Source organism: Micromonospora sp. MW-13, assembly GCF_003434305.1.
In the GTDB taxonomy this organism is placed as follows: domain Bacteria; phylum Actinomycetota; class Actinomycetes; order Mycobacteriales; family Micromonosporaceae; genus Micromonospora.
Window position 1 is genome coordinate 1 of record NZ_QKKX01000042.1, and the last position, 56863, is coordinate 56863.

Annotated in this window: 54 protein-coding genes (1 of these 54 cut by a window edge); 20 read left to right on the plus strand and 34 right to left on the minus strand. The window is 74.0% G+C overall.

All coding sequences use genetic code 11. The features are described from left to right. Positions 1-56 precede the first annotated feature (56 nt). Complete coding sequence (locus C5N14_RS20195) at positions 57-731, minus strand: DedA family protein (protein WP_117669686.1); 675 nt, start codon at positions 729-731, stop codon at positions 57-59. Positions 732-867: 136 nt separating this feature from the next. On the opposite strand from C5N14_RS20195, the gene C5N14_RS32285 reads away from it, so the two are divergent. Together C5N14_RS32285 and C5N14_RS20200 are read left to right on the plus strand one after the other, a co-directional pair. Beyond that, the gene (locus C5N14_RS32285) at positions 868-1026 is read left to right on the plus strand and encodes a hypothetical protein (RefSeq protein WP_165878167.1); all 159 of its coding nucleotides are present in this window, start codon (positions 868-870) and stop codon (positions 1024-1026) included. Between the two features lie 166 nt (positions 1027-1192). Continuing rightward, positions 1193-4045 (plus strand): aconitate hydratase, encoded by a 2853-nt coding sequence (locus C5N14_RS20200; protein WP_117669687.1) that lies wholly within the window; start codon positions 1193-1195, stop codon positions 4043-4045. A gap of 120 nt (positions 4046-4165) precedes the next feature. Here the strand turns inward: C5N14_RS20200 and C5N14_RS20205 are convergent, their stop codons facing one another. The 8 genes from C5N14_RS20205 to C5N14_RS20240 form a co-directional block, all read right to left on the minus strand. Further along, positions 4166-4777, minus strand: a complete 612-nt coding sequence (locus tag C5N14_RS20205) for an ATP/GTP-binding protein (protein WP_117669688.1) — start codon at positions 4775-4777, stop codon at positions 4166-4168. Beyond that, complete coding sequence (locus C5N14_RS20210) at positions 4758-5144, minus strand: DUF742 domain-containing protein (RefSeq protein ID WP_117669689.1); 387 nt, start codon at positions 5142-5144, stop codon at positions 4758-4760. The genes C5N14_RS20205 and C5N14_RS20210 overlap by 20 nt, the downstream gene beginning before the upstream one ends. A gap of 5 nt (positions 5145-5149) precedes the next feature. Further along, positions 5150-5572, minus strand: a complete 423-nt coding sequence (locus tag C5N14_RS20215; RefSeq protein ID WP_117669690.1) for a roadblock/LC7 domain-containing protein — start codon at positions 5570-5572, stop codon at positions 5150-5152. 87 nt (positions 5573-5659) lie between these two features. Further along, on the minus strand, positions 5660-8245 hold the full coding sequence (locus tag C5N14_RS20220; RefSeq protein WP_117669691.1) for a nitrate- and nitrite sensing domain-containing protein: 2586 nt from the start codon (positions 8243-8245) through the stop codon (positions 5660-5662). A 98-nt stretch (positions 8246-8343) separates the two neighbouring features. After that, a complete protein-coding gene (locus C5N14_RS20225; RefSeq protein WP_243639841.1) occupies positions 8344-10089 on the minus strand; it encodes a prenyltransferase/squalene oxidase repeat-containing protein in 1746 nt (581 codons plus the stop codon). Continuing rightward, positions 10086-11000 (minus strand): terpene synthase, encoded by a 915-nt coding sequence (locus C5N14_RS20230; protein WP_243639843.1) that lies wholly within the window; start codon positions 10998-11000, stop codon positions 10086-10088. Before C5N14_RS20230 ends, C5N14_RS20225 begins: the two co-directional genes overlap by 4 nt. After that, entirely contained in the window at positions 10997-12382 is a 1386-nt protein-coding gene (locus tag C5N14_RS20235) for a cytochrome P450 (protein ID WP_371685879.1), read from the minus strand. The genes C5N14_RS20230 and C5N14_RS20235 overlap by 4 nt, the downstream gene beginning before the upstream one ends. A gap of 161 nt (positions 12383-12543) precedes the next feature. Continuing rightward, positions 12544-13461 carry a GNAT family N-acetyltransferase gene (locus C5N14_RS20240; RefSeq protein WP_117669693.1) on the minus strand — a complete coding sequence of 306 codons (918 nt, stop codon included), beginning with the start codon at positions 13459-13461 and terminating at the stop codon, positions 12544-12546. 104 nt (positions 13462-13565) lie between these two features. Between C5N14_RS20240 and C5N14_RS20245 the strand changes: the two genes are divergently transcribed. Beyond that, positions 13566-13811: a DUF2630 family protein gene (locus tag C5N14_RS20245; protein ID WP_117669694.1), complete on the plus strand. Its 246-nt coding sequence runs from the start codon at positions 13566-13568 to the stop codon at positions 13809-13811. Positions 13812-13862: 51 nt separating this feature from the next. Here the strand turns inward: C5N14_RS20245 and C5N14_RS20250 are convergent, their stop codons facing one another. From C5N14_RS20250 to C5N14_RS20260, 3 genes are all read right to left on the minus strand, one after another. Beyond that, on the minus strand, positions 13863-14816 hold the full coding sequence (locus C5N14_RS20250) for a serine protein kinase RIO (protein WP_117669695.1): 954 nt from the start codon (positions 14814-14816) through the stop codon (positions 13863-13865). Between the two features lie 216 nt (positions 14817-15032). Next, the gene (locus tag C5N14_RS20255) at positions 15033-15677 is read right to left on the minus strand and encodes an HAD family hydrolase (protein ID WP_117669696.1); all 645 of its coding nucleotides are present in this window, start codon (positions 15675-15677) and stop codon (positions 15033-15035) included. Positions 15678-15742: 65 nt separating this feature from the next. Then, positions 15743-16609 (minus strand): carbon-nitrogen hydrolase family protein, encoded by an 867-nt coding sequence (locus tag C5N14_RS20260; protein ID WP_117669742.1) that lies wholly within the window; start codon positions 16607-16609, stop codon positions 15743-15745. A gap of 145 nt (positions 16610-16754) precedes the next feature. Here C5N14_RS20260 and C5N14_RS20265 point away from each other — a divergent pair, with 145 nt between their 5' ends. The 6 genes from C5N14_RS20265 to mug all read left to right on the plus strand — a co-directional run bounded on the left by C5N14_RS20265 (position 16755) and on the right by mug (position 21283). After that, positions 16755-17327, plus strand: coding sequence for a TetR/AcrR family transcriptional regulator (locus C5N14_RS20265; RefSeq protein ID WP_117669697.1), 573 nt, complete (start codon positions 16755-16757; stop codon positions 17325-17327). A 113-nt stretch (positions 17328-17440) separates the two neighbouring features. Next, entirely contained in the window at positions 17441-18376 is a 936-nt protein-coding gene (locus C5N14_RS20270) for a TIGR04222 domain-containing membrane protein (protein ID WP_117669698.1), read from the plus strand. Beyond that, positions 18373-19284: a DUF692 domain-containing protein gene (locus C5N14_RS20275; RefSeq protein ID WP_117669743.1), complete on the plus strand. Its 912-nt coding sequence runs from the start codon at positions 18373-18375 to the stop codon at positions 19282-19284. The genes C5N14_RS20270 and C5N14_RS20275 overlap by 4 nt, the downstream gene beginning before the upstream one ends. Continuing rightward, positions 19281-19763 (plus strand): hypothetical protein, encoded by a 483-nt coding sequence (locus tag C5N14_RS20280; protein WP_117669699.1) that lies wholly within the window; start codon positions 19281-19283, stop codon positions 19761-19763. The genes C5N14_RS20275 and C5N14_RS20280 overlap by 4 nt, the downstream gene beginning before the upstream one ends. 33 nt (positions 19764-19796) lie before the next feature. Continuing rightward, entirely contained in the window at positions 19797-20558 is a 762-nt protein-coding gene (locus C5N14_RS20285; RefSeq protein WP_117669700.1) for an SDR family oxidoreductase, read from the plus strand. Continuing rightward, entirely contained in the window at positions 20558-21283 is a 726-nt protein-coding gene (gene mug / locus C5N14_RS20290; protein WP_371685880.1) for a G/U mismatch-specific DNA glycosylase, read from the plus strand. Before C5N14_RS20285 ends, mug begins: the two co-directional genes overlap by 1 nt. Before the next feature lie 45 nt (positions 21284-21328). Here mug and C5N14_RS20295 read toward each other — a convergent pair whose 3' ends face one another. The 3 genes from C5N14_RS20295 to C5N14_RS20305 all read right to left on the minus strand — a co-directional run bounded on the left by C5N14_RS20295 (position 21329) and on the right by C5N14_RS20305 (position 24502). Beyond that, positions 21329-23308 carry an ABC transporter ATP-binding protein gene (locus C5N14_RS20295; RefSeq protein ID WP_117669701.1) on the minus strand — a complete coding sequence of 660 codons (1980 nt, stop codon included), beginning with the start codon at positions 23306-23308 and terminating at the stop codon, positions 21329-21331. A 152-nt stretch (positions 23309-23460) separates the two neighbouring features. Beyond that, entirely contained in the window at positions 23461-24228 is a 768-nt protein-coding gene (locus C5N14_RS20300) for an enoyl-CoA hydratase/isomerase family protein (RefSeq protein ID WP_117669702.1), read from the minus strand. A gap of 46 nt (positions 24229-24274) precedes the next feature. After that, positions 24275-24502, minus strand: coding sequence for a helix-turn-helix domain-containing protein (locus C5N14_RS20305; protein WP_007462679.1), 228 nt, complete (start codon positions 24500-24502; stop codon positions 24275-24277). A 212-nt stretch (positions 24503-24714) separates the two neighbouring features. Between C5N14_RS20305 and C5N14_RS20310 the strand changes: the two genes are divergently transcribed. Continuing rightward, positions 24715-25308 (plus strand): cadmium resistance transporter, encoded by a 594-nt coding sequence (locus C5N14_RS20310; protein ID WP_243639845.1) that lies wholly within the window; start codon positions 24715-24717, stop codon positions 25306-25308. Positions 25309-25416: 108 nt separating this feature from the next. Here the strand turns inward: C5N14_RS20310 and C5N14_RS20315 are convergent, their stop codons facing one another. Then, the gene (locus C5N14_RS20315; protein ID WP_117669704.1) at positions 25417-27021 is read right to left on the minus strand and encodes an ABC-F family ATP-binding cassette domain-containing protein; all 1605 of its coding nucleotides are present in this window, start codon (positions 27019-27021) and stop codon (positions 25417-25419) included. 243 nt (positions 27022-27264) lie between these two features. Here C5N14_RS20315 and C5N14_RS20320 point away from each other — a divergent pair, with 243 nt between their 5' ends. Continuing rightward, a complete protein-coding gene (locus C5N14_RS20320) occupies positions 27265-28182 on the plus strand; it encodes a neutral zinc metallopeptidase (RefSeq protein WP_117669745.1) in 918 nt (305 codons plus the stop codon). Positions 28183-28215: 33 nt separating this feature from the next. Here the strand turns inward: C5N14_RS20320 and C5N14_RS20325 are convergent, their stop codons facing one another. The 3 genes from C5N14_RS20325 to C5N14_RS20335 form a co-directional block, all read right to left on the minus strand. Then, a complete protein-coding gene (locus C5N14_RS20325; protein WP_117669705.1) occupies positions 28216-28764 on the minus strand; it encodes a hypothetical protein in 549 nt (182 codons plus the stop codon). After that, a complete protein-coding gene (locus C5N14_RS20330) occupies positions 28761-29858 on the minus strand; it encodes a helix-turn-helix domain-containing protein (protein WP_117669706.1) in 1098 nt (365 codons plus the stop codon). The genes C5N14_RS20325 and C5N14_RS20330 overlap by 4 nt, the downstream gene beginning before the upstream one ends. Positions 29859-30041: 183 nt before the next feature. Beyond that, positions 30042-31382, minus strand: a complete 1341-nt coding sequence (locus C5N14_RS20335) for a carbohydrate-binding protein (protein ID WP_117669707.1) — start codon at positions 31380-31382, stop codon at positions 30042-30044. A 190-nt stretch (positions 31383-31572) separates the two neighbouring features. Here C5N14_RS20335 and C5N14_RS20340 point away from each other — a divergent pair, with 190 nt between their 5' ends. Next, the gene (locus C5N14_RS20340) at positions 31573-32532 is read left to right on the plus strand and encodes a helix-turn-helix domain-containing protein (RefSeq protein ID WP_207892803.1); all 960 of its coding nucleotides are present in this window, start codon (positions 31573-31575) and stop codon (positions 32530-32532) included. Positions 32533-32611: 79 nt separating this feature from the next. After that, complete coding sequence (locus tag C5N14_RS20345) at positions 32612-33454, plus strand: carbohydrate-binding protein (protein WP_117669708.1); 843 nt, start codon at positions 32612-32614, stop codon at positions 33452-33454. A gap of 105 nt (positions 33455-33559) precedes the next feature. On the opposite strand, the gene C5N14_RS20350 is transcribed toward C5N14_RS20345, so the two are convergent. The 12 genes from C5N14_RS20350 to C5N14_RS20405 all read right to left on the minus strand — a co-directional run bounded on the left by C5N14_RS20350 (position 33560) and on the right by C5N14_RS20405 (position 44973). Then, on the minus strand, positions 33560-34876 hold the full coding sequence (locus C5N14_RS20350) for a helix-turn-helix transcriptional regulator (RefSeq protein ID WP_165878168.1): 1317 nt from the start codon (positions 34874-34876) through the stop codon (positions 33560-33562). 70 nt (positions 34877-34946) lie between these two features. Continuing rightward, on the minus strand, positions 34947-36272 hold the full coding sequence (locus tag C5N14_RS34005) for a helix-turn-helix transcriptional regulator (protein ID WP_117669710.1): 1326 nt from the start codon (positions 36270-36272) through the stop codon (positions 34947-34949). A gap of 58 nt (positions 36273-36330) precedes the next feature. Next, positions 36331-36990, minus strand: a complete 660-nt coding sequence (locus tag C5N14_RS20360; RefSeq protein WP_117669711.1) for an acVLRF1 family peptidyl-tRNA hydrolase — start codon at positions 36988-36990, stop codon at positions 36331-36333. 108 nt (positions 36991-37098) lie between these two features. Next, positions 37099-37725, minus strand: a complete 627-nt coding sequence (locus C5N14_RS20365) for a LysE family transporter (RefSeq protein ID WP_117669712.1) — start codon at positions 37723-37725, stop codon at positions 37099-37101. Between the two features lie 359 nt (positions 37726-38084). Further along, entirely contained in the window at positions 38085-38525 is a 441-nt protein-coding gene (locus tag C5N14_RS20370) for a metal-sulfur cluster assembly factor (protein WP_117669713.1), read from the minus strand. 76 nt (positions 38526-38601) lie between these two features. Further along, a complete protein-coding gene (gene sufU / locus C5N14_RS20375; RefSeq protein WP_117669714.1) occupies positions 38602-39075 on the minus strand; it encodes a Fe-S cluster assembly sulfur transfer protein SufU in 474 nt (157 codons plus the stop codon). Then, a complete protein-coding gene (locus tag C5N14_RS20380) occupies positions 39075-40379 on the minus strand; it encodes a cysteine desulfurase (protein ID WP_117669715.1) in 1305 nt (434 codons plus the stop codon). Before C5N14_RS20380 ends, sufU begins: the two co-directional genes overlap by 1 nt. Positions 40380-40399: 20 nt before the next feature. Further along, positions 40400-41173: a Fe-S cluster assembly ATPase SufC gene (sufC, locus tag C5N14_RS20385; RefSeq protein WP_117669716.1), complete on the minus strand. Its 774-nt coding sequence runs from the start codon at positions 41171-41173 to the stop codon at positions 40400-40402. Then, the gene (locus C5N14_RS20390) at positions 41173-41499 is read right to left on the minus strand and encodes a non-heme iron oxygenase ferredoxin subunit (RefSeq protein WP_117669717.1); all 327 of its coding nucleotides are present in this window, start codon (positions 41497-41499) and stop codon (positions 41173-41175) included. Before C5N14_RS20390 ends, sufC begins: the two co-directional genes overlap by 1 nt. Further along, entirely contained in the window at positions 41499-42641 is a 1143-nt protein-coding gene (gene sufD, locus C5N14_RS20395) for a Fe-S cluster assembly protein SufD (protein WP_117669718.1), read from the minus strand. Before sufD ends, C5N14_RS20390 begins: the two co-directional genes overlap by 1 nt. Positions 42642-42739: 98 nt before the next feature. Beyond that, positions 42740-44170: a Fe-S cluster assembly protein SufB gene (gene sufB, locus C5N14_RS20400; protein WP_117669719.1), complete on the minus strand. Its 1431-nt coding sequence runs from the start codon at positions 44168-44170 to the stop codon at positions 42740-42742. After that, entirely contained in the window at positions 44167-44973 is an 807-nt protein-coding gene (locus C5N14_RS20405) for a metalloregulator ArsR/SmtB family transcription factor (RefSeq protein WP_117669720.1), read from the minus strand. The genes sufB and C5N14_RS20405 overlap by 4 nt, the downstream gene beginning before the upstream one ends. Before the next feature lie 116 nt (positions 44974-45089). On the opposite strand from C5N14_RS20405, the gene C5N14_RS20410 reads away from it, so the two are divergent. Further along, positions 45090-46040: a heme A synthase gene (locus C5N14_RS20410; protein WP_117669721.1), complete on the plus strand. Its 951-nt coding sequence runs from the start codon at positions 45090-45092 to the stop codon at positions 46038-46040. Between the two features lie 81 nt (positions 46041-46121). Here the strand turns inward: C5N14_RS20410 and C5N14_RS20415 are convergent, their stop codons facing one another. From C5N14_RS20415 to C5N14_RS20425, 3 genes are all read right to left on the minus strand, one after another. Further along, positions 46122-47036: a RimK family alpha-L-glutamate ligase gene (locus tag C5N14_RS20415; RefSeq protein ID WP_117669722.1), complete on the minus strand. Its 915-nt coding sequence runs from the start codon at positions 47034-47036 to the stop codon at positions 46122-46124. 7 nt (positions 47037-47043) lie between these two features. Continuing rightward, positions 47044-47379 (minus strand): hypothetical protein, encoded by a 336-nt coding sequence (locus tag C5N14_RS20420; protein ID WP_117669723.1) that lies wholly within the window; start codon positions 47377-47379, stop codon positions 47044-47046. A gap of 407 nt (positions 47380-47786) precedes the next feature. Then, on the minus strand, positions 47787-48746 hold the full coding sequence (locus C5N14_RS20425; RefSeq protein WP_117669724.1) for a heme o synthase: 960 nt from the start codon (positions 48744-48746) through the stop codon (positions 47787-47789). A gap of 262 nt (positions 48747-49008) precedes the next feature. On the opposite strand from C5N14_RS20425, the gene tkt reads away from it, so the two are divergent. The 6 genes from tkt to pgl all read left to right on the plus strand — a co-directional run. Continuing rightward, positions 49009-51147: a transketolase gene (tkt, locus tag C5N14_RS20430; RefSeq protein ID WP_117669725.1), complete on the plus strand. Its 2139-nt coding sequence runs from the start codon at positions 49009-49011 to the stop codon at positions 51145-51147. Between the two features lie 16 nt (positions 51148-51163). Beyond that, complete coding sequence (tal, locus tag C5N14_RS20435) at positions 51164-52342, plus strand: transaldolase (protein WP_117669726.1); 1179 nt, start codon at positions 51164-51166, stop codon at positions 52340-52342. A gap of 76 nt (positions 52343-52418) precedes the next feature. Then, positions 52419-54065 (plus strand): glucose-6-phosphate isomerase, encoded by a 1647-nt coding sequence (locus tag C5N14_RS20440; RefSeq protein WP_117669727.1) that lies wholly within the window; start codon positions 52419-52421, stop codon positions 54063-54065. A 2-nt stretch (positions 54066-54067) separates the two neighbouring features. Beyond that, positions 54068-55618, plus strand: coding sequence for a glucose-6-phosphate dehydrogenase (gene zwf / locus C5N14_RS20445; RefSeq protein WP_117669728.1), 1551 nt, complete (start codon positions 54068-54070; stop codon positions 55616-55618). Between the two features lie 31 nt (positions 55619-55649). Then, positions 55650-56666 (plus strand): glucose-6-phosphate dehydrogenase assembly protein OpcA, encoded by a 1017-nt coding sequence (locus tag C5N14_RS20450; protein ID WP_117669729.1) that lies wholly within the window; start codon positions 55650-55652, stop codon positions 56664-56666. A 127-nt stretch (positions 56667-56793) separates the two neighbouring features. After that, positions 56794-56863: the 5' end (the start) of a 6-phosphogluconolactonase gene (gene pgl, locus C5N14_RS20455; RefSeq protein WP_117669730.1), read on the plus strand. It continues 701 nt past the right edge of the window; only the first 70 of its 771 coding nucleotides appear in the window; it begins with the start codon at positions 56794-56796; the stop codon falls past the right edge of the window.

Below are 56863 nucleotides of genomic sequence, written 5' to 3' on the forward strand. Positions count from 1 at the left end.
GACAAAGGGCCGGCCCCCACCGGGGCCGGCCCTTTCGTCTGCTCGGCAGGGGCGGGTCAGCGGTCGGTGCCCGCGCCGACCGGCTCGGACGCGCCGGTCCCGTCCGGCCCGTCGCCCGCGCTCACCGGCTCCAGCCGGCGGGCCCGGCGGCGCAGCCACCAGGTGCTGCCCAGGCCGGCGAGCACCGCGAGGACCAGCCCGGCCCAGGAGATGTCCTTGAGCCAGTGCTCGGCCGCCCGGCCGACGGAGTACAGCAGGTACGTGGTGCCGAAGGCCCAGACCAGACCGCCAGCCGCGTTGGCCAGCAGGAACCGCCGGTACGGCACGTGCAGCGCCCCGGCGAGGGGACCGGCGAGGATCCGCAGCAACGCCACGAACCGGCCGAAGAAGACCGCCCACACCCCGTGCCGGGCGAAGCTCTGCTCGGCGCGGGCGAGGTGTGCGGGACCGAGGTGTTTCGGGAAGCGCCGGCCCAGCCTGGCCAGCAGCGGCCGACCGCCCCGGCGGCCCACCGCGTACCCGATCGAGTCGCCGACGATGGCGCCGAACGCCGCGGCGGTGGCCACCCACTGCGGCTCCACCACCCCGGCGGCGGCGAGCAGGGCGGAGCTGACCAGGACGATCTCGCCGGGCAGCGGAACGCCCATGCTCTCCACGCCGATCACCCCGGCGACGATCAGGTACACCGCGACCGGTGGCAGCGCGGACAGCCAGTGCTGTACGTCGATCACGGCCAATCCCCTTCAGGTCCGGCCTCGAACCCTACCCGCGCCGCCGGGGCGCCGCGGACCCTCGCCGCCGATACCACCCTCTGGCACCGGTCGAACCGGGGTGACGTGGGCCGTGCGGGCGGGACGGAGGTCGGCGGTGACCGCCGAGGTGCGGCTCGGCGCCGGACCCGGTCAGCCAGCGACCGTCGCGGGCGGCGGGGGACCAGCGGCCCTGCTTCTCGGCCAGGCCGGCAGCCCGCCGTGGAACGCCCGGGACGCGGCCTCGGAGCCGGGTGGTCGGGCGAGCCGGACGTGATGGATCATGGGGCATCTCCCCGTCCCGGAGCCTGGCACGAGGTTGCGCCGATAGCAAGACGGACGTACGGTTTTGTAGGAAGCGGTTATCACGGTAAGTGTCACCTAACCGGGGCGTGCTCCCGGCCGGTGCGACAGACTGCTCAGGACTACTCACGGTCGCTGGTGTGAAGGAGTACGACGTGGCGAGCCTCGACACCTTCGGTGCGAAGACCCAGCTACGCGTCGGAGACGCGAGCTACGAGATTTTCAAGATCAGTAAGGTGGAGGGGCAGGAGCGGCTCCCCTACAGCCTGAAGATCCTGCTGGAGAACCTGCTGCGGACCGAGGACGGCGCGAACATCACCGCCGACCACATCCGCCAGCTCGGCGGCTGGGACGCGTCGGCCGACCCGAGCGTGGAGATCCAGTTCACCCCGGCGCGGGTGCTCATGCAGGACTTCACCGGCGTGCCCTGCGTGGTCGACCTGGCCACCATGCGCGAGGCGGTCCGCGACCTCGGCGGCGACGCCACCAAGGTCAACCCGCTCGCCCCGGCCGAGCTGGTCATCGACCACTCGGTCATCGCCGACCTGTTCGGCCGTGAGGACGCCTTCGAGCGCAACGTCGAGCTGGAGTACGAGCGCAACAAGGAGCGCTACCAGTTCCTGCGCTGGGGCCAGACCGCGTTCAACGAGTTCAAGGTCGTCCCGCCGGGCACCGGCATCGTGCACCAGGTCAACATCGAGTACCTGGCCCGCACGATCATGGAGCGCAACGGCCAGGCGTACCCGGACACCGTGGTCGGCACCGACTCGCACACCACGATGGTCAACGGCCTGGGCGTGCTGGGCTGGGGCGTCGGCGGCATCGAGGCCGAGGCCGCCATGCTCGGCCAGCCGGTCAGCATGCTGATCCCCCGGGTCGTCGGCTTCAAGCTCTCCGGTGAGATGCCGGCCGGCACCACCGCCACCGACCTGGTGCTCACCATCACCGAGATGCTGCGCAAGCACGGCGTGGTCGGCAAGTTCGTCGAGTTCTACGGCCCCGGCGTGAGCGCCGTGCCGCTGGCCAACCGGGCCACCATCGGCAACATGTCCCCGGAGTACGGCTCCACCGTCGCGATCTTCCCGATCGACGCCGAGACCGTCCGCTACCTGGAGCTGACCGGCCGGGACCCGCAGCAGGTCGCGCTCGTCGAGGCGTACGCCAAGGAGCAGGGCCTCTGGCACGACCCGGCCGCCGAGCCGGAGTACTCCGAGCGGCTGGAGCTCGACCTGGGCACCATCGAGCCGTCCCTGGCCGGCCCGAAGCGCCCGCAGGACCGGGTGCCGCTGGGCAGCGCCAAGACCCTGTTCCGCTCCGCGCTGACCGACTACGTGGCCGACGGCTCCGCCGGCGAGCGGGACCTCAAGCCGGGCGTCGCCCGCGAACAGCTCCCCCGGGGCGCCAACGGCCCGGCCGACGAGGCCAGCGCCGAGTCGTTCCCGGCGAGCGACCCGCCGGCCAACGACTTCAGCGACCCGGCCGACGAGCCGCGCGACCTGGAGACCGCGGCCGTTGGCTCCGGCGGCCGGGCCAGCAACCCGGTCCGGGTGACCAGCGCCGACGGTGTCGAGTACGAGCTGGACCACGGCGCGGTGGTGATCGCGGCGATCACCTCCTGCACCAACACCTCGAACCCGCAGGTGATGATCGGGGCGGCGCTGCTGGCCCGCAACGCGGTCGACAAGGGCCTGTCCCGCAAGCCGTGGGTGAAGACCACCCTCGCGCCGGGCTCCAAGGTCGTCATGGACTACTACGACCGCGCCGGCCTCACCCCGTACCTGGAGAAGCTCGGCTTCAACCTGGTCGGCTACGGCTGCACCACCTGCATCGGCAACTCCGGCCCGCTGCCGGAGGAGGTCTCCGCCGCGGTCAACGAGGGCGACCTCGCCGTCGTCTCGGTGCTGTCCGGCAACCGGAACTTCGAGGGCCGGATCAACCCGGACGTCAAGATGAACTACCTGGCGTCCCCGCCGCTGGTGGTGGCGTACGCGCTCGCCGGCACGATGGACATCGACCTGGCCAACGAGCCGATCGGCGAGGACAGCGCGGGCGCGCCGGTCTTCCTGCGCGACATCTGGCCGAACAGCGCCGAGATCCAGGACGTCATCGCCCAGGCGATCGGCGCGACCGGGTTCAGCGCGGCGTACGCGGACGTGTTCTCCGGCGACGAGCGGTGGCAGTCGCTGCCGACCCCGACCGGTGACACCTTCGCCTGGGAGGGCGAGAGCACCTACGTGCGCAAGCCCCCGTACTTCGAGGGCATGGAGCGGGAGCCGAAGGCGGTCGTCGACATCGCCGGCGCACGCGTGCTGGCCAAGCTGGGCGACTCGGTGACCACCGACCACATCTCCCCGGCCGGCTCGATCAAGGCCGACTCCCCCGCCGGTACGTACCTCGCCGAGCACGGCGTGCCGCGCCACGAGTTCAACTCGTACGGCTCGCGCCGGGGCAACCACGAGGTGATGATCCGGGGCACGTTCGCCAACATCCGGCTGCGCAACCAGCTCGTCCCGGGCGTGGAGGGCGGCTTCACGGTGAACCACCTGACCGGCGAGCAGACCTCGATCTACGACGCCTCCACCGCCTACCAGGAGGCGGGCGTGCCGCTGGTCATCCTGGCCGGCAAGGAGTACGGCTCCGGCTCGTCGCGGGACTGGGCGGCCAAGGGCACCATGCTGCTCGGCGTCCGGGCGGTCATCGCCGAGTCGTACGAGCGGATCCACCGCTCGAACCTGATCGGCATGGGCGTCCTGCCGTTGCAGTTCCCGGTCGACGCCACCGCCGAGTCGCTGGGCCTCACCGGAACCGAGACCTTCTCGATCACCGGCGTGACCGCGCTGAACGACGGCGAGACCCCGCGCACCGTGAAGGTCACCACCGACACCGGCGTCGAGTTCGACGCCGTGGTCCGGATCGACACGCCCGGTGAGGCGGACTACTACCGCCACGGCGGCATCCTGCAGTACGTCCTGCGCCGCATGATCGCCGGCTGACGCGCCCAGCCACGACGAGGCCCCCTGCCGTGCCCGGCAGGGGGCCTCGTCGTCCGGTCAGCGGTGGCCGGGACCGGCTGCACCGCCCGGCCGGGGGCCGCTGTCGGCGTAGCCGCCGGGCTACTCGGCCGACGCCGCCCGGCGGCGGGACTCGCGGGTCTTCATGGCGTGCTCCATCAGCGTGATGAGCACCTCCTTGCTCGACTCCCGCTGCCGGGCGTCGCAGAGCAGCACCGGCACCCCCGGGTCGAGGTTGAGCGCCGCCTGCACCTCGTCCAGCCGGTACTGGCGGGCCCCCTCGAAGCAGTTCACCGCCACCACGAACGGGGTGCCCCGCCCCTCGAAGTAGTCGATCGAGGGGAAGCAGTCGGCCAGCCGGCGGGTGTCGGCGAGCACCACCGCGCCGAGCGCGCCGAGCGCCAGTTCGTCCCAGACGAACCAGAAGCGGTCCTGCCCGGGCGTGCCGAACAGGTAGAGCACCAGGTCGTCGCTGATGGTGATCCGGCCGAAGTCCATCGCGACCGTGGTGGTGGTCTTGCCCTCCACCCCCGACAGGTCGTCGATGCCGACCCCGGTCTCGGTCAGCACCTCCTCGGTCCGCAGCGGCCGGGTCTCGCTGACCGCGCCGACCATGGTGGTCTTGCCGACGCCGAAACCGCCCGCGATCAGGATCTTGATCGCGGTGGGCAGCGGTACGGCATCCGCCGGCCGTTCAGAGTGCCCGTAGTCCATTGATAACCGCCTCGAAAATGCTGTCGTCGGGAAGACCTGCGGTGACCCGTGGCTCGCGCACCTCGACCAGGTCACGGGCCACCAGGTCGCCGAGCAGGACCCGGATGGTGCCCACCGGAAGGTCCAGGTGGGCGGCGACCTCGGCGACGGACTGGAGCCGCTGGCAGAGCGCGACGATGGCCAGGTGCTCGGGGCCCAGCCCGACCTCCGGTGACGCCTCCGCGCGGGTGGCCGTCACCAGGGAGATCAGGTCGAACGTGCCGGTGACCGGCCGGGCCCGGCCACGCGTCACCGCGTACGGGCGGACCACCGGGCCGGCATGGTCGTCGACCCACTGTTCCTCCGTGGACTCCCCTGGGGCCGTCATCGCGGCTACTTCTCGCCGACCGGCTGCTCGGGAAGCCGGGTCGGGGAGGCCACGTACTTGCCCACCCGGGTGACCAGCATGGCCATCTCGTACGCGATGAGCCCGACGTCGGCGTCCTCGGAGGCCAGCACCGCGAGGCAGGCGTTGCGGCCCGCGGCTGTGACGAAGAGGAACGACGACTGCATCTCGATGATGGTCTGCTGGACCTGCCCGCCGCCGAACCGCTTCCCCGCGCCCCGGGCCAGGCTCTGGATCCCGGCCGCCATCGCCGCGAGGTGCTCGCCGTCGTCCCGGCCCAGCTCCCGCGACGACGCCATCAGCAGGCCGTCTGTGGAGAGCGCGACAGCGTGTTCGGCCTGCTTCACCCGGCCGACCAGATCATCCAGCAACCACGTCAGGTCGGCACTCGATGCCGTCTTCTGGCCCACTCGTCGTCCTCTTCTTCCCGGCTGGTGTCGCCGTTGTCGTCTGGGACCTGCCGTCCCGCCAAGGGCGCGGTTCGTCCGCGCCACCCCTCAGGTCGCCTCGTGCCCACCGGCGTCGGTGTCGTCGGCGGGCTCCGTCCCGTCGGTTTCGCCGGCACCGCCGAGCAGCCGGGCCGCGTCGGTGCGGCCACGGCGGGTGCCGGTCTGGTAGGAGCTCATCATCCGGCGGACCTGCTCCGGCGGCCGGATCGTGTCCTCGTCGTCGTCCATCTGCTGCCCGGACGGGTCCTCCCGCAGCTCGGGCACGATGTTGGCCTGCCGGACCCGCACCGGCAGGCCGGAGCCGGTCCGCTGCACCGGTACCGGCGACGCCGCCAGGGCCGGCCCGGCCGACGTGTCCGGGGCGTCCGCGCTGTCCGGGTTCGGCGGGGCGGCCGGGGCGACCCCGTCCGCGACCGGCCGGGGCGTGGTCACCGGGAACCCGCCCGGCACGGTCGGCGCGTCCAGCGCCGACTGCCCCACCGGGCGGCGGGGGCGTACCGGCAGCCCGGTGCCCTCCCCGGCCGGGGCGTCCGGGGACGCCGGGACCGTGCGCGGGCGCGCGCGGGTGGGCAGGGCCGGTCCGCCGTCGACCGGGTCGGCCTCCGGGGCCGGCGGCGCGACGGGGGCCGGCACGAGCTCCGCCAGCGCGACCGGCGCGGCCGGCCGGGCCGCCGACTGGTCGGCCGGCGGGGCCACCGCGACCGGCGCGGAGGTCCTCGGCAGGCCGGGGCGCTCCGTGGCCTCGCCGTCGCCGCCCGGGTCGGCGACCAGGTCCGGCGGGATCAGCACGACCGCGGTGGTGCCGCCGTACGCCGACTCCTTGAGCTGCACCCGGACGCCGTGCCGCTCGGTGAGCCGGCTGACCACGTAGAGCCCGAGCCGGGCGGCGTTGGCCAGGTTCAGCTCGGACCGGTCCACGATCCGGTAGTTCGCGGCGGCGAGGTCGTCCTCGCTCATCCCGAGGCCCCGGTCCTCGATCTCGATCGCGAAGCCGTTGGCCACCATCTGGCCGCGCACCTCGACGGTGGTGTGCGGGGGCGAGAACGACAGGCCGTTCTCGATCAGCTCGGCCAGCAGGTGGATGATGTCGCCGACAGCCCGGCCGGCCAGCGACACCGCCCCCAGCGGCAGCACGTTGACCCGGGTGTAGTCCTCCACCTCGGCGACCGCGCCGCGCACCACGTCGACCATCGGCACGTTGCGTCGCCAGGCCCGGCCCGGGGTGGAGCCGGAGAGCACGATCAGGTTCTCGGCGTTGCGCCGCATCCGGGTGGCGAGGTGGTCGACCCGGAACAGGTCCTCCAACTCCTCGGCGTCGTGCTCGCGGCGTTCCATCGTGTCGAGCAGGGTGAGCTGGCGGTGCACCAGGGCCTGGGTGCGCCGGGCCAGGCTGAGGAAGACCTCGCGGACGTTGCGACGCAGCTCGGCCTGCTCGACGGCGGTGCGCAGCGCGGTCTCCTGGACCACGTTGAACGCCTTGCCCACCTGCCCGACCTCGTCGTCGCCGAACTCCAGCGGCGGCGCCTCGGTGGCGACGTCCACCTCCTCGCCGTGTCCCAGCCGCTCCACCACGCTGGGCAGCCGGTCGTTGGCGAGCGTGAATGCCGCCTCGCGCAGTCGTTCGAGCTGCCCCAGCAGCGTCCGGGCGGTGGTGATCGACACGATGACCGACGCGATGACGGCGAGCAGGCCCAGGCCGGTGGCGAGCACCAGCCGGATCATCACCATGACGGCGACCGGGGTGGCCCGCTCCACGACGTCGTCGCCGCCTTCGAGCACCACCTCACCCCACCGAGCCAGCGCCGGCGCCACGGCCCCGTCCCACTCGGCCGCCTCGAACCCCAGCCGGGGGTCGCTGCCCCGGCCCTGGAGGATGCCGTCCTCCAGGGCGCGCAGCTTCTCGAACGCCGCACCGTCGACCATGGCGTCGTAACGCTGGCGGTCGGCGGCCGGCAGCCGGCTCACCGCGAGGTCGGCGGCGAACCGCTGCGCGCCGATGATCTGGGCGACCTGGGCCCGCTCGGCCTCGGTCACCCGGCCCGCCGCGAGCACGCCGGTGAGCAGGGCGTCCTCCTGGGAGAGCAGCTCGCGGGCGCGGTTGAGCTCGATCAGCGCGGTGGTGTCCTCGGCGACCTGCGGGTCGTCGAGCAGACCGAGGGCCGTGTAGACGTCGAAGATGGACCGCACCACGCCGCCGTACGTGGTGAAGGTGGACGAGCGGTCCGCGCTGCGGGCATCCACCTCGGAGCGGGCCTGCCCCAGCCGGGACAGTTGCCCGTAGGCCGCGTCGAGCCGCTGTTCCAGGGTGTCGCTGGCGGCCACGGCGGTGCGCCAGCCGCTGGCCGACTCGCGGAACGCCGCCGCCAGCTCGTCGGTGCGCCGCCGCTCCGCGCCCAGCGCCTCCCGCCGCGCCTCGTCCGGCCGCCCGAGGTACGCCAGCGACGTCCGGCGTTCCCGCTGCAACTGGAGCACCAGCGTCTCGCTCGGCTCGGACACCGACTCGTTGAGTGTCTGCACGCCGAGGAGGTTGAACCCGTCCCGCACGGTAACCCACGCCGCGAAGGCCCAGAGCGCGACGAGCGACGCCAACAGGGCGACGACTTTGGTACGGAGATTCGTACTGCGGGAACGCATCACACCGTCCTGGCCGGGTGTTCGAGGGGGGTGCCGGAGCCCATGTGACCGGTACACCGTCGGCCACGGGCGCACGCTAGCAGTGTCCGATTGTTCACTCAAGCGGCACTGATCAAGGGGGCCGTCCGGTTCGCGGGTCCCTCGGCGGCGCCGTGACCGGCCCCGGCGCGGACGAGATGGCGGGCGGCGACGACGGCGGCACGGACGATCACGGCGGGCCGGTAGAGGTCCTTGTCGTGCCAGAGCGCGGGCTCCCCGTCGCGTCCCTCCATGGTGGTCAGGTAGCGCCGCGCGCGCCCGAGCGCCGCCCCGACGCCGGCCGGCGCGGCCGGCCCGGCGGCGTGCAGGGCGTGCACGGCGTACGCGGTCTCCTCGACCGTGCCGCCCCAGCGCCCCCAGGAGCCGTCGGCGCGCTGCCCCGCCAGCACCCACCCGGCCGCCCGGGTCACCGCGCCCACCACGGCCGTCCCCTGGCCGTAGCGGGCCAGGGCGAGCACCGCGCAGCTCGTGGCGTAGTACGGCGAGGCGTGCCAGCGGTCGGTCCACCGTCCGTCGGGTTGCTGCCGGCCGACGAGCCAGTCGGTGAGCCGCCGCACCACCGCGACGAGGCGGGCGTCGGCCGGCGCCCGGTGCCCCAGGTGCCAGCCGAACGCGTCGAGCACGTGGGCGTTGGTGGTGACCGAGGCCCCGTCCTCCCCCTGCCAGGTGCAGAAGTGCTCGCCGGTGTCGTACCCCCAGAGGCTGTCCGGGTCGACCGGGTGGCCGAGCCGGGCCAACGCGTACAGGGTCACCGCGGTGGTGTCGGCGTCGGCGGGCAGGCCGGGGGCGGTGGGGGTGCCGGCGGGACCGACCGTCGCCACCAGGCCGGCCAGCAGCCGGGGCGGGACCGGCAGCGCCATGCCGGCCCGGCTCATCGTGCTCAGCGCCCAGGCCCGCTCGAACACGGTGATCGGGGTGGCGCAGGGCACCGGCCCGCCCTGCTGGCGGGCCACGTCCTCCAGGTACGACACCGCCGCGGCCACGCCGGCCCCGGGGACGGGCACGCCGAGCCAGGCCGCGGTGGCCGCCGGCGAGGCGCCGACGGTACCCGGGCCCACCGGGGCCACCTCGGCGGCGCGGTGGGCCGCCGGGCCGCCGACCTCCAGGGCGTGCAGCAGCTTCTCCGGCAGCGGCCGGCCGGCGGTGAGCAGCGCGCGGACCCGGGCGAGCCGGGCGCCGTCCAGCCCCGACGGCAGCGGCAGCGGGCGGGCGTCGCGCCAGGCGGTCAGGCCGGGCGGCGGGTCGGCACGCAGCGCGTCGAGGTGCGTGTTGAGCGAGTCGACCAGCGCCGGGACGGTCAGGTCGGTGGCCGGCAGGTCGGGCAGCTCGGGGCCGGCCGGGTCGGTGAGCCGGGCGTACAGGACTCGCAGGCCGCCGTTGACGGCGCGGGCCAGCCGCTCGGCGGCGCGGGCCTCGCGCAGCCAGGCGGCGTCGCCGCGGCGCAGGGCGGTGAGCAGCGCCTCGGTGGCGCTCAGCGTCGGCACCAGGGCGTAGCCTTCCGGGCCGCCCCACGCCCCGTCCGGGCGCTGGACGGCCAGCAGGTACCCGATCCGCTCCACGTGGTGGGTCAGCCACGGCGCGAGGCCGACCAGGCGGGCGGTCTCGTATACCGACGGGGAGGACTGCCCCGAGGAGGCGAGGGTCATCGCGGCCACCAGCTCGCGGGCGTCGGCCGCGGACTCCGGGTCCCGCCGCGGCGGATGGGCGGTGCCGGCGGGCGGGCCGTCGCCGGCGGCCCGCGGGGCCCGGTGGGCGTCGCCGCCGGACCCGCCGGCGCGGCCGACCCGCGACCGGACGGCCGTCACCGTTCCCCCCAGAAGTCGGTCGACCGGTAGAAGCCGCTGCTGAAGCCGATCTGCCGGGCCAGGTACGCCGCCTGCAACGGGCAGCCGCCGGTCAGCGGGGCGAGCAGTTCATTGCACCGCTCGACCAGCTCGACGATGCGCTGGTCCACCTCGGCGCGGTCGGCGACGAGCAGCAGGGCGTTCAGATCCCCCCACTGGAGGTCCCGCTCGTAGCTGGCCAGGTCGTTGACCAGCCGCAGCACCCGCTGCACCTCGTCGCTGACCGTGACCAGCCGGTCGAGCCGCCGGTGCGTCTCGGCGTCCCCGGTCCAGATCCAGTGCGCGACGTTGACCACGGTGCAGGCGAGGTTGTCGGCGTTGTCGAGGTACTCGGCGAAGCTGGGCAACGGCGCGCCGTCGCGCTCCCGGGCGGTCTTCCAGTCCCACTCGCGGGCCATCGCGGTGACCGTCCGGTGTACCGCCCCGCGCCAGGCGTCGCCGAGTTCGGCGAAGGCCGGGACTCCGGCCAGCTCGTCGCGCAGCTCGGCGAGCAGGCGGCCGAGCGGGTCGTCGGCGTCCGGGCTGGCGCCGTCGGCGACCGCCAGGGCACCGGCCACCACCCGGTCGACGTCCGCCCGGGACTTCGCCAGGTAGTCGATCCGCCAGTCCAGGGCGAACCCCCACAGCACCGCCCGGTTGGTCAGCCGTAGCTGCTCGGCGGTGCACCAGGGCGCCCCGAAGGCGATGGCCAGGGCGATGTTGCTGAACAGGGCGCCGTCGAATGGCCGGCCGGAGAAGAGGTCCGGGTAGCGGGCGGCGTGCCGTTGCAGGTCCCGCTGTCCCTTCGCGGCGAGCGCGCAGATCCGGCCCTGCTCGGCGGCGGCGGAGAGCTGGTCGGGCAGCACCGCCGAGGGGCGGGTGGAGACGTTCACGCGGCAGCCGCCGGGTGGGCCGGGCGCAGGTCGAGTTCCACGCGGTCCTTGGCGCGCAGCGCGGCGGCGAGTTGCAGGGCGGGCAGGCGCGAGCCGCGCATCCGCAGCCGGTAGCGGCTGAGCACGTTGGCCACGATCAGTTGTGCCTCCAGATAGAACAGGTGAATCCCCAGGCACTGGTGCGGCCCGCCGCCGAAGGGGAAGAACGCGTACCGGTGCCGGGCCCGGACCCGGTCCGGGGCGAACCGGTCCGGGTCGAAGACCCCGGGTCGCTCCCAGTAGCGTTCCAGCCGCTGGGTGATCAGCGGGCTGACCAGCAGGGTCGCCCCGGCCTCCAGCTCCACCCCGCCGAGGGAGACCGGCCGGACCACCTGCCGGGGGGCCAGCCAGGCCACCGGGTAGAGCCGGATCAGCTCGTCCAGCACCATCCGGGTGTAGGTCAGCCGCGGCAGGTGTTCCGGGCCGACCCGGTCGCCGCCGACCACCTGGTCGATCTCCTCCTGCAGCCGGGCGGCGACCTCGGGCGAGCGTTCCAGGTGCGGCCAGAGCCAGGTCAGCACGTTGATGGTCGTCTCGGTGGTCACCGCGACCATCGCGACGGTGTCGTTGCGCACCTGCCGCTCGTCCATCGGCCGCCCGTCGTCCCTGGTCCCCCGCCACAGGGTGGAGATGACGTCGTCGCCGTGCGCGGCGGTGTCCCGCGCCGACCGGACGATGGGCACCAGCACGTCGTCGATCCGCCGGACGGCGTCGCGGAAGGTCCGGTCGCCCGGCATGGGCAGCGCCAACGGGGCGAACGGCACCAGCACCCGGGGGATGACCGAGGTGGCGATCGCGTCCTGGGCCTCGATGACGCGCAGCGCGTCGGGCACCGAGATGCGGTCGGCGAAGAACGCTTTCATGATCGCCTGGCAGACGATCCGGGCCTGCTCGGCGCCGATGTCCACCGGGCGGCCGGCCCGGGCCGGGGCGTCCAACTCGGCGACCGCGTCGGCGACCGTGTCGGCGATCCCGCCCATCATCGCCTCGACCCGCCTGGCCGTGAACAGGGGTTGGAGGATGCGCCGACTGTCCGACCACACCGGACCGTCGCCGAGGATGCCGTCGCCGAACAGCCGGCGCAGCGGGCCCCAGAACGGGCCGTCGCCGGCGCGGCCGAAGTTGTCGGCCCGGTCGCCCAGCACCTGCTGCACGTGGGCCGGGTCGGTCACCAGGTAGGGACGGAACGAGCCGAGGTTGAGCCGCACGACCTCGCCGGCGGCGCGCTCGCCGAACCCGAGCAGGGCTCGGACCGGGTCTCGTGCCAGGCCCGGCAGCACGTGCCACAGCGGAACGGATCTCGCTCGCCGGGCGCGGGCCGGGACGGTGTGCGGGGTTGCCACGGGTGGTTGAGCTCCCATTGTCGCAGTGCGTCGCGGGACGACTGTGCAAAGTCACGGTCCGCCCGAGCATGCCATTGAGCAGGTCAACTTCTCCAGAGGCAAGGGGAGAAATTTTCGCGGGCGAAATTTGTGAGCTCCACAAGGGATCCGGCGCGGGCCTCCTACCAGGGCAGATCCCGCCGGCAGCGCCACTGGTCGGCGACCGGCCGGAAGCCGAGCCAGGCGTTGAGGCCGAGCATCGCGTCGTTGCCGGCGTCGTTGACCGTCACCGCGTGGCGGAACCCGGCCGCCCGAGCCCTGGTCAGCGCGGTGTGCTTGACGAGCCGGGCCAGGCCACGCCGCCGGCACGCCCGCCGGGTGCCGGTCATCCCGCACTGGTACCGGCCCCGGCCGTCGGTCAGCGCCACGGTGAACGCGGCCACCTCGCCGTCCACCACGGCCACCGTGGTCAGCGCCCGGTCCAGGTCGGGGCGGTCCCAGTAGGCGACCAACCAGTCGGCGTACCCGATCTCGTCCATCCCGACCTCGCCCGGCTCGTCGCGCGCCGCGTCCAGGTCGGCCGCGTACAGCGGGCGCGGGTCGGGCAGGTCGGCGGCGCTGAGCACCCGGACGCCCCGCGCCGGTACCGGCGCCGGGGGCAGCGGTGCCGCCAGGTCACGGACCAGCAGCCGGGAGCGCCGGCCCGGCCGGTAGCCGCGCCGACCGGCGAAGGCCAGGTCCGCCGGCACGTCGGCGACCGTCGCGTACGCCGTCCGGACGCCGAGCCCGGCCAGCCGACGCTCGGCGGTGGCGAGCAGGGCCGACCCGGCCCCCCGACCCCGCCGCTCCGGCCGCACCGCCAGGTTGACGAACCCCAGCCCGGGCTCGGCGCTCTCGGACAGCAGCCCGGTACGCGCCAGCCCGACCGGCACGCCGTCGACCTCGGCCACCAAAGCGCCGAACCGCTCGGCGGCCCGGACACCGCTGACCTGCCAGCGGATCAGCTCAGGGGTGGCCACCAGGTGCGGCTGGGTCACCCGGAGCACCTCGACGGCGGCGCCGGTGTCGGCGTCGGCGAACGGCCGGACGGTGAGCGTCATGGCGTGGCAACGTACCGCAGCAGCCCGGCCGGCGCGACAGCTTTCGGCGGGCCGGCGCGCGGGAGAAGCGGGCGCGCCCCCAGCCGCTGTGCCAGGCTCAGGGCATGGACGACAAGACCATCCTGAACCGGATCTCCGAGCTGGTCGACGAGGAGCACCGGCTCCGCTCGACCGCGCAGGCCCGCGAGTCCGGCACCGAGGGCGACCAGGACCGGCTGCGCGAGCTGGAGGAGTCCCTGGACCAGTGCTGGGACCTGCTGCGCCGGCGGCGGGCCGCGCGCGAGACCCACGGCGACCCCGACGCCCAGGGGGTACGCCCCAGGCCGGAGGTGGAGCGGTACCTGCAGTAGCCGACGCCGGGGACGGACGGCGCACCGCCCGTCCCCGGGCCGACGGCCGGCTCAGCGGATGCCGGCCTCGCGCAGCAGCAGCCCGGTCAGGGCGGCCGGGTCGGTTCGCTCCGCCGGCAGGCCGCGTGCCGTGAACCAGGTCGCCACCACCCGGACGTCCCGGGCCAGGAACTCCGGGCCCTGCGGGTTGGCCACCACGTCCACCACCTGCGGCAGGTCGATCATGACCAGCCGCCCGTCGTGCACCAGCAGGTTGTACGGGGACAGGTCACCGTGGGCGTGCCCGGCCCGGGCCAGCACCACCAGGGCGTCGACCAGTTGCTCCCACAGGGAGCGCAGCTCGGCCGGCTCGGGGCGGCACTGGGCCAGCCGGGGCGCCGCCCGCCCCTCGGCCGGGTCCCCCACGAACTCCAGCATCAGCTCGGTGCCGATCAGCTGCACCGGGTACGGCACGGCGATCCGGCCGTGCGCCGCGCCGATCTCCCAGAGCCGGGACAGGGCGGCGAACTCGGCGGCGGCCCACTGCCCGGCGATCATCTGCCGGCCGAACGCGGTCCGCCCGGCCATCGCCCGGTTCTCCCGGGACCGGCGCACCCGGCGGCCCTCCAGGTAGCCCGCGTCCCGGTGGAACAGCCGGTGCTGGGCGTCCCGGTAGCGCTTGACCGCCAGCAGGCAGGACCGGTCGGTCTCCGGCACGGCACGGCGGACCAGGTGGACGTCCGCCTCCTTGCCGGTCTTGAGCACGCCCAGCTCGGTGTCCCGGGCGGCCAGCTCGGTGACCAGCCAGGCCGGGTGCGGCTCGGGGCCGTGCACCGCCCGGTCCCAGCTCGACCAGGCGTCGTTCGGGGCGTGGTCGCCGGAGGCGTCGTCGTCGGGGGTGTTCTCCGGGTCGGTCAGGACCGGCTCGGCGGGCCGGCCCCGCTTCAGGAACTGCGGTTCGTCGTCGTCGAAGCGGCTCTTGCCGCGGGTCCGGCGCCCGCGCGCCGGGAAGTCATCGTCACGCACTGTGCTGGTGATCCCTTGATCGAGGCTGGTGGAGGCAGGTGGAAACGCCCTGCAAAGACGGCCATGACCGACCTCCTTCTCCTCGACCGGGAGCACCCGGCTGCGCACTCGCGCGGCACCATGCTCGACCGCGCCGACCCGGCCCGCAACCGATTTACCCGCCCGCCACCGCTACGCGACGACCGCCGGCGCGTCCGCGCCGGCGCGGCGCGGGGCTCAGGCGGCGAGCACCGCGGCGACGGCGGCGATCAGGCCGTCGACCGTGTACGTCGGGGCGAAGCGGCTGTCCGTCCAGGCCCGGCCCCGGTGCAGCCAGACGCTGGGCAGGCCCACCGCCGCCGCCCCGCCGATGTCCGCCTCCGGGCTGTCCCCCACCACCCAGGCGCCGCGCAACGGCATCCGGACCCGCCGGGCCGCCAGCGCGAAGATCCTCGGGTTGGGCTTGCTGACCCCGGCCTCCTCGGAGATCACCCAGTCGGCGACGTACCGGTCCAGGCCGGTGCGGCGGATCATCGCGTCCTGCTGGCGCACGGCCCCGTTGCTGACCACCACCGGCACCCAGCCGGCCCCGTCGGCGATGCGCAGCGCGCAGGCCACCAGCGGGTCGAGCCGGCTGTTGGCCAGCACCCCGGCGTGCAGTTCCTCCACCAGGTCGATCGAGGGGATGAGCAGCCCGTACCGGTCCCGGATCGCGTCCGCGACGTCCCAGCGTTCGGTCAGCCCGTCGGCGTCGATGGAGAGCAGCCAGTCGATGTCGGTGGCCGGGGCGCCGACGCCGTCGAGAAAGCGCTCGCCCCAGGCGCGGAACGGACCGGCCCGGTCGAGCAGGGTGTTGTCCAGGTCCAGCAGGAGCAGCGACACTCGGGCACCTTAAGGCAGACGAGCCGCCGTCCGACAGGGCCAGCCCACGACGACCTCGACCAGAGTCAGCCGCGCAGCGCCGCGCGGGCCGCCCCGGCGTCGGCGGGACGGTCGACCAACATCGAGTGCGCCGCCCGGGTGGCCGCGAGCACCGCCGGGTCGAGAACGGCCACCAGCACGTCCTCACCGGTGTCCGCACCCCTGGCCAGCGGCTGGCCCTGCGGGTCGTAGACCGCCGCGCCGCCGTTGAACCGCCACGGGTCCGCGCCGTCGACGGCGTTGGCGAACACGACGAACATGGTGTTGTCCAGGGCCCGGGCCGCGTAGTAGAGGTCCCTGCGGTGCGCGGAGCCGGCGAGGTAAGCGCTCGGGCAGAGGTAGCCGTGCGCCCCGTCGGACGCGGCGGCGCGGCCGTGCTCGGGGAAGCAGCCGTCGTAGCAGATGCCCAGGCCGAACCGCCAGTCGTCGACCAGCAGGGTCGCCCCGCGCCGGCCGGGCTGGAACAACTCGCGCTCGTCGCCCCAGAGCTGCTGCTTGTCGTACGCCGCGTGGGCGACGCCGGCGCGGTCGACGACCAGGGCGCAGATGGTCCGCCGGCCGTCCGGGTGCCGGACCGCCGCGCCGACCACCACGACCGCCGCGCCGTCTCGGGCGGCGGCCCGCAGCGGGTCGAGCCGGGCGTCGGGCACCGTGCCGTCCCCGGCCGCCGCGAGGTCGGTGCCGGCCGGATCGGCGGCCAGCGCCGGCAGATGGTACCCGGGCAGGAACAGCTCAGGCAGCACCACCACCCGCGCGCCCTCGGCGACGGCCCGGCCGGTGAGCCGGGCGGCGGCGACGGCGTTGCCGGCGACGTCCCCGGGCACCGGGTCGGCCTGGACGGCCGCCACGGTCAGCGGCGCGGCGGGCGGGGCGGGGGTGGTGGGCGGTGTCACCGGGCGATCGTAGCCGGCCACCGGGCGGCCGATCACCGCGTGCCGCCCCGCCGGGACCGGTCGCCGCAGCCGGTGCCGTCCCGACACGGGTTCCAAGCCGTACGTACGGTTTGCAGAGCGTCCGGGCACCTGACACGATCGTGCTGTGCCCAGAGTAAGTCAGGACCAGCTCGACGCCCGCCGGCAGGAGATCCTCGCCGCCGCCCGGGCGTGTTTCGCCCGGCACGGGTACGAGGGCGCCACGGTGCGGCGGCTGGAGGAGGCCACCGGACTCTCCCGGGGCGCCATCTTCCACCACTTCCGGGACAAGGACTCGCTCTTCCTGGCCGTGGCCGAGGACGACGCGGCGGCGATGGTGGAGACGGTTGCCCGCAACGGCCTGGTCCAGGTGATGCGGGACCTGCTGGCCCGGGCCGTCTCGCCCGACACCACCGGCTGGCTGGGCAGCCAGTTGGAGGTGTCCCGGCGGCTGCGCACCGACCCCGCGTTCGCCCGGCGCTGGGCCGAGCGTTCCGCCGCCATCGCCGAGGCCACCCGGGAGCGGCTGGCCCGCCAGCGGGAGGCCGGCGTGCTCCGCGAGGACGTACCGATCGACGTGCTGGCCCAGTTCCTCGAACTCGCCTACGACGGCCTGGTGCTGCACCTGGCGATGGGGCGCCCGGCCGGCGACCTGGGCCCGGTGCTCGACCTGGTCGAGGAGGCCGTCCGCCGCCGCTGACCGGTGCCCGCCCGACCCGTCTCGGTCCGGTAACTGCGCCCCCGGCCGTGGCCCGGCGTGGCGAGCCTGTTCCACAATGGGTTCGCGTTCCCCTCGCGCGACAGGAGAGCAGCATGACCGTCCTCGCGGCGCCCGGCGACACCTGGGGCATCTCCGGACCCACCTTCCTCAGGGTCTACCTGCTGGCGGCCCTCGTCGTCGTCGCCGGCTCGATCATGCACCGGCGCCGGCTCCTCGCCGGGCCCCCGGCCACCAGCGTCGGCCAGCTCGGCCCCCAGCAGGTGGCCTTCCTCAACGGCGGCAACCAGCTCGCGATCTGGACCTCGCTCGGCGGGCTGCGCGGCACCGGGGTCGTCGGCGTCAAACCCGACCGGCGGCTGGCGGTCGGCGGCCAACTGCCGGCCGGGGCCACCCCGCTGGACCGGGCGGTCCACCACGCCGCCAGCCGCAACCTGTACGCCCGCGAGCTGGGCCGCGACGGGTGGGTGCTGCGGGCCCTCGAACAGCTTCGCGACGACCTGCAGCGGCAGGGCCTGGCGCTGACGCCGGCGCAGCGGTTCTCCGCCCGGCGCGGGTCGTTCATGCTGCTCTCGCTCGTCCTGCTCGGCGTGGTCCGGGTCGTCGCCGGGCTGGCCAACGACCGCCCGGTCGGCTTCCTGATCCTCGCCCTTGCCCCACTGGCGGTCGCCGCCGTGCTGATCGCCCGGGTGCCCTGGCGGACCCGGGCCGCCGACGTCGCCCTGCGCGAGCTGCGCCGGCGCAACCTGCACCTCGCCCCCACGTCCGCTCCCGCCTACGCCACCTACGGAGCAGCCGGCGCGGCGCTGGGCGTCGCCCTGTTCGGCACCGCCTCGCTCTGGGCGATGGACCCGGGCTTCGCCGAGCAGGCCGAGATCCAGCGGCAGGCGCTCTCCAGCGGCGGCACCTCCAGCGGCGGCACCTCGTGCGGCGGCGGCTCCAGTGGCGGCGGGGACGGCGGCGGGGGCGGATGCGGCGGCGGAGGCGGGGGCGGATGCGGCGGCGGGTGCGGGGGCGGATGCGGCGGATGACCGGCCCGGGAACCGCCACGACCGGCCCGGATGCCGGGGCTGCCGGCGCGGGCCGGGCCGGGGCCGGCGCGGGCGAGGTGGCCGGGGCCAGCCCGGGTCCGGCCGGGGTCGGCATCGGCTGGCGGCCGGAGATCGGCGGCTTCGTCGCCGACCTGCCGGGGCTGCGGTTCGTCGAGGTGGTGGCGGAGACCCTCGCACCGCACGGGCCGCCGCCGGCCGGGCTCGCCGAGCTGGTCGAACGCGGTGTCACCGTCGTACCGCACGGGGTGAAGCTCTCCCTCGGCGGCGCGGAGCCGGTCGATCCGGCCCGGGTGTCCCACCTGGCGCGGGTGGCCGAGCTGGTCGGGGCGCCGCTGGTCAGCGAGCACATCGCCTTCGTCCGGGCCGGCGGGGTGGAGGCCGGTCACCTGCTGCCGCTGCCGCGCAGCCGGGAGGCCGTCGCCGCGGTGGTGGCCAACGTCCGCCGGGCGCAGGCCGAGCTACCGGTGCCGCTGGCGCTGGAGCCGATCGCGGCACTGTTCGACTGGCCGGACGACGAGCTGGACGAGGCGGACTTCCTCACCGAGATCCTGGACGCCACCGGCGCGACGCTGCTGCTGGACATCGCCAACGTGCACGCCAACGCGCGCAACCGGGGCACGGACCCGCTCGCCCTGCTGGACCGGCTGCCACTGGGCCGGGTCGCGTACGTGCACGTCGCCGGCGGCGCCGAGCAGGGCGGCTTCTACCACGACACGCACACTCACCCGGTGCCGCCGGTCGTGCTCGACCTGGTCGGCGAGTTGTGCGCCCGGCACCGTCCGCCGGCGCTGCTGCTGGAGCGCGACGGCCACTGGCCGCCCGCGCCGGAGCTGCGCGCCGAGCTGGACGCGATCGCCGCCGCCTCCGGGTACCCGGTGGTGACGTGAGCGACGACCGGGGCCACCCCGCCCCGTCCGGCCGGTCCGGCGAGCTGGCCGCCCGGCAGGCCGAGCTGGTGGCGACCCTGGTCGCCGGCGGGCCGCTGCCTCCCGGGTTCGCCCCGGGGCCGGTCGACGCCGCCCGCCGGGCCCTGCTGCGCAAGCGGGCCGGCGACGTGGCCCGGCACTGGCCGCTGCTCGCCGCCGGCCTCGGCGCGGCCTGGCCGGCCACGTTCACCGGGTGGGCGGCGGGCCGGCCCACCAACGGCTCGCTGCGCGACGGCTGGGACCTGGCCCGGGAGCTGCGCGAGCGGGGCGAGCTGCCGCCGTTGGGCGCCGAGGAGTTGGCCTGCCGGGAGGCGGCCAGCCGCTACGACGGCGCGGGCGCGCCGCGCCGCCGCCGGCTGCCGGCCCTGGCCCGCACCGGCGGCGCCGTCGCGGTACAGCTCGCCGGCCGGGTACGCCTGCTGCGCCCGGCCCGCCGCTGACCGCGTCCCGCGCCGTGCGGCAGGATCGGTCTTATGGACTTGGGACTCACCGACCGGGTGTACGTGCTGACCGGCGCCTCGCGTGGGCTGGGCTTCGCCACCGCCGAGTGTCTCGTCGCCGACGGGGCGCGGGTGGTCGTCTCCGCCCGGGCCCCCGAGCGGGTGGCCGAGGCGGTGCAGCGGCTCGGCGGCCCGGAACGGGCCATCGGACTGGCCGCCGACCTGGCCGACCCGGCCACCCCCGAGCGGCTGGTCGCCGCCGCCCGGGAGCACTTCGGCCGGCTCGACGGCGCGCTGGTGTCGGTCGGCGGCCCGCCCCGGGGCACCGCGGCCGAGGCGACCGACGCGCAGTGGCGCGAGTCCTTCGAGACCGTCTTCCTCGGCACCGTCCGCACCGCCCGGACGGTCGCCGCCGGGCTGTCCGACGGAGGCGCGATCGGGCTGGTCCTGTCCAGCTCGGCGCGCAGCCCGCTGGCCGGACTGGGCATCTCCAACGGGCTACGGCCGGGGCTGGCCGGGGTGGCCAAGGACATGGCCGACGAGTACGGCCCCCGGGGCGTGCGGGTCGTCGGCCTGCTGCCGGGGCGGATCATGACCGACCGGAACCGGGAGCTGCTCGCGGCCACCGGGGACGCGGGGCGGGCCCGGGCCGAGGCCGAGGCCGGCATCCCGCTGCGCCGCATCGGCGAGCCGGCGGAGTTCGGCCGGATCGCCGCGTTCGTCCTCTCCCCCGCCGCCGGCTACCTGACCGGGATCACCCTCCCCGTCGACGGCGGCGCGCTGCGCGGCCTCTGATGGCCGCCCACCGCCGGGAGCCGAGGACGGCCTCCCCGGCACCGACCGGGCCGGCCCAGACCCGAGCGGCCCAGACCCGAGCGACTCCGACCAGCGCGGCCCAGACCGGAGCGACACCGACCGGAGCGACACCGACCGGAGCGACACCGAGCCGGTCCGGCGGGGCGGACCGGGATCGGCGGCCGACGCGGGAGGAACTGGCCGCCGCGGCGGACCGGACCATCCCCGACGTCATCGCGCCCGGGCTGACCGTGCTCTTCGTCGGGATCAACCCCGGGCTCTGGTCGGCCGCGACCGGCCGGCACTTCGCCCGGCCCGGCAACCGGTTCTGGCCGGCCCTGCACCGGGGCGGCTTCACCCCTCACCGGCTGCACCCGAGTGAGCAGGACACGCTGCCCGGGTACGGGCTGGGCATCACCAACATGGTGGACCGGGCCAGCGCCCGGGCCGACGAGCTGACCGCCGCCGAGCTGGTCGAGGGGGCGGAGGTCCTGGCCGACAAGGTACGGCGGCACCGGCCCGCGTGGGTAGCGGTGGTCGGGGTGACCGCGTACCGGATCGGGTTCGGCCGGCCGAAGGCGGCCTTCGGCCCGCAGCCGGAGCTGCTCGGCGACGCCCGGCTGTGGGTGCTGCCCAACCCGAGCGGGCTGAACGCCCACTTCACGGCGGAGACCCTGGGCGCGGCCTTCGGCGAGCTGCGCGCCGCGACCGCCGGCCCGGCCTGACCCGGCACCGACGCCGGCAGGGCCAGCAGGGCCGGGCCGGGCCGGTCAGTTGGCGGCGGCCGGGGGCATCGCCTCGTCGGCGACGTAGGTGGCCATCGGCATGGTGATCACGGTCTCCGGCCCGGTCGCGTCCACGTACGGGGCGGGCGAGTCGGCCACCGCGAACTGGGTGCGGTACAACTCGGCGTAGAGCCCGCCGACGGCGACCAACTCCTCGTGCCGGCCCCGCTCGACGATCCGCCCCTCGTCGAGGACCAGGATCTGGTCGGCGTCCCGGACGGTGGAGAGCCGGTGTGCGATCACCAGCGCGGTACGCCCGGTCAGCGCCACCGACAGGGCCCGCTGCACCGCCGCCTCGCTCTCCGAGTCCAGGTGCGCGGTCGCCTCGTCGAGGATCACGATCGACGGGGCCTTGAGCAGCAGCCGGGCGATCGCGATGCGCTGCTTCTCGCCGCCGGAGAAGCGGTACCCCCGCTCGCCGACGGTGGTCTCCAGCCCGTCGGGCAGCGACCGGACCAGGTCGGCGACCTGCGCCCCGGCGAGGGCCGCCCAGATCTCGTCGTCGGTGGCGTCCGGTTTGGCGTAGCGCAGGTTCTCGGCGATCGTCTCGTGGAACAGGTGGGAGTCCTGGGTGACCACGCCGATCTCGTCGCGCAGCGAGGCGAGCGTGGCGTCCCGGACGTCGACCCCGCCGACCAGCACCTGGCCGTCGCTGACGTCGTAGATCCGGGAGATCAGCATGGACAGGGTGGACTTGCCGGCGCCGGACGGGCCGACCAGGGCCACCATCTGGCCCGGCTCGACGACGAACGAGACGCCCTTGAGCACCGGCTCGTTGACGGTGCGGTCCAGCGTGGTGACCTCCTCCAGGGAGGCCAGCGACACCTCGGCGGCGCTCGGGTAGCGGAACCGGACGTCGTGGAACTCGACCCGGCCGTTGCCGCGCGGCACGGCGACCGCGGCCGGCTTCTCCTCGATGCCGGGGCGCAGGTCGAGCACCTCGAAGACCCGGTCGAAGGAGACCAGCGCGCTCATCACGTCCACCCGGACGTTGGACAGCGCGGTCAGCGGGCCGTAGAGGCGGGTGAGCAGGAGCGCCAGCGTCACCACCGTGCCGGCGCTGACGCTGCCGGTGACCGCGAGCCAGCCGCCGAGGCCGTAGGTGAGCGCCTGGGCCAGCGAGGCGACCAGCAGCATCGCCACGAAGAACGTCCGGGAGTACATGGCGGACTGGATGCCGATGTCGCGGACCCGCTCGGCCCGGCCGGCGAACCGGCGCGCCTCCACGTCGGGCGAACCGAACAGCTTGACCAGCAGCGCCCCGGACACCCCGAACCGCTCGGTCATCGTGGCGCTCATCTTGGCGTTGAGGTCGTACGACTCGCGGGTGATGTCGGCCAGCCGCCGGCCGACCCGGCGGGCCGGGATGATGAAGATCGGCAGCAGGATGAGCGACAGGACGGTGATCTGCCAGGACAGGGTCAGCATCACCGCGGCGGTGAGCACGAGCTGGATGACGTTGCTGACCACCCCGGAGAGGGTGGAGGTGAACGCCCGCTGGGCCCCCATCACGTCGTTGTTGAGCCGGCTGACCAGCGCGCCGGTCTGGGTGCGGGTGAAGAACTGCAGTGGCATCCGCTGGACGTGGTCGTAGACCCGGGTCCGCAAGTCGAGGATGATCCCCTCGCCGATCCGGGCCGAGTACCACCGCTGGGCCAGTGAGAAGAGCGCGTCGGCGACCGCCAGGGCGGCGATGACCAGGGCCAGCCGGACCACGGTCGACCCGGCGTCCGGGCCGCTGCGGCTGATCGCGTTGATCACGTCACCGGCGAGCACCGGGGTGGCGACGCCGATCACCGCGGCGATCACCACGGTGACCAGGAAGACCACCATGTCCCGCCGGTAGGGACGGGCGAACTCGACGATCCGCCGGGCGGTGCCCCGCTTGAGCCGGTGGGCGGAGATCTCGTCCCGGTTGCGCATCGACCGGATCATGTTCCAGCCGCCCATGCCGCCGTCAGACATCGCGCGTCACCTCCGGGTCGTGGGCGGACTCGTGCCGTCGGGTCGATTCTCCCGACGCCTACGACAACCTCGGCCGTAACCCGGTTTCTTCCCGGACAGTCCTTACCGTTGCGCCCCGGTTGGCGAGGCCGTTCCGCCCCGGTTTGGCGAGGCTATTCGCCCCGGCCGGCGAGGTCGCGTAGGCGACGGGTCTGTGCCTCGCGCTCGGCCCGCTGCTGCTCGGCGTGGGACCGGCCGGCGGCGCCGGCGAGCAGGGCCTTGATCTCCGTCACGGCGTTCCGGTCGTTGGCGAGCAGACCGGCGGTGAGGTCGCGCACGGCGGCGTCCAGCTCGGCGTTCGGCACCACCAGGGTGGCCAGCCCGAGCCGGTCGGCCTCCGCGGCGTCCATCCGCCGGCCGGTGGCGCAGATCTCCAGGGCACGGGCGTAGCCGACCAGCTCGACCAGCCGTCTGGTGCCGGCCAGGTCGGGGACGAGCCCCAGGGTCACCTCGGCCATGGAGAGCTTGGCGTCGGCCGCCAGCACCCGCAGGTCGCAGGCGAGCGCGAGCTGGAGGCCGGCGCCGATGGCGTGCCCCTGCACGGCCGCCACCGAGATCACGTCCGGCCGGTGTAGCCAGGTGAAGCCGCCCTGGAACTCCGCGATCCGGTCGGCGCACTCCTGCTCGGGCAGGGTGGCCAGCTCGGCGAAGGAGCCCGGGCCGGAGGAGCCGGCCACCGACAGGTCGAGGCCGGCGGAGAACGCCCGACCCTCGCCGCGCACGACGACGACACGCACGTCGCCGGGCAGGTCCCGCGAGTAGTCGCTCATCGCGCGCCACATCGCCGGGGTCTGGGCGTTGAGCACGTCGGGCCGGCACAACGTGACCGTCGCGACCGGCCCGTCGCAGTCGAGTCGTACCCCGGCCGCGCCGGGGGTCACCGGGCCGTCCGGGGGACGGCGCTGGTGGACGACGTCGGTGGGCGGGTCACGCCTTCTTGCGACGCCGGGCGCCACCGCGCTGACGCAACTGCACGCCGGACTCGGTCAGCACCCGGTGAATGAACCCGTAGGAACGCCCGGTGGAGGCCGCGAGCGCACGGATGCTCTCCCCCGAGGTGTACCGCTTTACCAGGTCCTTGGCGAGCGTCTGACGCTCGGCTCCGACGATCCGGCGACCCTTCTCAGTGCTGGTGGCTGTGCCAGTGGCTGCCATGCTGATTCCTCACGTCCCAGACTGTGCGGTTCGGATACGGTCCCACCTATTAGACCGCCTCGAACGATCATGCGCCAGATATCAACTATTCGCCAACCGACACGCTATGCAGTGTCGGTTACCCGATAGGGTGACGACGACGGCCGGCTGACGGCGCCACCACGGCGCCGGGCCCCGGCCGGGCCGGGCGCGGCGGCCGTACCCTGCCTGGCGTGACCGACCTGATCGCGACCGCAGCCGGCGCGGCGCTGGTGTTCGCCGCCACCAACGTCGACGACGTCATCGTGCTGACCCTGCTCTTCGTGGCCGCCCGGAGCACCGGGAGCCCCCGGCCGTGGCACATCGTCGGTGGCCAGTACCTGGGCATCGGCGCGCTGGTCGTCGCCGCCGTGGTGGCCGCCGCCGGGCTGCTCGTGGTGCCCGACCCGTGGACCGGCCTGCTCGGCCTGCTGCCGATCGCGCTCGGCGTGCGCGCCCTGCTGGCCCGGCGCGACGACGCCGAGCCGCCGGTCGTGGTCGGCGGGCTGCTCGGGGTGGTGGGGGTGACGATCGCCAACGGCGCCGACAACATCGCCGTGTACGTGCCGGTGTTCCGCGCCCTCGACCCGGTCGACGGACTGGTCTGGCTGGTGGTGTTCGCGGTGCTGGTCGGGCTGTGGTGCGCGGTCGCCGCCGGCCTCGGCGGCCACCCGGCGGTGGTCCGGCTGGTCGACCGGGCCGGTCACTGGCTGGTCCCGGCCGTCTTCGTCGCGATCGGCGTGGTGATCCTGGTCAGCTCCGGCGTACTGACCCACCTGGCCACCTGAACCCGCCGCCCCGCCCCGGTGGACACGGAATCCGTGCCGCTTCGCGAAAGGTGCATGAAGTCGCATTCCGCCCGACACGGCCCCGTGGTCGACCCGGCGCGGGCGGACTCAGGCCAGCTCGACCAGTTCGAGCAGGTCGTCGCTCCAGGCGTCCTCGTCGCCGTCGGGGAGCAGGATCGCCCGGTCCGGCTTGAGCGCCAGCACCGCGCCCGGGTCGTGGGTGACCAGCACGATCGCGCCCGGGTAGTTCGCGATGGCGTCGAGCACCTGCTCCCGGCTGACCGGGTCGAGGTTGTTCGTCGGCTCGTCGAGCAGCAGCACGTTCGCGCCGGAGCAGACCAGGGTGGACAGGGCCAGCCGGGTCTTCTCCCCGCCGGAGAGGACCCCGGCCGGCTTGTTCACGTCCTCGCCGGAGAACAGGAACGCGCCGAGGATCTTCCGCAGCTCGGTGTCGGTCTGCTCGATGGCGGCGGCGCGCATGTTCTCCAGCACCGTCCGGTCCACGTCCAGGGTCTCGTGCTCCTGGGCGTAGTAGCCCAGCCGCAGCCCGTGCCCGGCGTGCACCTCGCCGGTGTCCGGCTTGAGCAGGCCGCCGAGCATCCGCAGCAGGGTGGTCTTGCCGGCGCCGTTGAGGCCGAGGATGGCCACCCGGGAGCCCCGGTCCACCGCCACGTTGACGTCGGTGAAGATCTCCAGCGAGCCGTACGACTTGGACAGGCCGGACGCGGTGAGCGGCGTCTTGCCGCACGGGGCGGGGCTCGGGAAGCGAACCTTGGCCACCTTGTCGGAGACCCGGACCTCCTCCAGTCCGGAGATCAGCTTCTCGGCCCGGCGGGCCATGTTCTGCGCGGCGACGGTCTTGGTGGCCTTGGCCCGCATCTTGTCGGCCTGGGCCATCAGCGCGCCGGCCTTCTTCTCGGCGTTGGCCCGCTCCCGGCGGCGGCGCCGCTCGTCGGTCTCCCGCGCCTCCAGGTACGCCTTCCAGCCCAGGTTGTAGACGTCGACCACCGAGCGGGTGGCGTCGAGGAACCAGACCTTGTTGACCACCGACTCCAGCAGCGCGCCGTCGTGGGAGATCACGATCAGCCCGCCCTTGTGGTTGGCGAGGAACCCGCGCAGCCAGGTGATCGAGTCGGCGTCGAGGTGGTTGGTCGGCTCGTCGAGCAGCAGGATGCCGCCGCCGTTCTCGCCGGCGTCGCGGAACAGGATCCGGGCCAGCTCGATGCGGCGGCGCTGACCGCCGGAGAGGGTGCCGATGGTCTGGGCGAGGGCCCGGTCCGGCAGGCCGAGGTTGGCGCAGATCCGGGCGGCTTCGGCCTCGGCCGCGTACCCGCCGAGGGAGGCGAACTGGTCCTCCAACGCGCCGTAGCGGCGGACCAGCTTGTCGTCGGCGCCGTCGGCCAGCCGGGCCTCGATCTCCTGCATCTGGGCCATCAGCACGTCCAGGCCCCGGGCCGAGAGCACCCGGTCGCGGCCGGTGACCTCCAGGTCGCCGGTGCGCGGGTCCTGCGGCAGGTAGCCGATGGCGCTGCGCCGGTCGAGCTGACCGGCGTACGGCTGCCCCTCCCCCGCCAGCACCTTCAGGGTGGTGGTCTTGCCGGCGCCGTTGCGGCCGACCAGGCCGATGCGGTCGCCCGGCTGCACCCGCAGGGTGGTGTCGGACAGCAGGATCCGGGCGCCGGCGCGCAACTCCAGGCCGGTGGCAGTGATCATGTCGAAGGCTCGCTCTCGGGGTCTGGAAGGGCTGACTCAGGGCACGCGAAAGCGCCGGCGGGTCGGTGGTTCCCGTCGGCGCGGGGCGGTTCAGCCTTCGCAGAGCAGCACGCCGCAATTGTACCGGGCGCCCCGGAGCGCGCCGCCCGGATTACCAGGCAAGATCATCGGGTACCGAAAACGGCGTCCGGACCGGTCCGGTACCGCAACCGCCAAACGTGATGAATCGTGATCGGGGTCAACATGGAGCTGAACGAGAACGCGCAGGTCGACACCAGTCAGGTGGACGATCGGCGGGGGTCCGGGGGAGGCGGCGGCCTGGGTGGCATCCCCATCCCGATCGGCGGTGGGCGCGGCGGCCTCGTCGGCATCATCGTCGCGGTGCTGATCGCCCTGGTCGGCGGCGGCGTCGGACTCAACGCGATGACCGGGGGCGACGACGCCAGCCAGGGCGACAACACCTCGCTGGAGCAGAAGTGTTCGGCCGACGACGCGCTGAAGCAGCTCGACTGCCGCAACACCCTGTACGTCAACTCGATCCAGGCGTACTGGCGCAGCGCGCTGCCCGAGGTCTTCGGCGAGCAGTACCAGCCCTCGAAGACCGTCTTCTTCAGCCGGGGCGTCAACACCGGCTGCGGCCAGGCGGACTCCGGCGTCGGGCCGTTCTACTGCCCCGCCGACGACCTGGTCTACATCGACCTGACCTTCTACCAGCAGCTCGCCGGCCAACTCGGCGCGAAGGGCGAGTTCGCCCAGCCGTACGTGCTGGCCCACGAGTACGGCCACCACGTGCAGGACCTGCTCGGCACCGAGGCCCAGATGCGTCGCGAACAGCAGCGCGACCCGGGCAACGCGAACGCGCTCTCGGTGAAGTTGGAGTTGCAGGCCGACTGCTACGCCGGCGCCTGGGCCAAGAACGCCACCGGCACCGCCGACGAGCAGGGCCAGAAGATCTTCACCAGCATCACCGAACAGGACATCCAGCAGGCCGTCGACACCGCGGAGAAGATCGGCGACGACGCCATCCAGCAGCGCTCCGGCCGGCCGGTGAACCCGGACGAGTTCACCCACGGCACGTCGCAGCAGCGCAGGCAGTGGTTCACCAAGGGGTACGACACCGGGGACCCGAAGTCCTGCGACACCTTCGGCGGTGGCGCCTGACCTCCACGCCGAACCCGGCCGCCCGGGTAGCGGCTACAGGAGGCCGTGCCTCCGGGCGAAAGCCGGGAATTCTGCTCCGGTACAGGGCAGACGAGCACCGGCGCCTCTCAGCGCCTCGATGAGGTTTCCGGCAGCCGTCTCGGTCTGTTTGCCCTCCCGACAGGCTCCAGCGAGTAGCCAGATCGCGCCATGCACCCGTGCCTCATAACTACGAGCCACCTGGGTCGCGTTCCGGTCGTCCGTGATGGCGACACCGCCGCGCAACTCTGCCGCCGCCAGAACGGACGCTTCGCCGAGGTCGCGTTCGCCCGAACCGAGCCGCATGGCCCACTTGGTGAAACACCGGATCTCGTCGAGCGTGTCCAGTTGGGCGATACTCAACCAACCCGTGTCGCAGGCAGCGGTGATCTGAGGATGAACCGGCGAGCCCGTCCGCAGTTCCTCCATGACCACCTGCGTCGTCCAGCAATCGGCGTCGAGCAGAAGGTCCCGCAGAACGTCGAGCCGATCAGCGAGGGCGAAGTGGTTGAGAACCATCGTGTCGAGCACCAGAACGGAGGTGGTCTGCGCCAGCAGGCTCACGGCGCGATCTCCAGGTCGTCGTCCCCCGGTAGGTCCGCCTCAACGATCTGGCCGTGCATCAACTCGACGGCTCTGACCCGGGTGATCCGGGAGGTCCGCAGTGCCTCCATCACCGCATGTGCGTAGGCCGGCGGCACCCGCACCGACGCGAGGTCCGGCTGCGGCACCCAACCGAGCGCCTCCATGAACTCCACGTGCGTCGGTCGGGCCTGACTCCACGCCTTGCGGGTCGCTGCGTCGATGTACCCGGCCAGCTCGGCCTGCCGCAATGCCAGCACCCAGGAGGTACGGAATCGAGCCGCGTAGCCCACGAGCAGATCCCGGCTCGCCGACCCGTTCGCGCCCGTGGCGGCTATCGCCTGCACAGGCAGCAGCAGCTCCGCAGCGAAGGCGTCGATCACGGCCTCCCGGCCCGCCCGGGAGGCGCTCACACCAAGGTCGGTCGAGTACTCATCGCCGATGATCAAATGGCCCAGCTCATGGGCCGCGGTGGCCCGGCGGCGGCCGGGATCACCCTTGGTGCTGACCACAGCAGCGGCGATGCCTCCCTCGACGAGGGAAGCGCCGTCACCCGGTAGGTCGGTGACCAGGATCCACTGACCCGCACGTTCGCAGACATCCATGATGCTGCCGATCGGTTCGTCGCCGAGACCGAACTGCTGCCGCAACCATCGTGCCGCCTCGCGGGCATCCGCTTCGCACGTCACGGCGTGCGGATATCGAAGCGGCGGGCGGGTACGCAGAATCCCGAGGTCGAGCAACTGCTGCACGTTGCGCAGCCACTCGACCAGGACGATCTCCAAGCGCTCGGACGAACGGGCTGCCTCGGTGTCCGTTTCCTCGGTCAGTGGTGCCGCCCGCCGCGAGAGCACCGCCGGCCTAGGCTGAATCAGATACTCCATCGACACGTTGAGCGCCCGGGAAACCCGGGCCAACTCCAAACCGTCCAAGCGGCGGGTACCGGCCTCGATCTTGGCCAGCATGGTGCGGTCGAGGCCCGTCCTCGCGGCGAGGTCCTGTTGCGAGAGGCCCGCAGACAGGCGGGCCTGTCGCACCTGCTCCCCGACGATCGGCCAGTCCACGCCATCAGCCATAGTGCGATAATCGCACACTGACGTGCGGAATGGGTCAACGCACGAGTTCACGGCTTCCACATCCAGGCGTCCTGCGGCACCTTCGGCGCTGGCCGTTGAGCCGCCCCAGACCGCAGCCGGCAGGCAGACGGGCCCGGTCGCCTCGGCGGCCGGGCCCGTCTGGTCCTCGGGAAGCGGGCGGGTTCAGACCCGCTGCCAGAGGGCGGGGACGGTGGGCGGTTCCCAACCCGCCTGGGCGGTGTGCGCCTGAAGGCACCGGTACGACTGGCCGCCGTAGGTCACCGTCGCCCCGGCGGCGTACGGGGTGCCCGCCTGCCAGGTCGTGTCACCAGGCGGATTGCCGGTGCCGGTGGGGGTGGGCGTCGGGTCCGGGCCGCCGCCGGAGGTGATCAGGCTCAGCCCGTAGGCGGCCAGGATCGGGTTGACCGGCTGGAAGTACATGGTGCCGCCGCTGGTGCAGTTGCCCGAGCCGCCGGAGGTGACCCCCTGGGCCTGGGCGCCGGCCAGCCAGGAGCCGCCCGAGTCGCCCGGCTCGGCGCAGGCGTTGCTGCGGGTCAGGCCCGAGACGGTGCCCTCCGGGTAGGTGACGGAGGCGTTCTTCTGCTGGATGGTGCCGCAGCGCCAGCCGGTGGTGGAGCCGGACCGGCAGACCGCCGCGCCGACGGCGGCCTCCGTGCTGCCGGCCACGGCGACCGTGCCGCCGTTGTACTGGTTGACCAGGCCGCGCGGGGTGTTGCCGGCGTCCACCTGCACCCAGGCGTAGTCGCGGCCGGGGAAGGTGGAGCCCCGGAACGTGCCGCCCGGCTGGGAGGTCCGGGCGCCCGTCCGGCCACAGTGCCCGGCCGTGACGAACCCGCCCTGCACGGAGAAGCCGACCGAGCAGCGGCTGCTGCCGATGTAGTACGCGTTGCCGCCGATCACGTCGGCGTACGGCCGGGGGTTCTCCGTGCTGGCCTGGACCCGGACGGTGCCGGCCGGCGCCCCGGCGGCGAACGCCTCGGCGGCGGCGCCGCCCCCGGGGCGGGCCAGCACCACGACGCTGTTCGTGGGCAGGTCGGCGTACCAGCCGACCACCGCCTCGGGCGCGGCCTCCGCCCGCTGGTTCAGCCGGTCCACGACCGCCGTCAGGGCCTGCTCGCCGTGCCGCACCCGGACCGGGACGACGCCGAGAGCACGCGCGGTCGCCGCGTCGGCGGCGGTGGTCACGCCGGCGGCGACAGCGCCGTCGCCCGCCACCCAGGTTCCGCCGTAACGGCTGCCGAGGGTCGCGCTCAGCACCTGCTGGGCGCGGCCGGCCCGGGCGTCGGCGTCGAGTCGGGCACGGGCCTGGGCCGGGGTCAGCCGCAGGTCCCGCTGGAGCGCGGCGAACATCTCGGGCGCGATGCCGTCGGGGGCGACGGCGGCGGCCGGGCCGCCGGGGGCCGAACCGGCACCGGGGGCGGCCTGCGCGGCCAGGGTGAAGGTGAGCACCGTGGCGGCGGCACCCAGGAGGGTGGCGGCCAGGGTGGCTGGTCGTCGGCGCATGGGGGATCTCCTCGCGGACAGGGGGAGGGACCGGGCTGCGGCGACGGGCGCGGTCGCCCGCCCACCGCGCTACCGGCGAGCTAACATTTGTTGTTAACTCTGTTGCCAGTACGGTAAGTGAGGCATACCCATGCGTCAATAAGCCCGCCGGTCAGCCGCATCCGACTGCCACGACCGCCTGGAGTGGCCGTTGTCCACCTCGCCCCGACCCGGCCCGGCCCGCCGCCGGGCAACCCCCGGCCCGCCACCGGAGCTGCCCCGGCACGCGCTGGACGTCCCCGCGCCCGACGAGCTGCCGCTCGCCGTCGGCTCCTTCGCCGAGATCGGGCCGCTGTCGCGCGCCGACTTCCCGCACCGGCACACCTTCTACGAGCTGGCGTACGTGACCCACGGGCGCGCCACCCACGTCGTCGACCTCGTCGCGTACGCCGTCCGGCCGCCCCAGCTCTTCCTCGTCACCCCCGGCCAGGTGCACCACTGGCGCGACGCGGACGACCTGCGGGGGCACGTCGTGCTGTGCACCCCCGAGTTCCTGCTGACCGACCCGGCCGACCGGGACGCGCTGCACCGCTCGGGCCAGCGCTCGTGGCACCCACGCGACGCCGCGCACGCGGCCCGGATCCGGTCGCTGCTGGACCGGATGACCGGGGAACGACGCCGGGCCGAGCCGGGCTGCCGCAGCGTGCTGCGGGCGTACCTGCACATCCTCATCGCCGAGGTGGGCCGGTCGACGCCGGCCGGGCCGGCGGGCCACCCGGCCGGGGACACCCACGCCCCCACCGGCCGGGCCGTGGCGGTGGCCCGCCGCTTCGACGCGCTGCTCGCCGAGCCGGCCCTGCTCGGCGAGCCGCCCCGCGCCTACGCGCGCCGCCTCGGCGTCTCGGTGCGGCACCTCAACGAGGCGGTCCCCCGGGCCACCGGCGCCACCCCGGCCCAGCTCATCCGCCAGGCCCGGGTGCTGGAGGCCAAGCGGCTGCTGGTGCAGACCGACCTCACCGTGGCCCGGATCGCCGACCGGCTGGGCTTCGCCGACGCCGCCTACTTCTGCCGGTTCTTCCGCCGCGAGGTCGGCGACACCCCCGGCGGCTTCCGCCGGCACGGCGGAAAACACCACGACCCGGGCGCCGAACACATCGACGCTGACGGATAGTCATCCCTAGGGTCGGGGCAGCGGGGCCGGCCCGGCCGGGTCGGCCCCGGATTCCCCCTCCGAGCGACAAGGAGCTGCCATGACCGGCGCATCCACCGGCGCGGACGAGCCCCGCGACACCAGCGGTGTCACCCGCAAGACCGTGCTGAGGGCCGTGGCCCTCACCCTGCCCGCGCCCCTGCTGATCGGCGGCGCGGCGCGGGCGCTGGCGACGGCCGGCGGCCCCGCCGGACCGGCGCTGACGCCCACCCCGATGTGCGACGACGGCGACGACCCGACGCCGCCGCAGATCGAGGGCCCCTACTTCAAGCCCAACTCGCCGCGCCGCACCTCGCTGATCGAGGCCGGCACCGTCGGCACCCGGCTGACCCTCAGCGGCTACGTCTTCGGCCTGGGTTGCCAGGCGATCCCGAACGTGTTGCTGGACTTCTGGCAGGCCGACACGAACGGCGGCTACGACAACACCGGCTACCGGATGCGCGGGCACCAGTTCACCGACGCGTCCGGCGGGTACCGGTTGACCACGATCGTGCCGGGCCTCTACCCCGGACGGACCCGGCACATCCACGTCAAGGTCCAGGCCCCGGGCCGGCCGGTGCTCACCACCCAGCTCTACTTCCCCGGCGAGCCCCGCAACAACACCGACTCGCTGTTCGACCCGGCCCTGCTGATGACCGTGCGGACGGTGGACGGCGGCCGGGAGGCCAGCTTCGACTTCGTGCTCAACGTGCCGCAGACCCCCGGACCCACCACCAGCCCCACCGGCACCCCGCCGCCGACGGGCACCTGGGCGGTGGGTACCGCGTACCAGGCCGGCAACCGGGTGACGTACGGCGGGGCCGGCTACCGCTGCCTCCAGCCGCACACCGCCCAGGTGGGCTGGGAGCCGCCGAACACGCCCGCGCTCTGGGCCCGCGACTGAGCGGCCCGCCCGCCGGGGCGGGGCACGGCGGGCGGCATGGGCCCTGATCACAGGGTCAGCGCGGCGGGCGGCCCGCCACACCCGGGAGCAGACGGTGGATGGGCGTCAGGTGGCCGGGCGCACCGCCGAGGGTGGGCGCTCACCGAGCCGTTCCACCTCGCGCAGCCCCTCGCGCATCAGGTCCAGCGCCTCGGCGGGCCGGCCGGCGCGGGCGAGGTGGTCGGCCAGCGCCAGCACGGTGCCGGCCAGCTCGCGCCGCCGGCCGGCGGCGCGGAACCCCTCGACCGCCGCCCGCAGGTACCGCTCGGCCCCGGGCCCGTCGCCGGCGTCCGCGCGGAGCAGTCCGCGCACCCGCGCCGCCCGGGCCGCGCCGGGGCCCTCCCCCTCCCGGTCCAGCACCTCCCCCACCAGCGCGTCCGCCGTCGCCGGCCGCCCGAGCGCCCGGTACGCCTCGGCCAGTTCGACCGCGGCCTCCCCGGCCAGCCCCGGCTGGCCGGCGGCGCGCAGCGCGTCGTACGCGGTGGTGAGGTCGGCCAGTGCGCCCGGGACGTCCCCGGCGGCCCACCGGCCGCGCCCACGCGCCCGGTGGCACGACGCCAACTCGACGTGCAGCGTGGCCTGCCGGGCGGCCTGCCGGGCCTGTTCCACCGCCGTGGCCGCCTCCGCCGTGCGGGCGCGCGCCAGCAGGCTGGCCGCCACCGTCAGGTGCAGCCCGGCCACCCGGACCGGCTCGGCCAGCACCGCCAGGGCCAGGGCCCCCGCCGCCGCCTCCGCCGCCGCCGGCTCGTCGTCGAGCTGGAGGTGGCAGACCGCCAGCTCCGCGTGCAGGGTCAGCAGCGCGGCGGGGTCCGGGTAGCCGTCCCGCACCAGCCCGTCCCGGGCCGACGCCAGCAGGTACGTCGCGTACCGCAGGTCGCCGCCGCGGCCCACCAGCACCGCGCGGACGGCGGTCGCCTCGGCGCGGAGGTGCGGTGCCGCCTCCGTCAACAGTTCCTCGGCCCGGTCCACCTGCGCCGCCGCCTCGCCGGTGTCCCCCCGCCGCAGGGCGAGGCCGGCGAGGCCGAGCCGGGCCCGGGCGACCAGGACCGGGGCGTCCAGCGGCGCGGCGGCCGAGATCACCTCCTGGTAGCCCGCGCCGGCCCCGGCGGGATCGGCCGGCCCGGCGCAGTCGGCCTCGACCAGCCGCAGGTGCAGGCGCACCACCTCGGCCGGGGAGCGGCCGGTGGTCAGGTCGGCCGGGGTGACCCCGAGCCGCTCGGCGAAGTGGGCAACGGCGTCGGCCGAGGGGGTCCGCCGGCCGCTCTCCACGGCGGAGACGTAGGCCGGGGTGTAGCGCGGCTGCGCCAGGGCGCGCTGGGTGAGCCCCCGGGCGACGCGCAGCCGCGCGACGCGGGCGCCCACCTCGTCCCGCCGCGGCGTCACCGCCGCCGCCCCGCCGCGCGCCGGCCGCTCAGCTCGGTCGCTCCGCGGCACCCCGCCGCGCGTAGACCACTCACGTCAGTCGCTCCGCCGCGCGCAGGCCCCGGCGCAGCACCTCGGCCGCCCCCGCGCGGTCCCCCTCGGTGAGCAGCGACTCGCCGAGGTGCCGGCAGGCGACGACGACCTCCCCCATCAGCCCGGCCTGCTCGTACCGGTCGGCCGCGCGGGACAGCAGCCGGCGGGCGTCGGCGCCGGCGCCCCGGGCCGCGCGGACCAGGCCGAGCACGAGGTCGGCCTCCGCCATCAGCTCCCGGTGCCGGCACTCGGCCGCCGTCCGGGCGGCCTCCCCGGCCAGCTCCTCCGCCTCGTCCAGGGCACCCTCGCGGCGGCGGGACTCGGCCAGCTCCAGGGTCGCCCCCGTGTGGTCGAGCACCGCGCCGACCGCGCCGAGCATCTCCCGGGCCCGGCGCAGCTCCGGAGCGGCCTCGGCGGGGCGCCCGGCCCGGCGCAGGACGTACCCCCGGGCCCAGTGACACAACGCGATCTCCCGGGTGAGCCCCAGCTCGGCGTAGCGGCGGACCGCCTCGCGCAGGTAGCGGTCGGCCTCGGCCAGCTCGCCGTCGCGCCGGAGCTGGCCCGCGACGGCGTAGAACTGGGCCACCCACTCGCCCCGGGTGGCCCGGCTCAACAACGGCAGCGCGTCCCGCTCCAGCCGGCGGGCCCGGTGCCGCCAGCTCAGCTCGAGGAACGTGTACATCAACGCGTTGGTCAGCCGCAGCTCGGCGTCGGGATCCACCGGCGGCGCCGCCCGCAACGCCCGCAGCCCGTCCTCCAGGACGGCCACCGCTCGGGGGGCGTCCCCGTCGACAAGCAGGCAGTAGGACTGCCGGGCGAGCACCGCGGCACGCAGCGCCGGGCAGTGCGCCGGCGGCTGCGCCGCCAGCCGCGCGTAGCCGGCCGCGGCGGCCGGGGCCAGGCCCCGGTGCAGATCCGCCTCCGCCGCGTAGTACCGCGCCCAGCCGCCCAGCTCCGGCAGGTGGTAGTCGTCGGCCCGACGGCGGATGTCGGCGAGCGCGCGGCCGGCGGCGTCGAGGTCGCCGGCCGACAGGGCGCGCCGGGCGGTCGCCAGCTCCCCCGCCAGCCGGGCCGCCGCCTCGGCCGGCCGCCCGTGGCGCAGGTCGTCCACCGGCAGCCCGAGCCGGTCGGCGACGTGGGCCAGCGCCTCCGGGCTGGGGGTACGGGTGCCCGACTCGATCGCGCCGAGGAACGCCCGGGTGTACCGGGGCTCGGCGACCTGCTGCTGGGTCAGCCCCCGGGCCGTGCGCAGGCGGCGGATCCGGTCACCGAGACGCTCCCCGTCCGGGCCGGCGCCACCGGCGACGCCGTCCGTCGCCTCCATCCCGACCCCCTTCGCGCGCTGTCGCCAGCCTAGCGGCCCGGGCACGCGCGTCGATCGGTCAGGGTGCGGCCGGTCCGGGATCCCGGACCAGGACCCGCACGGCGCGGGCCGCGTCCACCGCGGCGACCAGCACCGCGTGCCGGGGCTCCGGCACGTCGAGCAGCCGGTCGGCGCGCAGCGCGGCCAGCGGGGCCAGCCGCCGGTCCGCCAGCACGGTGTCCACCGCCCGCCGGTCGCCCCCGCCGACCAGGGCGGTGAGCGTGGCCGCCGCGGGCAGCAGCAGCCGGACGGCCAGCTCGGCCGCGTCGCCCAGCGCCGCCCTCGCCTGGTTGTCGCGGCGGCGGGCGAACCGCTGCTGGGACCAGCCACCGGCGGCGGTGCGCCCCTGCACGTACCGGGTGTCGACCTTCGACACGACGAGGTCGCCGCCCTCGGCGATCCCGACCGCCACCGCGCCCTTGCGGGCGAGCAGCAGCCCGATCCGGCGCGGCGCGGCGACGGCGGTCACGAACCCGGCGAGGTCGACGACCGGGGGTACGCCCGGCGGGCCGTGCAGCTCCGCGGTCGCCCCGTCCGGGGCCGCGAGCAGCAGGCCGTACTCCTGGGGGGTGGTGGTCGGCGGGCCGTGCCGGTCGGCGAAGCCCTCGACCCAGCGGGCGACGCGGGCCGGGTCGACCTCGACCCACCGGCCGCCCCCGGCTGCGGGTCGGCTGGTCACCGTTCGACCGTACGGCACGACCGGGTCGCGCCGGGACCGGCCTTCGGTCCGATCGAGGCCCGCGACCGGTCGGGCGACAGCGGATCACTTCCCTGGTGCGAACCCCGGTCAGCGCACGAACAGCACGACGGCCGCGAGCGCACCGATGATCGCGCTGGAGACCAGGGCGGTCACCAGCCGGCCCCGGGGCCCGGTCAGCGCCCGGCCGACCAGTGTCCCACCGCCGGCGATCAGCAGCTGCCAGCTCGCCGAGGCGAGGAACGCCCCGGCCACGAAGAGGGCGGCGGCCGGGCGGTCCGGGCCGGCGGCCTCGCCGCGGCCGAGCACTAGCGCCGCGAAGTAGACCACCGTCGCCGGGTTGAGCAGGGTCAGCGTCAGCACCCCGGCGAAGGCCCGCCCGGGGGTGCCGAGGCCCCGGCGTTCACCCGCGTCGGCGGACGGGGGGCGCGGGCGCAGCGCCCGCCACGCGGTGTGCCCGGCGAGGACGAACAGCACGGCCGCCGCCACCAGCCGCAGTGGCCCGGCGACCGGGGTCACCAGTTCGGCGACCGCCGCCCCGCCGAGCACGGCGACGGCGGCGTAGAGGCCGTCGGCGGTCGCCACGCCGAGCGCGGCGGCGGCGCCGACCCGGAACGACGTCCGCGCGCTGAGCCCCAGGATCAGCACGGCGATCGCGCCGACGGGCACGGCGACGCCGTAGCCGGCCACCAGGCCGGCCAGGAAGGCCCCGGTCACGACGTTCTGGAGCGGGCCGAGCCGGACCGGGGAACCACCCGCTGTCGCCCCGTGGCCACGGTCGCGGCAACAGGGGCGATGGGCATCCGGCACGTCTCGATCACGCGCCCATCCTGCCCCGCGGCCCCCTCCCCCACCACCGCTTTTCGGCCCCGCCTCCCGCCCGCTACGGACAGTGCGGCGGCGCGAAGGAGCGACCGGCGGACCACGCACCGGGGCAGGGGCAGGGGCGGTCGGGCCGGCCTGGGACCGAACTACGCAGCGGGGCCGCTTCGGCCGGCGGCGGGGCGGGAGACACGTCGAGCGCGTCGCCCCGGTGCGGGGCGACGCGCTCGACGGTTGCCGGCGCGGGGCCGGTGTCAGACGTTGAAGCCGAGGGAACGGAGCTGGTCGCGCCCCTCGTCGGTGATCTTGTCGGGGCCCCACGGGGGCAGCCAGACCCAGTTGATCCGGATGTCGTCGACCAGTCCCCCGCCGGGGCCGGTGGTCAGCGCCTGCCGGGCCTGGTCCTCGATGACGTCGGTCAGCGGGCAGGCCGCCGACGTCAGCGTCATGTCCAGGGTGGCGACGTTGTCGTCGCCGACGTGGACGCCGTACACCAGGCCGAGGTCGACCACGTTGATGCCCAGCTCCGGGTCGACGACGTCCTTCATCGCCTCCTCGACGTCGGCGACGGCGGCCTTGCCACCGGCCGCCGCGCCGGTGGCCGCCGACGTGGCCGTGTCCTCGGTGGCCGGAGCCGAACCGTCGGTCGCCACGGCGCCGGTGCCCGGCGTGCTGGCGGTTTCCTCGCTGCTCATGCCGTCCCCTCGCTTCGCTCGGCACCGGCATGAGCTGTGCCGGCGCTGTGCCGATGATCCGCTCGCTGACGCTCGCTCATGCCTTCACCTCCGGGCTCGCGCCCACCCCGGCGCGTGCCGCGGCGTCCTTGAACGCCATCCACGGCAGCAACGCGCACTTGACCCGGGCGGGGTAGCGCGCGACACCCGCGAACGCCACCCCGTCACCGAGCACGTCCTCGTCCGGCGTGACCTGGCCACGACCGGACATCAACTCGACGAACGCCTCGTGCACCGCGAACGCCTCACCCGCGCCCCGACCGCGCAGCAGCTCGTGCAGCACGCTCGCCGACGCCTGGCTGATCGAGCAGCCCATGCCGTCGTACGAGATGTCGTGCAGCACTTCGCCGTCGGTGGCGACCCGGACGGTCACCTCGTCGCCGCAGGTCGGGTTGACGTGGTGCGCCTCGGCGACCTGGTCGGCCGGGTCGTCGGCGTCGCGCAGGCCACGGCCGTGCGGGTGCTTGTAGTGGTCCAGGATGATCTCCTGGTAGAGCTGGTCGAGCTGCATCAGTCGAACACCTTCCGCGCCTGCTCCAGACCACCCACCAGGGCGTCGATCTCCTCGGTGGTGGTGTACAGGTAGAACGAGGCCCGCGTCATGGCCGGCACGCCGAACCGGGTGCACACCGGCTTGGCGCAGTGGTGGCCGACGCGCACCTGGACGCCGAGCGAGTCGAGCACCTGACCCACGTCGTGCGGGTGGATGTCGCCGAGCGCGAACGAGATCGTCCCGCCCCGGCCCACCGGCACGGTCGGCCCGAAGATCCGCAGGCCGGGCACGGTGGCGAGGGCGTCCAGCGCGTACGCCGTCAGCTCCTTCTCGTGCCACTGGATGGCCCGCATGCCGATCCCGGCGAGGTAGTCCACGGCCGCGCCGAGCGCCACGGCCTCGGCGATCGGCGGGGTGCCGGCCTCGAACCGGGCCGGCGGGGCGGCGAACGTCGACCGGGCCATGGTGACCGTCTCGATCATCGAGCCGCCGCCGAGCACCGGCGGCATGGCCGCGAGCAGCTCGCCCCGGCCCCAGAGCACGCCGATGCCGGTGGGGCCGCACATCTTGTGCCCGGTGAAGACGATGAAGTCGGCGTCGAGGTCGACCACGTCGATCGGCAGGTGCGGCACCGACTGCGAGCAGTCGAGCAGCAGCAGCGCCCCCACCTCGCGGACCCGATCGGCGATCCGGGCGGTGGCGTTGACGGTGCCGAGGATGTTCGACATGTGCACCAGCGAGACGATCTTCGTCCGCTCGGTGACCAGGTCGTCCAGCCCTGACTCGTCGAGCCGGCCGGTGTCGGTGACCGGGAACCAGCGCAGGGTCGCGCCGGTACGCTCGGCCAGCAGCTGCCACGGGACGATGTTCGAGTGGTGCTCCATCTCGGAGATCACGATCTCGTCGCCGGGGCCGAGCCGGAAGCGCTCGTCGGCGTCGGGCCGCAGCGAGGCGTTGGAGAACGCGTACGCCACGATGTTGATCGCCTCGGTGGAGTTCTTGGTGAACACCACCTCGTCCGCGCTCGGCGCGTTGACGAACGCGGCGATCTTCGCCCGCGCGCCCTCGTACGCCTCGGTCGCCTCGGTGCCCAGCGTGTGCACCGAGCGCGACACGTTGGCGTTGTGCCTCGCGTAGTGCTCGGTGAGCACGTCGAGCACCTGGCGCGGCTTGTGCGAGGTGTTCGCGCTGTCGAGATAGACCAGCGGGTGCCCGTTGACCTCCCGGTCGAGGATCGGGAAGTCCGCGCGCACCGCCGCCACGTCGAAGCGCGGCACGTCGTCGAACTGCGGCATCCCCTCGGGGATCGTGATGGTGGTCATCTGCGTGACCGGCCCCTTCCTCAGGCCCGCGCCGAGCCGGCCCCGGCGGCGTACCGCTCGTAGCCCTCGTCCTCGAGCTTGTCGGCCAGCTCCGGGCCGCCCTGCTCGACGATCCGGCCGGCGACGAACACGTGCACGAAGTCCGGCTTGATGTAGCGCAGGATGCGCGTGTAGTGGGTGATCAGCAGCAGGCCCGTGTCGCCGTTGTCGCGGACCCGGTTCACGCCCTCGCTGACCACCCGCAGCGCATCGACGTCGAGGCCGGAGTCGGTCTCGTCGAGGATCGCGATCTTCGGCTTGAGCAGTTCGAGCTGCACGATCTCGTGCCGCTTCTTCTCGCCACCGGAGAAGCCCTCGTTGACGTTGCGCTGGGCGAACGCCGGGTCCATCTGGAGGCGCTCCATCGCGCCGCGCAGCTCGCCGCCCCAGGTGCGCAGCTTCGGCGCCTCCCCGTCGATCGCGGTCTTGGCGGTACGCAGGAAGTTGGCCACCGAGACGCCGGGGACCTCGACCGGGTACTGCATGGCCAGGAACAGCCCGGCGCGGGCCCGCTCGTCGACGGACATGGCGAGCACGTCGGAGCCGTCCAGGGTCACCGAGCCGCCGGTGATCTCGTACTTCGGGTGGCCGGCGATGGAGTACGCCAGGGTGGACTTGCCGGAGCCGTTCGGGCCCATGATGGCGTGCGTCTCACCCGAGCGCACGGTCAGGTCGACGCCGGCCAGGATCGGCTTGAGCTCACCCTCGGGCAGCTTGACCGACACCTTCAGGTCGCGGATCTCCAGGGTGCTCATTATCGGGTCACTCCATTGCTCGGCGTCAGACTGACGTAGATGTCGCCGTCGCGGACTTCGACGGGGTAGACGGGTACGGGTTCGGTGGCGGGCAGCCCGGTCGGCTCACCGGTACGCAGGTCGAAACGGGAGCCGTGCAGCCAGCATTCCAGCGTGCAGCCCTCGACCTCGCCCTCGGAGAGGGCGACCGCGGCGTGCGAGCACTCGTCGTGCACGGCGTAGAACTGGTCGTCCTCACCGTGCACGAGGGCGATCTGCGTGCCGTCGACGTCGGCGCTGATCACCGTGCCCTTCGGCACGTCCTCGATGGCACAGATCCGGATCATCAGGCCCCCGCCCTGGCCAGCCGGGCCTCGATCGCGTCGCCGAGCCGCTCGCGCAGTTCCTCGACCGGGATCTTGTTGATCAGCTCGGCGAAGAAGCCGCGGACCACCAGTCGGCGGGCCTCGCCCTCCGGGATGCCCCGGGCCATCAGGTAGAAAAGCTGCTCGTCGTCGAAGCGGCCGGTCGCGCTGGCGTGCCCGGCACCGGCGATCTCGCCGGTCTCGATCTCCAGGTTCGGCACGGAGTCGGCGCGGGCGCCGTCGCTGAGCAGCAGGTTCCGGTTGATCTCGTACGTGTCGGTGCCGGTCGCCTCGGCCCGGATCAGCACGTCACCCACCCAGACCGTGTGCGCGTCCGCGCCCTGCAACGCGCCCCGGTAGCCGACGTAGCTGCGGCAGTCGGGCACGTTGTGGTCGACGAGCTGGCGGTGTTCCAGGTGCTGGCCGCCGTCGGCGAAGTAGACGCCGTACAGCTCGGCCTCGCCGCCCCGGCCGGTGTACTCCACCGAGGTGTACTGCCGGACCAGGTCGCCACCCAGGCTGACCTGGATGTGCACCACCTTGGCGTCCCGGCCGAGCTTCACCCGCAGGTGCTGGGCCTGCACCGCGTCGGCGGCCCAGTCGGCCACGGTGACCAGGGTCAGCTTCGCCCCGTCGGCCACCGACACCTCGACGTTGTCGGCCAGTGTCGCCGAGCCGACGTGCTCCAGCACCAGGGTCACCTCGGCGAACCGGCCCACGTCGACGACGGTGTGCCCGAACGCCAGAGCCTCGGCGCCGGCGCCGAGGACCCGCAGGCTCACCGGCGCGCCGACCACCGCGTCGCGGGCGACCTCGACCAGCAGCGCATCGCCGGCCCCGCCGTACGCCAGGGCGCTGACCCGGTCGACCGGGGTGAGCACGCTGCCCACCCGGGGATCGTCCCTGGTGATCCGGGAGACGGTGACGCCGGAGGGCAGGTCACCGTACTCGTGCCGGACCGTGCCGGTCGCGGCCTGGGCCCCGCCGACCAGCCCACGCAGCCGCTTGAGCGGGGTGAAGCGCCACTCCTCCTCCAGGCCGGTGAGGGCCGGGAAGTCGGCGACGTCGTACGAGCGGAGCGCCTGCGACTTGGTGCTGGGCGGCGCGGAAGCCTGGATAGTCATCTCTTCCTTGGTCTGTTCTGCGACGACGGTGTCATTGATCGGAGGGCGGGCCGGGGTTCGCGCGGCCCGGCCCGACGGGTCCGGGTTCGCGGTCGGGGTCAGCCGACCGCGCCCTCCATCTGGAGCTCGATCAGGCGGTTCAGCTCCAGGGCGTACTCCATCGGGAGCTCCTTGGCGACCGGCTCGATGAAGCCGCGCACGATCATCGCCATCGCCTCGTCCTCGCTCAGCCCCCGGCTCATCAGGTAGAAGAGCTGGTCATCGCTGATCTTGGAAACGGTCGCCTCGTGCCCCATCGACACGTCGTCCTCGCGGATGTCGACGTACGGGTAGGTGTCCGACCGGGAGATGGTGTCGACCAGCAGCGCGTCGCACTTGACGGTGCTGCGGCTGTGGTGCGAGCCCTCCAGCACCTGCACCAGGCCCCGGTACGAGGTCCGGCCGCCGCCCCGGGCGATCGACTTCGACACGATGGTGGAGGAGGTGTGCGGCGCGGCGTGCACCATCTTGGCGCCGGCGTCCTGGTGCTGGCCCTCGCCGGCCATCGCCACCGAGAGCACCTCGCCCTTGGCGTGCTCGCCGGTCATGTAGACCGCCGGGTACTTCATGGTGACCTTGGAGCCGATGTTGCCGTCGACCCACTCCATGGTCGCGCCCTCGTGGCACACGGCCCGCTTGGTGACCAGGTTGTAGACGTTGTTCGACCAGTTCTGGATGGTGGTGTAGCGGCACCGGGCGTTCTTCTTGACGATGATCTCCACGACCGCGCTGTGCAGCGAGTCGGAGGAGTACAGCGGCGCGGTGCAGCCCTCGACGTAGTGCACGTACGCGCCCTCGTCGACGATGATCAGGGTCCGCTCGAACTGGCCCATGTTCTCGGTGTTGATCCGGAAGTACGCCTGGAGCGGGATCTCCACGTGCACGCCCTTCGGCACGTAGATGAACGAGCCGCCGGACCACACGGAGGTGTTCAGCGCGGCGAACTTGTTGTCGCCGACCGGGATCACCGTGCCGAAGTACTCCTTGAAGATGTCCTCGTGCTCGCGCAGCGCGGTGTCCGTGTCCAGGAAGACGACGCCCTGTTCCTCAAGGTCCTCGCGGATCTTGTGGTAGACGACCTCGGACTCGTACTGCGCCGCGACACCGGCGACCAGCCGCTGCTTCTCCGCCTCGGGGATGCCCAGCCGGTCGTAGGTGTTCTTGATGTCCTCGGGCAGGTCCTCCCAGCTCGCGGCCTGCTTCTCGGTGGACCGGACGAAGTACTTGATGTTGTCGAAGTCGATCCCGGTAAGGTCCGCGCCCCAGGCCGGCATCGGCTTGCGGCCGAACAGCCGCAGGCCCTTCAGCCGCAGGTCGAGCATCCAGGCCGGCTCGTTCTTCTTCGCCGAGATGTCCCGCACCACCGCCTCGTTGAGGCCGCGCTGGGCGGTGGCCCCGGCAACGTCGGGGTCGGCCCAGCCGTACTCGTAGCGACCGAGGGCGGCGAGCTGCTCCTCCTGGGTCAGGGGCTGGACGATCTGCTCGGTCATATATCTGTCCTCACAGTGGTGACGGTCTTACCGGACTGGGCGCGCCCCGGCTGGGCGGGGATGTGCGTGGTGCACACCCCGTCGCCGTGCGCGATGGTGGCCAGGCGCTGTACGTGGGTGCCGACCAGACGGGAGATCACCGCGGTCTCGGCCTCGCACAGCTGGGGGAACTCGGCGGCCACGTGCGCCACCGGGCAGTGGTGCTGGCAGAGCTGACCGCCGGAGGCGATCGTGGACGCGTTGGCAGCGTAGCCCTCGGCGGTCAGCGCCCCGGCGAGTGCCTCGGCCCGTGCCAGGGGGTCGTCGCCGGCGTCCTCCATGGCGGCCCGGCAGCGGTCCTCCAGGGCGACGACCTGGTCGGTCGCGAACGCCTCCACCGCCTCGGAACCGCCGCTGCGGGCGATCCAGCGCAGGGCGGCGGTGGCGATGTTGTCGTAGTGGTGGGTGCCGCAGCGGCCCCGGGCCGCGTCGGTCAGCACGAAGACCTTCGCGGGGCGGCCCCGTCCCCGGCTGCCCCGCACGGTCTGCTCACGGGCGACCACGTCGCCGTCGACGAGCATTGCGTCGAGGTGCCGGCGGATCGCCGCCGGGCTGAGCCCGAGCGCCGAGCCGAGCTGCGCGGCGGTGGTCGCCCCCCGCTCCAGCAGCAGCTTGGTCACCCGGTCACGGGTGGAGAGGTCGGTCGCGGCGGAACCGGCGGACGCCACCGGGACGGCGGCCACTGGCGCACCGGCGGGCACGGACGCACCGGCGACCGGACCGGTCGCCGGCTGTCGCCCGGACAGCGCCGCCGCGTTTTTCACAACGGCAACGTTACGTAATTCGCCGGGGGCCCGCAATCCGGGTACCGGTGATCCGAGCCACCGGCACGGCGGGAGTCACCCGATCGGGCTCCACTACGTTGCGTAGGATTTGGCCCGTGAAGCGATCCGTCCGGTTCCCGGTCTCCACCACCCTGCTGCGCCGCCTGGCGCTCGCCTCGATCATCGCGAACGTGGGCATCGTCGTCACCGGCGGGGCGGTCCGGCTGACCGCGTCCGGCCTCGGCTGCCCCACCTGGCCCAGGTGCACCGACGCGTCGTACAGGACGACGGCCGAGATGGGCGTGCACGGCGTCATCGAGTTCGGCAACCGGCTGCTCACCTTCGCCGTCGGCGCGATCGCGCTGCTCGTGGTGGTGGGCGTGCTGCTGCACGGCGCGCGGCGGCGGGCCCTGCTGCCGCTCTCGATCGGGGTGCTGTTCGGCATCCCCGCGCAGGCGGTGGTCGGCGGCTTCACCGTGCTGACCAACCTGAACCCGTGGGTGGTCGGCCTGCACTTCCTCGCCTCGATGGCGGTGATCGCGGTCGCGTACGCGCTCTGGCGACGCATCGGCGAGCCGGACGGCCCGGCGGTGCCCACGGTGCCGGGGCCGCTACGGGCGCTGACGCTGGTCACCACCGTGGTGAGCGTCGCGGTGCTGGTGATCGGCACCTGGGTCACCGGCAGCGGCCCGCACGCGGGCGACCAGGGCGCGGCCCGCAACGGCCTCGACCCGGAGTCGATCTCGCAGGTGCACGCCGACGGGGTGTTCCTGCTGATCGGACTCTCGGTGGCGCTGGTCTTCGCGTTCCGCGCGGTCGGCGCCCGGCGGGCCGAACGGGCCGCCCTGGTGCTGGTCGCGGTGGAGCTGAGCCAGGGCCTGATCGGCTTCGTCCAGTACTTCACCCACCTGCCGGCGGTGCTGGTCGCCCTGCACATGCTCGGCTCGTGCCTGGTCCTGCTGGCCACCCTCGGGGTGCAGTGGTCAACCCGGCAGCCCCACCCGCCCCACCCGCCGTCGACGGCGCCCCCGGCCCTGACCGAGCCCCCCGTCCCGGCCACCGCCTAACCACCACCCACCCCACCCCCGCCGCGCAAACCGATTCTCGGAATTTGCACGGCGGGGCACGGCGGGACGGGGACGGTGGGGTCAGCGGGGTAGGTGGGTGACGATCGCTTCGGCCAGGCGCTCGGGGGCGCCGTCGGCGTACCCGAGGAACAGGGACGGCTCGGTCAGTTCCAGCTCGACCAGCACGGGCGACCCGTCGGGGCCCGGGATGAGGTCGACCCGGGCGTAGAGCAGGCGCTCCGGCCCGCCCGGCACCGCCGCCAGCGTCCGCTCGGCGACGGCGAGCTGGTCGGAGACGGCCGCCCGGGAGCTGATCTCCTCGGCCTTGTACAGCCCGTCGACGCCCAGGTCGGGGCCGGTCAGCATCGGACCCTTGCGGATCGCGTGGCTGAACCGGAGCCCGTCCGGCCCGGCCAGGTACAGCAGCGCGGTCTCCCCGGCGGTGTCCACCGCCGCCAGGTACGGCTGGACCATGGTCACCCGGCCGGCCCCCGCCAGTCGCCGCACGTGGGCCGTGGCCAGCTCGCGGTGCCCGGGGTCGGCCAGGTCGTACCGGCCGGTGTCCTGGCTGCCGGCGCTGACCGCCGGCTTGATGACGTACTCGCCGTGGGTGGCGGGCGGCTCCCAGCTCTCCCCCGGCAGGACCCAGCGGGTCGGCACGGTGGGGACGCCGGCGGCCGAAAGTTCGCCGAGGTAGCGCTTGTCGGTGTTCCAGCGCACCACGTCGGCCGGGTTGACCAGCCGGGGGACGGTGTCGGCCCAGGCCACGAACTCGTCGCGGCGCAGCGCGTAGTCCCAGGGCGAGCGGATCACGACCAGGTCGTACGCGGCCCAGTCGACCGCCGGGTCGTCCCAGGCGGCGGCGGCCACCCGGACGCCGTGCCCGGTGAGCGGGGCGAGCAGGAGCCGGTCGTCCGGGTCGAGGTCGGACAGCTCGGCGCAGGTGACGAGAGCGACCCGGGGTTCCCCCCGGGTCGACTGGTGGTGTTCGGTCATCTATGTGTCAACGGGCCATCGTGCGCCGGGCCATCGACCGCCAGAGGTCGTTGCTGGGACGCATCTGGTCCATCAGTTCACGCTCCCAGGCGTTCTCGACGGCGACACCTGCCTGGGCACAGGCCTCCCGCGCGACCACGGTGTCGTCCGCGAACTGGTCGCCCCAGGCCCCGTCGGAACCCACGAGGACGATGCGCGCGCCGCGCTTGCCGACGTACTCGATGACCGCCTTCGCCCCGCCGTGCCCGTCGGCGAACGACCTGATGCCCGCGACCAGGCCGTTGGGGGCCTGCGCGGCGACGGTCTGGTCGGCCGTCAGCGTCGTATCGGAACCATCTGCCATGACGCGAAGCCTAAGCAGACTTCCCTCGGGACGTGCGAGAACCATGAACTATTTGTGATGCCCGTTACCCGACTGTTTAAGGAGAACCACAGGTGATTCGCCCTGACTTATCCGGCTTTTCCGGCCAAAGCCACCGGGCAAAGTTACTCGTTGTCACCCAGGTTGAGCGAACCCGACTCAGGATGAAATTCTTTCCGATGGGTCGCCAAAGACGGACAACTCATCAACGATGATGATTTGTCGGGGCAGCCGGGGAGGCGGTGGACCAAGTGGGCGTTGCGGGCGGGGGGGCCGGACCGCCGGATCCACGGGCGGGGCGGCAACCGGCGCGGGCCGGGAAGCTGGAGGGGGCGGGAACCCGCGCGGGAGGGGACCGACGGCCCCGGCCGCGGCTTGCGGAGACCCCGTCAGATCAGGGCGTCCACGGCGACGGCGGCGAACAGGATGGTCAGGTAGACGTACGACCAGTGGAACAGCCGCATCGGCCTGACCGCCCCGCCCCGGGCCACCTGGCGGCACAGCTTGTGCGCCTCGTACACGAAGACCCCGCCGGACACCAGCGCCGTGACGCCGTAGATGGCGCTCATCCCGAGCGGCCAGACGGCCAGCGAGGAGAGCAGCGTCAGCCAGGCGAAGCCGATGATCTCCGCGTTGACCCGGCGGGTGGAGGCGACCACCGGCAGCATGGGGATGCCGGCGCGGGCGTAGTCGGCCTTGTACTTCATGGCGAGGGGGTAGAAGTGCGGCATCTGCCAGAAGAAGACCACCGCGAACAACGCCCACGCCGCCGGGGCCAGCGAGCCGGTCACCGCGGCCCAGCCGATCAGCACCGGGGCCGCCCCGCAGGCGCCGCCCCAGAAGGTGTTCTGCGCCGTGGTCCGCTTCAGCCAGAGCGTGTAGACCAGGTCGTAGTAGACGATCGCGGCCAGGGTCAGCCCGGCGGCCAGCAGGTTGGTGAACGCGGCCATCAGGGCCACCGAGACCACCGCCAGCACCAGCCCGAAGACCAGCGCGCTGCGCGGCGAGACGGTGTGCGTCGGCAGCGGGCGGCGCTTGGTGCGCCGCATGACCTGGTCGATGTCCCGGTCGATGTAGCAGTTGAGCACGCTGGCCGCGCCCGCGGCGAGCGAGCCGCCCACCAGCACCACCGCCATCAGCCACAGCGACGGCAGCCCGCCCTGGGCCAGCATCATCGCCGGAACGGTGGTGACGAGCAGCAGCTCCACGATGCGCGGCTTGGTCAGCGAGACGTACGCCGAGACCACCGCCCGGACGTCCCGCCGGGGCGAGGCCGGCGCCTCGGTCACCGTGCGCACCGGCGGCTGCCCGGCAGAGTTGCTGACGGGGCGCTCGGTGATCATGCTCACGGATTGCCACCTTCCGGCGTCGGCAGGGGGGGTCGGGTCGGTCGGACCCGTCCGGGCCCACGCACCGACCCACACACTACGCGTTGTCGTTTTGGCTGCCCGCGCGACCCGACAACGGTGCGGGCCGTCACACCCAGGTGGAACGGCCGATCCGGTCGGACCCGCACAGACCAGCATGCAGAGATCCCTGGGCGCACGTTTAGTGCCGCTCGATAGGGTCATCACTGAGGGTTCCGCCCAACTGCCGAGGAGCACAACCATCGTGGCTGCCAACCGACCCGAGCAACCCGCACTCAACTGGTCCGACCTCGACCGCCGGGCCGTCGACCTCGTCCGTGTGCTGGCCATGGACGCCGTGGAGAAATCCGGCAACGGCCACCCCGGCACCGCGATGAGCCTCGCGCCCGCGGCGTACCTGCTTTTCAACCGGGTGATCCGGCACAACCCGACCGACCCCAACTGGGCGGGTCGGGACCGGTTCGTGCTGTCCGCCGGCCACTCCAGCCTGACCCTCTACATCCAGCTCTTCCTCTCCGGGTACCCGCTGGCCCTCGACGACCTCAAGGCGCTGCGGCAGTGGGGCTCGCTCACCCCGGGCCACCCGGAGCACGGGCACACCCCGGGCGTGGAGACCACCACCGGCCCGCTCGGCCAGGGCCTGGGCAACGCGGTCGGCATGGCGATGGCGGCCCGCCGCGAGCGCGGCCTGTTCGACCCGGAGTCCGAGGCCGGCGCGTCGGTCTTCGACCACGACATCTGGTGCATCGCCTCGGACGGCGACATCGAGGAGGGCATCAGCCACGAGGTCAGCGCGCTCGCCGGGCACCAGCAGCTCGGCAACCTCACGGTGATCTACGACGACAACGAGATCTCGATCGAGGACGACACCCGCATCGCCAAGAGCGAGGACGTCGCGGCCCGCTACGAGGCGTACGGCTGGCACGTGCAGACCGTCGACTGGCGCACCGGCGACGCCGACCAGGGCGACTACCACGAGGACGTCGAGGCGCTGCACCGGGCGCTGCTGGCGGCGAAGGCCGAGACCGGCCGTCCCTCCTTCGTCGCGCTGCGCACCATCATCGGCTGGCCCGCCCCCAACAAGCAGAACACCGGCAAGATCCACGGCTCGGCGCTGGGCGCCGACGAGGTGGCCGCCACCAAGCAGCTCCTCGGCTTCGACCCAGCGCAGAGCTTCGAGGTCGACGAGGAGGTCCTGCGCCACGCCCGCCGGGTGCTGGAGCGCGGCGCGCAGGCCCAGCAGGAGTGGGAGAAGGCGTACGCGGACTGGGCGAAGGCCAACCCGGAGCGCAAGGCGCTGTGGGACCGGATGTCCCGGCGGGTACTGCCGCAGGGCTGGACCGAGGCGCTGCCGACCTTCCCGGCTGACGCCAAGGGCGTCGCCACCCGGGCCGCGTCCGGCAAGGTGCTGGAGGCCCTCGCCCCGGTGCTGCCCGAGCTGTGGGGCGGCTCGGCCGACCTGGCGGAGAGCAACAACACCACCATGAAGGGCGAGCCGTCGTTCGTCCCGGCGGTGCACGCGACCAAGGACTTCCCGGGCCACGAGTACGGCCGCACGCTGCACTTCGGCATCCGCGAGCACGCCATGGGCGCGATCCTCAACGGCATCTCCCTGCACGGCGGCACCCGCCCGTACGGCGGCACCTTCCTGGTGTTCAGCGACTACATGCGCCCGTCGGTGCGGCTCGCCGCGCTGATGAAGCTGCCGGTGGTCTACGTCTGGACGCACGACTCGATCGGCCTCGGCGAGGACGGCCCGACCCACCAGCCGGTGGAGCACCTGACCGCGCTGCGGGCCATCCCCGGCCTGGACGTGGTCCGGCCGGCCGACGCCAACGAGACCGCCTGGGCGTGGCGGCAGGCCCTGGAGCACACCGACCGGCCGACCGCGCTGGCGCTGAGCCGGCAGCCGCTGCCGACCTTGGACCGGTCGACCCTGGCCAGCGCCGAGGGCGTCACCAAGGGCGGCTACGTGCTGGCCGAGGCGTCCACCGGCAAGCCGCAGGTGATCATCGTCGGCACGGGCTCCGAGGTGCAGCTCTGCCTCACCGCCCGGGAGCGGCTGGAGGCCGACGGCACCCCCACCCGGGTGGTGTCGATGCCGTGCCAGGAGTGGTTCTTCGCGCAGGACGAGGCGTACCGGGACTCGGTCCTGCCCCGCGGGGTAAAGGCACGGGTGAGCGTGGAGGCGGGCATCGGCATGTCCTGGCGCGGGATCGTCGGCGACTCCGGCGAGAGCGTCAGCCTGGAGCACTACGGCGCGAGCGCCCCGCACTCCGTGCTCTTCGAGCAGTTCGGGTTCACCCCCGACCGGATCGTCGCCGCCGCCCACGCGGTGCTGACCCGGGTGGGCGACATCACCGGTTTCGCGACCGGCAACTGAGGGGAGCGTGGACGGCATGACGGACAGGCTTAGCGAGCTCACCGCCGCCGGGGTGGCGGTCTGGCTCGACGATCTCTCCCGGGTACGGCTGAGCTCCGGCGGACTGGACCAGCTCCGCCGGGAGAAGCACGTGGTCGGGGTGACCACCAATCCGACGATCTTCGCCAAGGCGCTCGCCGACGCCGACGAGTACGACTGGCAGCTCCGTGACCTCGCCACCCGGGGAGTGGAGGTGGAGGAGGCGGTGCGCATGCTCACCACGTACGACGTGCGGTGGGCGTGCGACGTGATGCGCCCGTCGCACGACGGCAGCCAGGGCGTCGACGGCCGGGTCTCCATCGAGGTGGACCCCCGGCTGGCCCACGAGACCGACAAGACGGTCGCCGAGGCCAAGGCGCTGTGGTGGCTGGTCGACCGGCCGAACCTGTTCATCAAGATCCCGGCCACCGAGGCGGGCCTGCCGGCGATCACCGCGACCCTGGCCGAGGGGATCAGCGTCAACGTCACGCTGATCTTCGGCCTGGACCGCTACTCGCAGGTGATGGAGGCGTTCCTCGCGGGCCTGGAGCAGGCGCGGGCGAACGGCCACGACCTGTCCAAGATCGGCTCGGTGGCGTCGTTCTTCGTCTCCCGGGTCGACTCCGAGGTCGACAAGCGGCTGGAGAAGATCGGCTCGGCCGAGGCCAAGGCGCTGCGCGGCAAGGCCGCCGTGGCCAACGCCCAGCTCGCGTACGAGCGCTACGGCGAGGTCTTCTCCTCCGACCGGTGGCAGGCCCTGGCCGACGCGGGCGCCCACCCGCAGCGCCCGCTGTGGGCGTCCACCTCGACGAAGAACCCGGACTACCGGGACGTCATCTACGTCGAGGAGCTGATCGCTCCCGGCACGGTCAACACGATGCCGGAGTCGGTCATCCACGCGTACGCCGACCACGGCGAGACCCGTGCCGACACCATCACCGGCGCGTACGACGCGGCCCGCGGGGTCTTCACCGACCTGGAGTCGGTCGGCGTCGACATGTCCGACGTGATCGCCACCCTGGAGCGGGAGGGCGTGGAGAAGTTCGAGGCGAGCTGGCTGGAGCTGCTCGACGGGGTGCGCAAGTCGCTCGCCGCGGCGGGCCGGGGCACCGGGCGGCCCGGCCAGGCCGCCGAGGGCAACGCGCAGGCCGCCCAGCATGCCGGCGGCAACGCGTGACCGACGCTCGCGGACGCGCCCCGGGGCACCGCCCCGGGGCGTCCCGTGCCGCCGGTCGGCGGTACGGGACGGCCCCGTGAGCGACCTGCTCGCCGGCCCAGCGGACGCGTCCGCCGGGCTGGTCGTGCACGGCGCGGACGCGGTCGACCGGTCCGCACCCGCGTCGACCCGGGACGCCCTGGTCAGCCGGGGCGTCCCGGCGAGACTGGCCGCGAAGGACCCCACGCTGTGGGGGCCGGCGGCCGAGGCCGAGGCGGCGACCCGGCTCGGCTGGCTGGACACCCACCGGCGCAGCCGGGAGCTGCTCCCCCAGCTCGCCGAGCTGACCGCCGAGCTGGCGGACCTGGACCACGTGGTGCTCGCCGGGATGGGCGGCTCGTCGCTGGCCCCCGAGGTGATCACCCGCACCCTGGGCCGGCCGCTGACCGTGCTGGACACCACCGACCCGGGCCAGGTCCGGGCGGCGCTGGCCGACCGGCTGGAGCGCACCGTGGTGGTGCTGGCCAGCAAGTCCGGCGGCACGGTGGAGACCGACAGCCACCGGCGGGCGTACCTGCGGGCGTTCCTCGACGCCGGGATGACCGAGGCGGAGGCCGGCCGGCACTTCGTGGTGGTCACCGACCCGGGCTCCCCGCTGGAGTCCGTCGCCGCCGAGCTGGGCGCGGTCACCGTGCTCGCCGACCCGCGGGTGGGCGGCCGGTACTCGGCGCTGACCGCGTTCGGGCTGGTGCCCGCGGCGCTGGCCGGGGTCGAGGTGACCGAGCTGCTCGACCAGGCCGAGGCGCTGTCGGAGTCACTGGCCCGGGACACCGACAACCCCGGCCTGGCGCTGGGCGCGGCCCTCGGCGCGGCGGCCACCGGGGGTCGGGACAAGGTCGCCCTGATCGGCGACGGCACCGGCATCGACGGGCTCGGCGACTGGATCGAGCAGTTGCTCGCCGAGTCCACCGGCAAGTCCGGCCTCGGCATCCTGCCGGTCGTGCTGGAGTCCCCCGACGCCCCCGGCGGCACCGGCCCGGACGTGCTCACCGTCAGCTACGGCGGGGCGCTGTCCCCCGGGGCCGTTCCCGGCGGCGGCTGTGTGCCGGACGTCGCGGTCAACGGTCCGCTGGGCGCCCAGTTCCTGACCTGGGAGTACGCCACGGCGGTGGCCGGCGCGGTGCTCGGGGTGAACCCGTTCGACCAGCCGGACGTCACCGAGAGCAAGGAGAACACCGCCCGCATCCTGGCCTCGACCGCGCCGGCGGAGCCACCGTCGTCGACCGCGGACGCGATCGAGGTGTACGCCCCGGCGGGCAGCCCCGGCGACCTGGCCGGCGCGCTGCGCCACCTGCTCGACGGCGTCGGCGACGGCTACCTCGCCGTGCTGGCGTACCTGGACCGGTTCGCCGACGCCGACGCGGCCCGGCTGCGTCCGCTGCTCGCCGGGGCGGCCGGGCGGCCGGTCACCTTCGGCTGGGGGCCGCGCTTGCTGCACTCCACCGGCCAATACCACAAGGGCGGTCCTCAGGTGGGCCGTTACCTCCAGGTGACCGGTACCGTCGACAATGATCTGCATGTGCCCGGGAAGCCGTACTCCTTCGGTGAACTCCAGGCGGCCCAGGCCGCGGGCGACCGGCAGGCCCTGGCCGGCCGGGGTCGCCCGGTGCTGCGGCTGCACCTGACCGACCGGGTGGCGGGAGTGGCCCAGCTGCTCGACGCGGTCCGGCAACTACGAACCTGACGATGGACGACGTGACACCAGCGGAGCGAGGAGGCGGCGTGAACCCGCTGCGCGACGCACAGGACCGGCGGCTGCCGCGGATCCCGGAGCCCTGCGCTCTGGTGATCTTCGGGGTGACCGGTGACCTGGCGCGGAAGAAGCTGCTACCGGCGGTCTACGACCTGGCGAACCGGGGGCTGCTGCCACCCGGTTTCGTGGTCCTGGGCTTCGCCCGGCGTGACTGGGGCGACGGCGACTTCGAGTCGGTGGCCCACGAGGCGGCCAAGCAACACGCCCGGACACCCTGGCGGGAGGAGGTCTGGGCCCGGCTGGCCGGCAACATCAAGTTCGTCGGCGGCTCGTTCGACGACGACGCCGCCTTCGACCAGCTCAACCGGACCCTGGACGAGCTGCGTGGCACCCACGGCATCCACGGCAACGCGGCGTTCTACTTCTCCATCCCCCCGGCGGCGTTCCCCGTCGTGCTCAAGCAGCTCGCCCGCACCGGGATGGCCGACAACGACAAGTGCGGCGGCTGGCGCCGGGTGGTGGTGGAGAAGCCGTTCGGGCACGACCTGCCCTCGGCGAAGGAACTCAACGACCTCGTCGACGACGTGTTCACCCGGCAGGACGTCTTCCGGATCGACCACTACCTGGGCAAGGAGACCGTCCAGAACATCCTGGCCCTGCGGTTCGCCAACAGCCTGTTCGAGCCGCTGTGGAACTCCAAGTACGTCGACTCGGTGCAGATCACCATGGCCGAGGACGTCGGCATCGGCACCCGGGCCGGCTTCTACGACTCGGTCGGCACCGCCCGCGACGTGCTCCAGAACCACCTGCTCCAGCTCCTGGCGCTGGTGGCGATGGAGGAGCCGACCAGCTTCGACGCCGACGAGATCCGGGCCGAGAAGCTGAAGGTGCTCAAGGCGATCACCCTGCCGAAGGACGTCTCCGAGGGCACCGTGCGCGGGCAGTACCTGCCCGGCTGGGTCGGCGGGCAGCGGGCAGTCGGCTACCTCGACGAGGAGGGCGTCCCGGCGGACTCCACCACGGAGACGTACGTGGCCGTGGAGCTGGGCATCCAGAACCGCCGCTGGGCGGGGGTGCCGTTCTACATCCGGGCCGGCAAGCGGCTGCCCCGGCGGGTGACCGAGGTCGCCATCATGTTCAAGAAGGCCCCACACCTGCCGTTCGACGAGGCCGACATGGAGATGCTCGGCAACAACCAGCTCGTCATCCGGGTGCAGCCGGACGAGGGCGTGGTGCTGAAGTTCGGCTCGAAGGTGCCGGGCACCACGATGGAGGTCCGCGACATCGCGATGGACTTCCAGTACGGCGAGGCGTTCACCGAGTCCAGCCCCGAGGCGTACGAGCGGCTGGTGCTTGACGTGCTGATCGGCGACCGTACCCTCTTCCCCGACGCCGCCGAGGTCGAGCAGAGCTGGGCGGTGGTGGACCCGCTGGAGCACGCCTGGGAGGGCACGAAGCCGGAGCCGTACCGGGCCGGCGAGTGGGGGCCCCGGGCCGCCGACGAGATGCTGGCCCGCGAGGGCCGGGCGTGGCGGAGAGCGTGAGCGAGCACAGCGAGCGAACCAGGAGGTTCCATTGATCGGGCTGTGGGACACCACCGGCAACGAGGTGGTCAAGGCGCTCGCCGCCGAGCGGCGCAGCGCGGGCGGGGTGGCCAGCGGCATGGCGCTCACCCTGATCGTGGTGGTCGACGAGAAGCGGGTCCGCGAGGCGGAGGCGGCGGCGACCATCGCCGCCGCCGCCCACCCGTGCCGGCTGCTCGTGGTGGTCCGCACCGACGTCGAGCGCGACCGCAACCGGCTGGACGCGGAGATCGTCGTCGGCGGCCGGCTCGGCCCGTGCGAGGCGGTGGTCACCCGGATGTACGGCCGGCTGGCGCTGCACGCCGAGTCGGTGGTGATGCCGCTGCTGGTGCCGGACGTGCCGGTGGTGACGTGGTGGCACGGCGAGCCGCCGGCGGAGATCGCGACGGACTTCCTCGGCGTGGTCGCCGACCGGCGGATCACCGACACGGCGCAGGCCGTCGACCCGATCGAGGCGCTGCGCCAGCGGGCCCGGGACTACGCCCCGGGGGACACCGACCTGGCGTGGACCCGGATCACCCCGTGGCGGACCCTGGTGGCCGGCGCGTTCGACACCACCCAGGCACGGGTCACCGAGGCCCGGGTGGTGGCCCCGCCGACCGACCCGACGGCCGCGCTGATGTGCGGCTGGCTGGGCAGCCGGCTCGGGATCACCCCGCGCTGGGAGCCCAGCGACGAGTCCCCCCGGATGCGGGAGGTGCAGCTGAGCTGCGCCAACGGCGACGTGCTCACCCTCACCCGGGAGGACAGCCTGGCCACGTTCCGGCGCACCGGGCAGGACGACCGCCAGTTGCCGTTGGTCCGCCGGCCGCTCGGCGACGAGCTGGCCGAGGAGCTGCGCCGGCTGGACGCCGACCAGGTCTACGCCGAGGCGCTGGGCGCGATGGCCGGCGTCTCCGGGCTGGACGAGCGGCCCGGCCAGCGGGTGCACGTCTGGAAGGACCCGGCGACCGCGAAGCGGGCCGAGGCGGGGGTCACTGCCCACGCCGGTACCAGCGCGACGCCCTGACGACGGCGCCGGCGGGCCGGGTCCGGCCCGCCGGCCCGTCCACCGGGCCGCGCGACGGAGGGCCGCCGGCCCCCGGGCACGACGAACAGGGGACCGCGCGGGCGGTCCGGAGACGAAGGCACAACACATGAGCGAGGCGAGTGTCGCCGTCCACGCCGACGCCGACCTGCTGGCGCAGGCGGTGGCGGCCCGGTTGC

Excerpts from the sequence above, each read along its gene's own strand:
- C5N14_RS20205 (WP_117669688.1), bottom strand. The coding sequence starts at position 4,777 with ATGGACTACGGGCACTCTGAACGGCCGGCGGATGCCGTACCGCTGCCC.
- C5N14_RS20210 (WP_117669689.1), bottom strand. The coding sequence starts at position 5,144 with ATGACGGCCCCAGGGGAGTCCACGGAGGAACAGTGGGTCGACGACCAT.
- C5N14_RS20220 (WP_117669691.1), bottom strand. The coding sequence starts at position 8,245 with ATGCGTTCCCGCAGTACGAATCTCCGTACCAAAGTCGTCGCCCTGTTG.
- C5N14_RS20240 (WP_117669693.1), bottom strand. The coding sequence starts at position 13,461 with ATGACGCTCACCGTCCGGCCGTTCGCCGACGCCGACACCGGCGCCGCC.
- C5N14_RS20245 (WP_117669694.1), top strand. The coding sequence starts at position 13,566 with ATGGACGACAAGACCATCCTGAACCGGATCTCCGAGCTGGTCGACGAG.
- C5N14_RS20270 (WP_117669698.1), top strand. The coding sequence starts at position 17,441 with ATGACCGTCCTCGCGGCGCCCGGCGACACCTGGGGCATCTCCGGACCC.
- C5N14_RS20275 (WP_117669743.1), top strand. The coding sequence starts at position 18,373 with ATGACCGGCCCGGGAACCGCCACGACCGGCCCGGATGCCGGGGCTGCC.
- C5N14_RS20285 (WP_117669700.1), top strand. The coding sequence starts at position 19,797 with ATGGACTTGGGACTCACCGACCGGGTGTACGTGCTGACCGGCGCCTCG.
- mug (WP_371685880.1), top strand. The coding sequence starts at position 20,558 with ATGGCCGCCCACCGCCGGGAGCCGAGGACGGCCTCCCCGGCACCGACC.
- C5N14_RS20295 (WP_117669701.1), bottom strand. The coding sequence starts at position 23,308 with ATGTCTGACGGCGGCATGGGCGGCTGGAACATGATCCGGTCGATGCGC.
- C5N14_RS20305 (WP_007462679.1), bottom strand. The coding sequence starts at position 24,502 with ATGGCAGCCACTGGCACAGCCACCAGCACTGAGAAGGGTCGCCGGATC.
- C5N14_RS20315 (WP_117669704.1), bottom strand. The coding sequence starts at position 27,021 with ATGATCACTGCCACCGGCCTGGAGTTGCGCGCCGGCGCCCGGATCCTG.
- C5N14_RS20320 (WP_117669745.1), top strand. The coding sequence starts at position 27,265 with ATGGAGCTGAACGAGAACGCGCAGGTCGACACCAGTCAGGTGGACGAT.
- C5N14_RS20330 (WP_117669706.1), bottom strand. The coding sequence starts at position 29,858 with ATGGCTGATGGCGTGGACTGGCCGATCGTCGGGGAGCAGGTGCGACAG.
- C5N14_RS20335 (WP_117669707.1), bottom strand. The coding sequence starts at position 31,382 with ATGCGCCGACGACCAGCCACCCTGGCCGCCACCCTCCTGGGTGCCGCC.
- C5N14_RS20345 (WP_117669708.1), top strand. The coding sequence starts at position 32,612 with ATGACCGGCGCATCCACCGGCGCGGACGAGCCCCGCGACACCAGCGGT.
- C5N14_RS34005 (WP_117669710.1), bottom strand. The coding sequence starts at position 36,272 with ATGGAGGCGACGGACGGCGTCGCCGGTGGCGCCGGCCCGGACGGGGAG.
- C5N14_RS20370 (WP_117669713.1), bottom strand. The coding sequence starts at position 38,525 with ATGAGCAGCGAGGAAACCGCCAGCACGCCGGGCACCGGCGCCGTGGCG.
- sufU (WP_117669714.1), bottom strand. The coding sequence starts at position 39,075 with ATGCAGCTCGACCAGCTCTACCAGGAGATCATCCTGGACCACTACAAG.
- C5N14_RS20380 (WP_117669715.1), bottom strand. The coding sequence starts at position 40,379 with ATGACCACCATCACGATCCCCGAGGGGATGCCGCAGTTCGACGACGTG.
- sufC (WP_117669716.1), bottom strand. The coding sequence starts at position 41,173 with ATGAGCACCCTGGAGATCCGCGACCTGAAGGTGTCGGTCAAGCTGCCC.
- C5N14_RS20390 (WP_117669717.1), bottom strand. The coding sequence starts at position 41,499 with ATGATCCGGATCTGTGCCATCGAGGACGTGCCGAAGGGCACGGTGATC.
- sufD (WP_117669718.1), bottom strand. The coding sequence starts at position 42,641 with ATGACTATCCAGGCTTCCGCGCCGCCCAGCACCAAGTCGCAGGCGCTC.
- sufB (WP_117669719.1), bottom strand. The coding sequence starts at position 44,170 with ATGACCGAGCAGATCGTCCAGCCCCTGACCCAGGAGGAGCAGCTCGCC.
- C5N14_RS20415 (WP_117669722.1), bottom strand. The coding sequence starts at position 47,036 with ATGACCGAACACCACCAGTCGACCCGGGGGGAACCCCGGGTCGCTCTC.
- C5N14_RS20420 (WP_117669723.1), bottom strand. The coding sequence starts at position 47,379 with ATGGCAGATGGTTCCGATACGACGCTGACGGCCGACCAGACCGTCGCC.
- tal (WP_117669726.1), top strand. The coding sequence starts at position 51,164 with ATGACGGACAGGCTTAGCGAGCTCACCGCCGCCGGGGTGGCGGTCTGG.
- zwf (WP_117669728.1), top strand. The coding sequence starts at position 54,068 with ATGGACGACGTGACACCAGCGGAGCGAGGAGGCGGCGTGAACCCGCTG.